The sequence below is a fragment of the Salinivibrio siamensis genome (genome assembly GCF_001996005.1).
GTDB lineage: Bacteria > Pseudomonadota > Gammaproteobacteria > Enterobacterales > Vibrionaceae > Salinivibrio > Salinivibrio siamensis.
The window spans coordinates 230,686-288,356 of the sequence record NZ_MUFB01000001.1; the positions used below are offsets into that span (position 1 = coordinate 230,686).

A 57,671-nucleotide genomic window follows, 5' to 3' on the forward strand; every position below is an offset into this window, starting at 1 on the left:
CCAAGGTAGCAGACCCAGTGCACTACCGTCGCCTGAGCCAGATACTGCGCCAGATTCAAGACGCTTAAGCGCCTCTTTCACGTAGCCTTGAACGTCTTCTTTCAGTACACGTCCTTTACGGCCAGTGCCTTTGACTTTTGCCAAGTTAACACCGAATTCACGCGCAAGACGACGCACAACAGGTGACGCATGGGCGTACTCTTTGTTTTCGACAAACTCGTCTTTACCGGCATCAGCTTTAGCCGCTGCAGGTGCTTCCGCTTTTGGCGCTGGCGCAGATTTTTCCTCTGCAGCAGGTGCCGCGGCAGGTGCTGCTGGTGCGCTACCGGCGACTTCGAACACCATGATGTGCGAGCCGGTAGACACTTTATCGCCCGCGGCGATTTTGATTTCTTTAACCGTACCCGCAAACGGTGCCGGCACTTCCATCGACGCTTTGTCGCCTTCAACGGTGATCAGAGACTGTTCTTCTTCAACCGTATCACCTACAGCGACCATGATGTCAGTCACTTCAACTTCATCACCGCCAATGTCAGGAACGTTGACATCTTTTGCTTCTGACGCAGCGGCGGCGGCAGGTGCAGCCTGTGCTGGCGCCTCAGCAGGGGCGCTGCTGCCGACTTCAAACATCATGATAAGAGAGCCGGTTGACACTTTGTCACCCGAAGCAATCTTGATCTCTTTGACAGTCCCTGCAAACGGTGCCGGCACTTCCATTGAGGCTTTATCGCCTTCAACGGTGATCAGTGATTGCTCTTCTTCGACGCTATCGCCTACCGCCACCATGATCTCGGTGACTTCGACTTCATCGCCGCCGATATCAGGCACGTGCACTTCTTTGATTTCTGACGCAGCCGCTGGAGCAGCAGGGGCAGCTGGCGCCGCCTCTTGCGCGGGCGCACTTGGCGCGGCGCCTTCTGCTTCAAAGATCATCATCAAAGAGCCGGTGGTCACTTTGTCACCTTCGGCAATTTTAATTTCCTTGACCACACCCGCTTGTGACGCAGGGACTTCCATGGATGCTTTATCACCTTCAACGGTGATTAACGACTGCTCTTCTTCAACCTTGTCACCCACGCTGACAAGGATCTCAGTCACTTCTACTTCATCCGCACCGATGTCAGGTACATTAATCTCGATTGACATTATTTCAGCCTCTTACGCGAACAGCGGGTTTACTTTGTTGGTATCGATGTCGAATTTTTTGATCGCTTCTGCGACCACTTTTTTGTCAACATCGCCACGCTTAGCCAGCTCATTAAGTGCCGCCACAACCACATAGCCTGCGTTCACTTCGAAGTGACGACGGAGGTTTTCGCGGCTGTCAGAACGACCAAAGCCGTCAGTGCCCAGTACTTTGTAGGATTCAGCTGGGATAAACGCACGAACTTGGTCAGCGTAGTTTTTCATGTAGTCAGTCGCAGCAATCGCAGGCTCAGATCCCATGACAGTTTGAATGTAAGGAACTTGTGCCTCTGCATCTGGGTTCAACATGTTGAAGCGATCTGCATCTTGTCCGTCACGTGCAAGCTCGTTGAACGAGGTCACGCTGTAAACGTCAGACGCCACACCGAACTCATCGCTAAGCAGTTTCGCCGCTTTACGCACTTCCGTCATGATGGTGCCAGAGCCCATTAGCTGGACTTTCGCTTTGTCGCCCGTGTAGGTTTCTAGCTTGTAGATACCTTTACGGATACCTTCTTCCGCGCCCTCAGGCATGGCTGGCTGATGATAGTTTTCGTTCATCAGCGTCAGGTAGTAGTAGATGTTTTCTTGGTCAGGGCCGTACATGCGACGGATACCGTCTTGCATGATCACCGCCACTTCGTACGCGAAGGTTGGGTCGTAAGAAACACAGTTAGGTACCGTGCTTGCCAGGATATGGCTGTGACCGTCTTCGTGCTGTAGACCTTCACCGTTAAGCGTTGTACGACCGGCAGTCGCACCCAATAGGAAACCACGTGCTTGTTGGTCACCCGCCATCCACGCCATGTCGCCAACACGTTGGAAGCCGAACATGGAGTAGTAGATGTAGAATGGGATCATGGGCAGATCATTAGTGCTGTAAGAGGTCGCCGCCGCTACCCACGATGACATCGCGCCTAGCTCGTTGATCCCTTCTTGCAGTACTTGGCCGCCTTGGTCTTCTTTGTAGTAAGAAACCACACCGCGGTCTTCTGGAGTGTAAGTCTGACCGTGTGGGTTGTAGATACCTACTTGACGGAACAAGCCTTCCATACCGAATGTACGCGCTTCGTCGGCAATGATAGGCACAATGTTCTTGCCAATGCTCTTGTCTTTCAGCAAGACATTCAAAGAACGTACAAAGGCCATGGTGGTGGAGATATCACGTTTCTGTTCAGACAGTAACGCCGAGAAATCGTCCAGTTTTGGCAATGTCAGTTCTTGCGTAAATTTCGGCAGACGCTGTGGAGTATAACCGTGAAGTGCCTTACGACGTGCGTGGAGGTATTCGTACTCGGCAGAGCCTTCTTCCAACTTCAGGTACTTCAGGTTTTGTACATCGTCGTCAGACAACAAGTCTTGTAGGCCAAGACGATCACGCATCGCGTGAACATGGGTCATGTCCATTTTCTTGACTTGGTGCGCGATGTTTTTCCCTTCAGCCGCTTCACCCATGCCATAACCTTTTACGGTTTTCGCCAAGATCACGGTTGGACGGTCATTGCACTCTTGTGCTGCTTTGAAGGCAGCAAACAATTTAGATGGCTCGTGGCCACCACGCTTAAGCGCAAAGATCTCTTCGTCAGTCATGTCTGCAACCAGGGCTGCCGTTTCTGGGTACTTGCCGAAGAAGTGTTCGCGTACGTAAGCGCCATCTTTCGATTTGAACGTCTGGTAATCACCGTCGATGGTTTCATTCATCAACTGCAGTAATTTACCTGAGGTGTCTTTGGCCAGCAGTTTGTCCCAGCCAGAGCCCCAAACCACTTTGATCACGTTCCAGCCGGCGCCTTTAAAGAGGCCTTCCAGCTCTTGAACGATTTTACCGTTACCCATCACAGGGCCATCAAGGCGCTGCAGGTTACAGTTAATCAAGAAGCAGAGGTTATCCAGTTTTTCACGCGCCGCAAATGACAGCGCACCGCGTGATTCTGGCTCATCCATCTCACCGTCACCGAGGAACGCATAAACACGCTGCTCAGAGGTGTCTTTCAGGCCACGACCGTTGAGGTATTTGAGGAAACGCGCTTGATAGATAGACGCAATGGGACCCAGACCCATAGACACGGTTGGGAACTGCCAGAACTCAGGCATCAGTTTAGGGTGCGGATATGAAGACACCCCTTTGCCATCGACTTCCTGACGGAAGTTGTCGAGCTGCTCTTCGCTCAAGCGGCCTTCAACAAACGCACGCGCATAGATACCTGGAGAAATATGACCTTGATAGTACACCAGGTCGCCACCGTCTTTCTCGTTAGGCGCACGGAAGAAGTGGTTAAAGCAGGTTTCATAAAATGCCGCCGAAGACTGGAATGATGCCATGTGGCCACCCAGCTCTAAATCTTTCTTGGACGCACGCAACACGATCATGATTGCGTTCCAACGAATGATAGAACGGATACGGCGTTCCAGATTCACATCACCTGGGTAAGCAGGTTCTTGATCAGCAGGAATGGTATTTACATAGTTGGTGGTCACGCCCGTTGGCATGTCAACACCGTCTAAACGTGCTTGCCCTAATACTTGCTCCAGAAGGAACTGGGCACGTTCTACACCTTCTTCACGAACGACTGACTCAAGAGCTTGCAACCACTCTTGTGTTTCAAGTGCGTCCACGTCATGTTTCATGACTTCAGACATGGCGATCTATCCTTTCGTTGATTGACTCGTACAAAACAAACGTTGTCGCAGCTGCAGTGCCCTTCGCGTTTTTATCGGTGCGAATAAGGCTACTCCAACTCGTCCTTGCGTTGTTGAATTCGACGTAGAGACCGTTCGCGACGGCTTTCTTCTCGACCAAGATCCAACAGAGTTTCCTCAATGTAAGCCAAGTGTGCATGCGACGCTTGTCGGGCTTTTTCTGGCTCGCCAGCGGTAATCGCATCCACTATCTCAGCTCGGTGTCGGCTGACGTTTTCCACCGTCTCTTGACGGCGATAAAGTAGCTCAAAATTTTGCAAAATATTCTGTTCCAGTAACGGCGCGAGACTGCGCATGATGTGAAGTAACACCACATTATGCGCCGCTTCCGTTACGGCAACGAGATACTGCATCACAGCCGATGCTTCTGCCTCTAAGTCCCCATTTTGCTGCGCTTGGCGAATGGCGTCATGACAGTCTTCAATGCGAGAGAAATCCTCTTCTGTGCCGCGTAGTGCGGCAAAATAAGAAGAAATCCCCTCTAAAGCATGCCGTGACTCCAATAAGTCAAGCTGGGTTTCTGGATGGTCCGCCAATAACTCTAGCAGTGGCTCAGAGAAGCGTTGCCAAAGACGTTCACTGACAAAGGTGCCGCCACCTTGCTTGCGCGTCAGTAGCTTTTTGACTTCAAGCCGTTGAATCGCTTCGCGCACTGACGGGCGAGACACATCAAATTGCGTCGCTAACTCTCGTTCAGGCGGTAACTTCTGGCCTGGAGACAAGGTCCCTTCCAGAATTAAGCCTTCGAGCTCTTTTTCAATTACATCTGAGAGTTTAGGTTGACGAATTCGCTGATATGCCATTGTATTTATTGACCATCCGCACCCTAAGCTTGGCGCTTAATTGCAGAAACTGACTGATTGTAAATTGGTAAGACCAATTACTTTATTGATCCCTAAAGTTACCAGACAGCGGGTATTCTGTCCACCTGAACTTTGATTGACATCATGGAAACCTGTGTATTTTTAGCCTGACAGCCACGAATACTCCGCCCTTCAAAATTGGTCAGACCATTTAGATCAATCAACGCAATAGGCATTTAAATCAGCGCGTGTAACTTTTTCCAGTCAAACGCCGCGCCAGGATCCGTTTTTCGTCCTGGGGCAATATGTTGGTGTCCTGTGATTCGATCACGGGTAATGGCTGGGTAGTACTGCATCAGCGTCTGCGTGATCGCCGCTAACGATTGGTACTGCTGATCGGTGTATGGATGTGTGTCTGTGCCCTCTAGCTCAATACCGATAGAAAAATCGTTACATTGCTGCCGACCGTCAAAACACGAAGCGCCAGCATGCCATGCACGCGCACTGAATGGTACAAACTGGATCACACTTCCATCTCGTCGGATCAGTAGGTGGGCAGAGACGCGAAGCGATGCGATCTCGGCAAAGTAAGGGTGTTCAGCCGGATCGAGGTGCCCCTGAAAAAACTGCTCAATATACGGACCGTCAAACTGACCGGGCGGCAGGCTGATATTGTGGATCACCAGCAAGGAGATATCGTTACTATCCGGGCGTTGGTTATGATGAGGAGACAGGCAAGCGCGCGCGCCTACCAACCAATGATTGTCAATCTGTGAAAAAGACATACCCGATCCGCTTGAGAAAAATCGCTACTTTATCTGGTCAGTCGGTAGATTGGAATACAAGCAACAACGCGCTGTCGGATGGGTTTTGGCGTAATACATGGCGGCATCGGCTTGATTCATCATCTGCTGTAGCTCGAGTCCATCCGTTGGGAAGCAACTCACGCCGATACTAATGGCCAAAGACAATGAGGTCTCGGCAACCTGTATTGGCGCGTGCATTTCGTCTTGGATACGTGTGATCACTTCATTCAACGCCGATTTGTCCGCTAACAAATCCAGCCAGACAATGAACTCATCACCGCCCAAGCGGCCAACCAAATCAGAGCGGCGCACGGATTGTTTCAAGCGCTGACTGACCACCTTGAGAAGCTCATCTCCCACACCATGTCCATAGGTGTCGTTCACTTGCTTAAAGTTATTCAAATCAATAAATAGTAAGGCAGCGTTCGTTTGGGCGCGATTGGCGCGCATTAACGCCACTTCAACATGCGATTCAAACGCACGCCGATTGAATAAGCCCGTCAACTCGTCGTGTTCGGCAAGGAATTTAAGTTGGTGTTGCTGTTCGCGAAGCTGTTGGGTTTGGCGTGCGACTTCTTCGCTCAACTGTTTTTTGTCCACCATGGTATGGCTCAGCGCACGCTTCATCTCATTGACATGATCAGCCAACTCAGTCAGCTCATCTTTGTCAGTCAAGGTTAATTCAGTGGTTAAGTCACCTTGCTTTATTTGTGTAATCGTCGAATGCAATGCTTTTAGGCGGTGTGTTAACCGTCGCCGCAAGCTGGTCACAAACATGGTCACCAACAAGGCTAACACCACCAGTACGCCACCATGTACGACTAGCAGGGTTTTCTGTTGCTGCCCCGACTGGTGCATGACTTGCTGACGCACCGAAAAAGCGGTTTCACTCATCGCCTGCAGTAACACATTAAAACGTGAAAACAGCATCAAACGCCTGTCATCCACAGAGGGATCATCATCTAATTGCTCGGCGGTAATGCCCAATAAGCGATCAATGCTGTTTGCCGCGAGTCGGATCGACTGCGCGGACTGCGGCGGTAACGCCTCTTCATCACTGCTTAACTGCGCCCGCAATGCGTTGGTTGACTGATGGACATCTTGACGTGTTTGCGTGCTGGGGTATTGGCGATATAACCATAGACGGCCTCGCAGACTATCAATCTGCGAATGCACCGCCACGATGCTGTCTAACCGTGCTTGGATTTGATTTTGCTTATAAAAAAGCTCCACCGTAATTAACAGCGTAACGAAGGTGAGCGCCGTACAAGCATACACAACGATACTGAGCTGCTGACCAATCCTCATTCTAATAAACTCACTTTTTGCGTGGCCTCAACCAAGGGGCCTGGGTTGAGTATGTGGCGGAATGACGGCGTGTTCCCTTCAACTAAACCCGCCTCTTGCGCCCATCGCGCTTGGTTTTTTAACCGCAGTAACAATGAATCATTCAATGAAAGGCGGAATAAGTAATCTTGCCATAGCCAGCTGAGTTTATCGTCTGACATGTCAAGATACGCGGAGACCTGTGCCTTAGCCCGCTCTGGGTGCTGATGAATAAAGCTCACCGCATCGTCTAAGGCACTGACAACCCGTTGCATGTCCTGGTGTTGCTTATTGACGAGCAAGCGATCACTGACTAACAGAAAAGAGAGGCTGTGCAAGCCTTTACTGTCAAGCGACTGTACCGGCTGGTTAGACTGCTTGAGTAGCTGATAGCCATAGGGCTCCCATATGGCTATCGCATCCACTTTCTCGTCGAGGAGCGCGTTGGGCAGTGCTTCGAGGGGATAATCAACTTTTTCCACCTGATCTCTAGGAATGTCGTGCAATTGCAGCAAGGAATCAAAGAAATATTCACTGGCACTCGACGCAACAATGCCAACGCGTGCCTTGTCGAGCGCGTCCACCAGCGAGCCACTAATCTCACGGCGAATAGACCAGAGTTTTACGTCGTTATCTGACTCGACAAAGCTGGTTAGCACATTAAAGTCATCACGCTCAAAACTGTTAAACATCACCACCGTCTCTGAGGTAGTGGCTAAGTCCACCTCCCCTGACATCAAGGATTGAAAGCTTTTTACGCCCCCATGAACCGGCTTTAGCGTCATGTCGATGCCCTGCTTTTTAAACAAACCTTGCTCCTTAGCCACAATAATCGGTGCCGATAAGGGGGTAAGCGAGACGGCGATGGCCAGTGAAGATAATGGCTCGGACACCGGAGGTCTGAGTTGCTGCCAAGCACGAAACCCAATGAACGCGATCGCTATCATGGCCACCAGCGCTAACCCTCGCTTCATGGCATCACCTCTTTGACTGTTCCTGCCTAAAGTGTAGACAAGTTAAAAGACAGAATATGATTAAAAAGATAGACGAATACGGGGAAACGAGAGAGAAAAGCTGCATTTCGTTATCACCAGCGTTATCATTCGACCACTTTTTGATGACCGCGGTAAGCCATGATGACATCGACCCCTTTTCATGCTGTCCATGACAGCGAGCGCCGCCTGGCCTATCTCACCTCTCACCTCAGCGTCGACGTGACCCGCGCGGTGACCGACGCACTGCGAGAAGATCTGGGTGGCGAGATCGACGCCAGTAAAGACATAACCGCCAGCCTCATTCCGGCAGACTCAGTATCCACAGCCACATTGATCACCCGAGAAGATGGCGTTTTCTGTGGCCGTGCCTTTGCGGATGAAGTGTTTCATCAGCTCGGTGGCGAAGTAACCTTGACGTGGCATGTCGAGGACGGCGACGCCATCACCGCCAACCAATCGCTTTGTACCTTACAGGGACCCTCGCGTGTCTTGTTGACCGGTGAACGCAATGCGATGAACTTTATTCAAACCCTCTCTGGGTGTGCGAGTAAGGTGGCAACCTATGTGGCAGCGCTCAACGGCACCCACACCAAATTGCTCGACACGCGTAAGACCATTCCGGGACTGCGCAGTGCCCTCAAATACGCTGTTGCCTGCGGTGGTGGCCATAACCATCGTATTGGTGTGTTTGATGCTTATTTGATCAAAGAGAATCATATTCTCGCCTGTGGCGGGATAGAGAACGCCGTCAAAGCGGCGCGCCGACTTAATCCTGATAAACCGGTAGAAGTAGAAACCGAAACCCTGGATGAGCTGCAACAAGCGATTAACGCAGGCGCCGATATTGTSATGYTGGATAACTTTAGTGTGCCGATGATGCGTGAAGCGGTGGCGTTAAACCAAAATCGCGTTGCGCTGGAAGTCTCGGGCAATGTCACCCTAGAGACGTTGGCAACATACGCCGCCACCGGGGTGGATTATATTTCTGTCGGCGCACTTACCAAGCACGTGACCGCACTCGATTTGTCGATGCGCTTTCAGTGACCACTGACTCACCTTAGTAATGAGGCCGCTCGGATTGAGCGGCCTTTTTTATACCCAGTTTATGACAAAAAATTTGTTGTCAGTCGAATACTACAGTAGAAAAAAACACCATTACATCCGGCTTTTACCCTTCACTCTCAAACTCATATTTGCCCTCTTTTTTGCGTCACACACGAGCGTAAAGTGCTGGCACTGATTGTTGCCCACTCACTTTGCGGCAGACCATGATTGAGAGGAGATAAATAGGATGCAAAAGCAACAAGGGTTTAGCTTGATTGAGTTACTGATCGTCGTCGGCATTATCGCAGCCCTGTCTGCCATCGCCGTTCCCGCTTATGTTAATAAACAAAAAATTGCTGAATTTAATTCAGGGTTAGCATCAGGCCGTGCTCTTCTTACACGGTTAGATCTTTATTTGGATGAAAATAGTGGCTCGACAGCGAGTAAATTTGGAGAAAAATTAGGTGACGCTACGAATCTCGGAGAACTGGCAACAGTCACCGTCTCAGGGGCTGGTAATGACGAAAATGCCACACCGGCTAAGCTTGAAGTCACGTTTGGTGACAAGAGCTCGATTAGCGAAACAGTAATTATTTTTGAGAAAAACGACTTTGCTTGGGTATGTAAATACACAACGAAAGAAACTTTCGAAGATGGTGATATTAAAGGATGTAAAAAAGCATAAGCAGCCAATGATCCCAACCGCTCCGTTGTATCAATCTGGTTTGTTGACTGATGCCCAACGCGATGTGCTGGGCATTGGCGACAATGCGTCGCTCAGTCTCGCGCATTTACTCAATGCAGGCGTTGACCCCACCGCGCTCGCCCACACCCTCGCGAGTCAGCATCACCTTCCGTTCGTGGAGAGCCATCAGTACCCGTTTAAAGACACCTGTTATGCCCTAGATAGGCGCGATTTGATTCAGCGTCATCAAGTGTTGCCGCTTGCCCAGCAAGGCCAAGAGCTACTGCTCGGCGTCAGTGACCCAGATAACACAGAGGCGGTCGCCGACTTTCGCTTTTCTACTGGGCTCAACGTTCGTTTGGTGGTGCTCAGTCAGCCGGATTTGGATGCCGCTCTGCGTCACTTGTACGGCGCAGATATCGATGGCACCGGCGATGGCATGACTATCAGCGATCAGGACTTAGCGACCCTGACCGTCACCGATAGCCCACAAGAGGACAGCGCCGAGCTACAAAGCGATCAGGCACCGATCAGCCGGTATATTCAACAAATCTTGGTGGATGCGGTGCGTAAAAACGCCTCCGACGTGCACTTTGAGCCCTTTGAGCAGCACTACCAAATTCGCTTTCGCCAAGACGGTTTATTACACACCTATGCTCACCCTCCAGCGGGGGTCTCGCGGCGGCTGTCGACCCGACTCAAAATCTTAGCCCAACTTAATATTGCCGAACGGCGTTTGCCACAGGACGGGCGCATTAAGCTAACCCTCACTGCCGATCACACCGTCGATATGCGCGTATCCACCTTACCGACCGTTTGGGGAGAGAAGGTGGTGGTGCGCTTGTTAAATAATGGCCAGCAGCAACTGACGCTGCATGATTTAGGCTTAACCGAGTGGCAACGCCAGCACTATCAAGAGGCACTGGATAGACCGCAAGGGATGATTTTGTTTACCGGCCCAACCGGAAGCGGCAAAACCGTCTCTTTGTATAGCGGGCTAAGGTATCTCAATCAGCCCGAGCGTAATATTGCCACCGTCGAAGATCCGGTTGAGATCCAGCTAGAAGGCGTCAACCAAGTCAACGTCAACCCGACCATTGGTTTAGACTTTGCCACCGCACTCCGTGCCTTTTTACGCCAAGATCCCGATGTGGTGATGGTGGGGGAAATTCGCGATCTCGACACCGCTGAAATCGGGATCAAGGCCGCGCAAACCGGTCATCTGGTGTTATCAACCCTGCATACCAATTCAGCGGCCGAGAGCATCACCCGTTTAGCCCATATGGGCATTGCGTCCTACAATCTTGCTAGCTCTCTGAGCTTGGTAGTGGCCCAGCGTTTAGTACGCCGTTTATGCCCTATTTGCAAACAACCGCATCCGTCTGGTGACCCTCGCCTTCAGTACTTGGCTAACCTCTATCCGTCTCTAACCCCAAGTACTCTGTACCAAGCTAACCCCCACGGCTGTTATCAGTGCTATCAGGGCTATCAAGGCCGCACAGGGGTATACGAGGTGCTTCCCGTGACCGAAGCCATTGCTGGCGCCATTTACCGCAATGCCAGTGCCATTGAACTGACCCAACTGGCTACCGAAGAAGGCATGTGGCGGTTGGCCGACTCTGGCGTTGCCAAACTCAACCAAGGGAGCACCAGTATTCAAGAACTTACCCGCGTTATTCAACTTGCCTAAGGAGTCGTCATGGCCAAACCCACCCTGTTCCTCTTTCATTGGCGCCAAGCCGCCGCAAGTGGTGAAAAACAAGGGCAAGTGTTCGCCTATACCGAGCGAGATGCACGCCAAGAGCTGGCCAACCAATCTATCGTCCCCAGCCGCCTTATTCGCCGCCGACTATCGAGCTTTCAGCAGCGTCGTCATAAAGCCAAAGCAGCAGATATCACCCAATTTTCCCGCGATCTCACCACCTTGCTTGAGTCTGGCATCCCTATCGTGCAAGCCCTCAACCTCATCGCGCTCAATCAGGTCAAAGCCGAAATGCGCTTGCTGGTGCGTCATATCCGCCAGCAACTGGAGGCGGGTACCAATTTGAGTGATGCGTTGGCGCACGCAAGTCCCTTGTTTGATCGCTTTTATTGCGATCTGGTCGCAACGGGCGAGCAAACCGGGCAACTGCCGGAGATCTTTGCTCGCCTGACTCTATACCGTGAAAAGCAGGCGTTGCTTCGCAGTAAAGTGATTAAAGCCATGATCTATCCCACCATCGTGATCAGCGTGGCATTAGGCGTCAGTGCCTACCTGCTGGTATTCGTGATCCCGAAGTTTAAACATATTTTTGACTCCTTCGGGGCAGAACTGCCTTGGCTCACCCAACAAGTGCTCGCCTTGTCTGATATCGTCAGTCAGCACGCCTTAACCATGACTGTTGTCGTAGCGGGCCTTGCCGCTGCGCATCAATTACTGCAGCGTAAAAACGCGACCTACCGATATCACTATGACCGCTGGCTGCTCAAATTCCCCGTCATTGGTGAAGTGATTGGCAAAGCCTGCATTGCCAAATTTTCTCGCACCTTAGCCACCACCTTTAGTGCCGGTATTCCGTTACTCTCTGGCTTGCAAGCCGCGACGAAATCCATGACCAACGCTTATTATGTTCACGCGCTTAACGGCGTGTATCAGCACACGGCCACTGGTATTCCGCTTTACCAAGCCTTGCGCGACAGTAATAGCTTCCCTGTGATGGTGACGCAAATGGTGATGATTGGCGAAGAGTCGGGATCGCTCGATGATATGCTCAATCGCATCGCACAAATCTATGGAGCCGAGGTCGACAACACCGTGGACAATCTCGGCAAAATCATCGAGCCCCTGTTAATTTTAGTGCTAGGGCTATTAATTGGCGGCTTAGTGGTGGCCATGTATCTACCCATTTTTAATCTGATGTCTGTTCTTGGCTAGCCAAGATAGAGTCTCTCGCGACAAGGCGCTATGATGCGCACAAGGTTCATGCCCAGAAGGTACCATGTTGATATTCTCATCACCGTTATTCATTTTTTTTGCTGGCTTATTTGGTCTGATTGTCGGTAGCTTTTTAAATGTGGTCATCGCGCGCGTGCCAATCATGATGGCGCGGCGTTGGCGGCAAGAATGCTTGGCCACGTTTCCCGATGCTAATATTGACGCCCCTAGCGCGCAGCGCTTTGATTTGTGTCTTCCCGCCTCACACTGCCCAGATTGTCAGCAGCCGATTGCGTGGTACGATAATATTCCTTTGCTCAGTTGGCTGATGTTAAAAGGCCGCTGCCGTCAGTGTGGCACGATGATTAGTCCGCGCTACCCACTGGTCGAGGTCACCAGTGCTATTGTCTGTGTGTTACCGGCATGGCTTATTTCCTCACCGGCGTGGGCCGTCGCGGTGATGGCGGCCAGCCTCACTTTGCTGGCGCTGACCCTCATTGATTGGGAAACCCTGTTGCTGCCCGATCAGCTTACCCTGCCACTCCTTTGGGCTGGGATCGCTCTCGCACTCTTGGGGATCAGCCCTGTCTCACTCACAGACAGTGTCATCGGCGCCATGACAGGCTACCTCAGCCTATGGAGCCTCTTTTGGGCATTCAAGCTCACCACTGGCAAAGAAGGCATGGGCTATGGTGATTTTAAACTGTTTGCTGCACTGGGCGCTTGGGTCGGTTGGCAAGCCTTACCGCTACTGATTTTACTCGCCTCACTGAGTGGCGCCATCGTCGGGGCACTATTACTGCGCCAACAACAAAAAAGTCTGCAACACGCGTTTGCCTTTGGCCCCTTTATTGCTGTCGCAGGCTGGCTAAGTCTGCTTTGGGGCGATAGCCTGTTACACTGGTACCTTTCACAAATTCTAGGAGTGCGCTAATGGCCGTTGTGGTCGGGTTAACCGGAGGGATTGGCAGTGGTAAAAGCACGGTTGCCAACCGTTTTGCCGCCAAGGGCATTGATATTATTGATGCCGATGTGATCGCCCGTGAGGTGGTTGCTCCCGGTAGTGATGGTCTGGCCGCGATTGTCGCGCGTTTTGGCACGCCGGCATTAACCCCAGATGGCAGCCTAGATCGTGCCTGGCTTCGTGAGCGAGTGTTTAGTCATCCAGACGACAAGCAATGGCTCGATAACCTGCTTCATCCCATGATCCGCCAACGCATGATCCAAGCCTGTGCGCAGGCCAGTTCAGCGTATTGTTTGCTTGTGGTGCCCTTGTTAGTAGAGAATAACCTGACGTCATTGGCGCAACGGGTGTTGGTCGTCGATGTTGACGAGCAAACACAAATCGCGCGCACGCTCGCGCGTGATCACGTGAGCGAACAACAAGTTCACGCGATTTTGGCCGCACAAGCCAGTCGCTCACAACGCCTCGCCGTCGCCGATGATGTGATCGATAATACGCAAACCGAAGCGGAACTTGATCGGCAAGTTGATGCCTTACATCACACGTATTTAACCTTGGCAACCCAGGCAAACGTCGACCCATAGTCGGACAGGACAGCTAAACGCTTATGACCAGCCTCACTTTGTATGAACACCCACTCAATGAACAGGTGCGAATTTACTTGCGCCTGGAGTACCTGCTCTCTCAACTGGACGAAGTGAGCGGGCTTTCTGCGCCCTGCCACCATATTCAATTTTTCCGCAGCCTGTTTGACCTACAGGAGATTTTAGAGCAGGTGCAAGTGAAAGCGGATCTCGCCAAGGATTTGGACAAACTCAAGAAAAAACTCAAAGCCTGGGCTGACGTCCCCCAGGTCGATCAGACACAGCTCAACCAGCTACTCGATCAACTCGCCGCACACCAACGCGCGGTATTGCAAGCCAAACGCTTCGGCCAAGCGTTAAAAGAAGATCGCTTTTTAACCAGCATCAAGCAGCGCTTTTCGATTCCAGGGGGGAGCTGTAGCTTTGATCTCCCCAATTTCCATTACTGGCTCCATCAACCGCTTGCCGCACGGCAAAGTGCGATTCAGGCCTGGATGGAAACCCTGGCACCATTACGCCACGCTTTGGCGTTCTGGCTGCAGCTCACGCGTGAAAGCGCACACGGGGGAACCGCCAACGTCCAACAAGGCTTTTACCAGCAAGAGGCGGATGGAGCCTGCTTAATTCGGCTTAAGATATCCCCTGATCTCGGGGTTTACCCGTTAGTGTCTGGGCACAAAAACCGCTTCGCGATCCGCTTTATGCCATTTGACGACGATCACGAGGTCGCCGACAATATGTCTGTTCATATCAGTGTTTGTTAAGGAGATCCACGTGAGTGATGCCCCTACCGTTGTCAAATGCCCAACATGCCAACAGCCTGTGGTTTGGGGAGAGGTCAGCCCACATCGTCCATTTTGCAGTAAACGCTGTCAGTTGATTGATTTGGGAGAATGGGCCAGTGAAGAAAAAGCCATCCCCGGGGCCCCTGACCTTTCTGATGATGATCTCTGGTCAGAAGGGCAGCACGATTAAACGCTCTGCCCCTATTCACTTTTCTACAACGCCTCTCTCGCGCTCAGAACCGAGCGCGAATTTTTTCTAATACCGCATCGTTGGCCTCGGGAAACGGATAGTTATCCAATTCGGCAATCGGTGCCCAAATACCCTCTTGCCCCTCACAGCCTTGGGGCTCACCCTCAAAGTCACAGACCAAGAAAAAATCCAAACTTAATGCTTTGTCGGGAAAGTCAAAGTCCAACGATATAAAGGGGCTGACCGCTTTTGCAGTAATCCCGACTTCTTCGTTTAATTCACGCAGCAGTGCCCGTTGCGGGGTTTCACTCCCCTCAATTTTTCCGCCAGGAAATTCCCACTTTCCCCCTTGATGCGCGTGAGCATGGCGGCGAGTGATAAAGACTTTATCTTGTGTCGGATTAACAATAATGCCAGCGGCAATACTTATCCGTTTCATGGTCTCTCCTGATAATAAAAAAAGGCCGATAAACGGCCTTTTTGATAATGCATGGTCAGGGCTTAGATTCTACCGTGACATTGCTTAAATTTCTTCCCTGATCCACAAGGACAAGGCTCATTACGACCAACTTTACGTCCATCACGCACCACGGTTTCGTTGCCGTTGCCACTCTGTTCGGCGCTGTCGCTATCATCAAACTGGTTATCAGCTTGCGCATGGTTAACTTGCTGCTTTTGCGCGGCCTGCTCTGCGCGCGCTTTGCGCTCGGCTTCCATACGCTCAACGTCATCCGGCTGCTGAACACGCACTCGGCTAAGCGTTGTCACCACATCGGTTTTCAGCGCTTCTAGCATGCCCTCAAACAGCTCAAACGATTCGCGCTTGTACTCTTGTTTCGGGTTCTTCTGCGCATAGCCACGTAAGTGAATACCTTGACGGAGGTGATCCATCGCCGCGAGGTGCTCTTTCCAAAGCGTATCCAAGGTTTGCAGCATCACTGCTTTTTCAAAGTTACGCAGGGTTTCTGCCCCTACCGCCTCTTCTTTGCCTTTATAAACCTCGATCAAGGCCGTCAGAATGCGCTCGCGCAACAACTCTTCATACAGCTTGTCGTCTTCATCTAGCCATTGCTGAATCGGCAATTCGAGATCAAAATCCGCTTTAAGGCGCTTTTCAAGGCCAGCAATATCCCACATTTCTTCTAGCGATTGTGGCGGAATGTACTGGTTCACAATGTTATTAACCACATCCTCGCGGTTGTGCTCGATCATTTCGCTGATATCTTCTGACACCAGTAACGCGTCACGCAGCTCGTACACCACTTTGCGCTGATCGTTGGCGACATCATCAAATTCGAGCAGTTGCTTACGGATGTCAAAGTTACGCCCTTCTACTTTTCGTTGTGCGTTTTCAATGGCTTTATTGACCCATGGGTGCTCAATGGCTTCGCCTTCGGCCATCCCTAATCGTTTCATCATGTTAGAGACTTTTTCTGAGGCGAAGATCCGCATCAAAGAATCTTCCATCGACAAATAGAAACGGGTTGAGCCTGGGTCACCTTGACGACCAGCACGACCACGCAGCTGGTTATCGATACGACGAGATTCATGACGCTCAGTACCAATGATATGCAGGCCACCCGCTTCAACGACCTGGTCATGAAGCTGCTGCCATTTTTCTTTCGCCGCTTCTACTTGCGCATCGGTCGGGTTTTCAACATCACCCAGCACTTGTTTCCAGCTACCACCCAACACGATATCGGTACCACGACCGGCCATGTTAGTGGCGATCGTTACCGTGCCTGGGTAACCGGCTTGCTCAACAATATCGGCTTCATGGGCGTGGAATTTGGCGTTGAGCACTTGGTGCTTGATGCCATCTTTTTTCAAGGCATTCGATAACAATTCAGATTTTTCAATCGATACCGTTCCGACCAATACCGGTTGACCGGCTTTGGCACGTGTTTTGATGTCTTCCGCAATAGCGGCAAACTTTTCTTTTTCGGTCATGTAGACCTGATCGGCGTGATCTTTACGCACCATTGGGCGGTTAGTCGGGATAACCACGGTGTCTAGGCCATAGATAGACTGGAATTCAAACGCCTCGGTGTCCGCGGTCCCTGTCATGCCTGAGAGTTTGTCATACAAACGGAAGAAGTTTTGGAAGGTGATCGAGGCCAGCGTTTGGTTCTCGTTTTGAATTTTCACCCCTTCTTTGGCTTCCACCGCCTGGTGTAAGCCTTCTGACCAACGACGTCCCGGCATGGTACGTCCAGTGTGCTCATCCACGATGATGACTTCATCGTCTTTAACGATGTAATCAACGTCGCGCTCAAACAAGACGTGCGCGCGTAATGCGGCATTAATATGATGAATCAGGCTGATATTTGCCGGTGAGTACAGCGTATCGCCGTCTTCCATCAAGCCGTTTTTCTTGAGCAAGTCTTCGACAAACTCTTGACCATTTTCGGTCATGTACACTTGCTTGGCTTTTTCATCGACCGTGAAGTGGCCATCACCTTGATAGTCTTCGGTATCTTCTTGCTCTTGCTGTTTCAGGCTTGGGATCAAGGCATTGATACGCTGATACATTTCCGAGCTGTCTTCTGCTGGCCCAGAAATAATCAGAGGCGTACGCGCCTCATCAATGAGGATCGAGTCAACCTCATCGACAATCGAGAAATAGCGATCGCGTTGCACACGGTCTTCTGCTCGAAACGCCATGTTGTCACGCAAATAGTCAAAGCCGAACTCGTTATTGGTACCGTAAAGTACATCACACGTATAAGCGGCTTTTTTCGCCTCCGGCGGCATGTTGGGGACATTGACGCCCACCGTCATTCCTAAAAACTCAAACAACGGACGGTTGGTTTCGGCATCACGTTCCGCCAAATAATCATTCACCGTCACAATGTGAACCGCTTTTCCGGTCAGGGCGTTCAAATAAGAAGGTAGCGTCGCGGTCAGGGTTTTACCTTCACCGGTGCGCATTTCCGCAATCTGACCATTGTGGAGTACGATACCGCCGACCATTTGCACGTCAAAGTGGCGCAGGCCAAATACACGCTTAGAGGCTTCTCGTACAGTGGCAAAGGCTTCAGGAAGGAGGTCATCAAGCTCGGCACCTTGATCAAGGCGCTCGCGGAATTCAACGGTTTTCGCTTTCAGCGCATCATCATTCAATGCTTCAAATTGGGGTTCGAGTTTGTTGATTTCATCAACAACTTTTCTCAGCCGACGCAAGGTGCGGTCATTACGGCTTCCGATAACTTTAGTCAGGACTTTCGATAACATGGCGTTGCCGGTACTCTTTTTAATGGTTTTCCCACATGGGCGGCCGCTACACTGCCTCTATGCTGGCGTGTTTCAGTTCAAACGCGGGTTGGCTTAAGCTCATCGATTCAACACAAGATGCCAAAACGCATCTACCTTAAGTGGAGCCAAATCGGACAGAATTCAAGGGCGATGACGCCACTTCACAACGATTTCCACGTGACTGAATGTAAATGTGGTAGATGGCACGGAAAAAATACGCCGCCATCGCCTTACCCATGCGACACTTACCTGTGAATGGTTTTTTCACTCTACGGTGATCACCTCAGGACATACCGATATATCAACCCGGTAGGCTACATGCCGAGGTGGAGCATGTATGATAAGGTAAATTACTTTCACATCCTATGACAAATCCAACACTCAAGGGATCAATTAGCGAAAATTAGACGCTGTGCGCCCGTTCAGGCGCCGAATTGATGACAAAAAAGGCAGTTATTGCGCGATGAGAGACCACCGTCCCCGCTCTACCCTCCATCTGTTGGAGAGCGACCCCAATAATATTGCTCAGCGAGCGGTTGAGCTCGCCAAGCTAAACAAGCTGATCTTAGCCTTGTTACCCGGTGAGACATCAAAAGCTTGCCGCGTCGCCAATTATCGTGATGGCGTATTGGTGGTAGAAGCCGGTAGCGCCGCCTGGGCGATGCGACTGAACTACGAACGACAGCATTTATTGTCGGTATTACGTCAAAAAGGGCTGGCAAGCCTAACAACCATTGAAGTGAAAATTAACCCGGCACTCGCCGCCGCCGATCGAGAAGACAAAGAAACCGCGCCGTCCCGCCACCTTAGTCAAGCCTCGGGTGAGTTACTGCGTGCACTAGGTGACAATGCCTCTCCCAAACTAAAAGCACGGTTCGAGGCGTTGGCCAAACTCGCCGAGGATCAAAAAAAGCCAGAGTGAGCTCTGGCTTTTTATCTATCAATCTCTGGGTATTAGCGGTTTATTCCGCCTCAGTATGGTGCATTGCGCTTTTACCGTGCAACCGCCTACCGCATCAGACAGGGCTTAGGCCAAGACCATCCCCGGCTCAGCAAATGCGACCGGTGAGGTGTCGGTTTCTTCAAACGTGACCCACTCCCAAGCTTCTTGATCGGCCAAGACCGCGCGCAACAGTTTGTTGTTCAGTGCATGGCCCGATTTGTACGCGCGCATCTCACCGAGGATACTGTGGCCACACATGTAAAGGTCACCGATAGCGTCCAACACCTTATGCTTGACTAGTTCGTTGTCAAAGCGCAAGCCTTCTTCATTCAAGATACGATAATCGTCCAGCACGATGGCACAGTCAAAGCTGCCGCCCAGACACAAATTTTGTGACTGCAGGTACTCGATGTCACGCATAAAACCGAAGGTACGAGCCCGGCTCAAGTCTTTAATAAAAGACTGGCTTGAAAAGTCTAATACCAGGTTTTGTTGCTCAGATTCAATCGCGGGGTGGTCGAATTCGATAGCAAAATCAAGACGGAAGCCGTTATACGGCAGCAACTCCGCCCATTTGTCATCGTCTTCAATGCGAACAGGCTTTTTAATGCGAATGAACCGTTTTGGCGCGTTTTGGACGTCGATACCCGCAGACTGCAGCAAAAAGATGAACGGGCTTGAACTGCCATCCATAATTGGAATTTCTGGCGCGTCCACTTCGATAATAATGTTATCGATCCCCATGCCTGCAATCGCTGCACTGAGATGCTCAACGGTTGAGATGCGAACACCCGCGTCATTGACTAAGGCGGTGCACAACATGGTGTCGCGCACATCCTCAGGGTTAGCCGGAAAATCGACCGGTGGCTCCATGTCTGTGCGACGGTAAATCACACCGGTATTGGCAGGAGCCGGACGCAGAGTAAGCGTAACCTTACGCCCAGAGTGGAGACCCACACCAGTCGTTTGGACCATACTTTTCAATGTTCGCTGTCTAATCATCGGCTTATCTCAACTTTTTCTCAAAAAAGTGTGCTCTGCGTCACTCATTACCCTGTCACCTTAGACAAGGGGAGCGTGATGGTAGCACATCACTGGCTACAAACCAAGCAATTGCGATTAGTCAGCTTGTTTACGCAAAAACGCAGGAATATCGAGATAATCATGCTCGGTCTGCGATTTTGGTGCTGCATTCGAAGACGATGCAGCAGGCTGCTCTTTCGCCGCAGGGTTTGCACTTGCCGCCTGAGGTTTCTCTTGCAAAGGCTGTGCCTTTTTCGGCTCTGCCTGTGCTTGCCCAGACTGTGAGTTGGTCACCAAGGTGATATCTGGCTTACGCTCATTACCAATTCCGGTGGCCACGACAGTCACACGCAGCTCGTCGCTCATCTCTGGGTCCATCGATGTCCCAATCACCACAGTCGCATTGTCTGATGCAAACGCTTTGACGGTGTTACCCACGGTCTCAAATTCATCAAGACGCATATCAAAGCCCGCGGTAATATTCACCAGCACACCGCGCGCACCGGCTAAATCGATGTCCTCAAGAAGCGGGCTAGAAATGGCCATTTCTGCTGCCTCTTCCGCGCGATCTTCGCCGGTTGCCACGCCGCTGCCCATCATCGCGTGTCCCATCTCTGACATCACAGTGCGGACATCCGCAAAGTCGACGTTGATGTGACCTGGGCGCGTGATTAACTCGGCGATCCCTTGCACGGCGTTGCGTAGCACGTCGTTTGCTTTGGCAAAGGCATCGAGTAATGTAATCCCGCGACCTAGCACTTTAAGCAGTTTTTCGTTCGGGATCGTAATCAGCGAGTCAACATGTTTTGACAGCTCTTCGATACCTTGCTCTGCAAAAGCGAGTCGCTTTTTACCCTCAAAGCTGAATGGTTTAGTGACCACAGCAACGGTCAGGATTCCCATTTCTTTCGCGATTTCCGCAATAATGGGGGCTCCGCCGGTTCCTGTACCACCGCCCATTCCGGCTGCGATAAATACCATATCGGCACCTTCGAGCTCAGCTTTAATCGCATCGCGATCTTCAAGGGCAGAATCTCGACCTACTTGTGGGTTAGCCCCCGCACCTAGGCCTTTAGTGATATCACCACCAATTTGAATGACCGTGCCTACGCTGCTTTTACGTAGTGCTTGGGCATCCGTGTTAATGCTAATAAAGTCAACCCCTTCGATTGACTCACGCACCATATGCTCAACGGCGTTACCACCGCCACCGCCAATGCCGACGACCTTAATCACCGCATCGTCAGACATTTCCATCATCGGTTCAAACATGAGTTCTCTCCGTCCTTCCTGTTCGCATCAGGGTTAAAATTCTTTCTTAAACCAGCTACTCAGCTTGTTTATCCAGCTAGCCACAGCCCGCTTTTGTTCTGGTTCACTCGTTTCTGTCAGCAAGCTTTCTTTGCCGTAGTGTAAAAGCCCAACCGCGGTTGCATAACAAGGCGCTTGCACATAGTCGGTCAATCCGGTGACATTCACAGGTTGCCCCACTCTTACTTGGTTTTGGAATACGCGTTCTGCACATTCCACCAAGCCATGCATTTGTGATGCGCCCCCAGTGAGCACAATTCCCGCTGCCATTTGATGTTTAACACCATCGCTACGCAGCTTTTCTTGGATAGCGACCAGCTTTTGGTTCACCAGACCCAAAAGCTCTGAGCAACGCGGCTCAATCACCTCTGACAAGGTTTGTCGCTGCAATGTCCTTGATGGGCGTCCTCCCACACTTGGGACATTCACTTTGGCATCCTTGTTCACCAACTCACTCAATGCACAGCCATATTTCACTTTAATGTCTTCTGCATCGGCCAGTGGTGTGCCAAAGGCATAGGCAATATCACTGGTAATCACATTGCCCGCATAGGGGATCACTTCGGCATGGCGGAGGGCACCTCCTGTCCACACGGCAAGATCCATGGTGCCGCCGCCGATATCGACGACACAGACACCTAGCTCTCGCTCATCCGGTGTGATCACGGCATGACTTGCTGAAAGCCCGGAGAAAATCAGTTGATCAACGCTAAGACCACAACGTTCGACTGCTTTCTCAATATTTTTTGCGGTGTCATTGTGACATGTGATGAGGTGCACACTCGCTTCCATCCTCACCCCGGATAACCCGAGCGGATTTTTGATCCCTTCTTGATAATCAATTTTGTATTCTTGTGGGATCACATGCAGCACGCGCTGCTCATCACTGATTTTGACCGACTTCGCGGTATGAATCACATTGTCTATGTCGTCTTGGGTAACATCTTCATCCGATATTGTCCCCATCCCTCTCTCAGTTTGGCAGTGAATATGCTTCCCTGACAAAGAAAGATAGACAGAGCTGATTTGGCAATCTGCCATCATCTCGGCTTCATTCACCGCACGCTGAACAGATTTAACCACAGACTCTAAGTCGTTAACGCCACCTTTATCCATGCCGCGAGAGGGACTACTTCCCACACCCAGCACGTTGATCGTGCCATCTGGCAGCACTTCACTGACCAGGGTAGACACTTTGGACGTCCCTATATCGAGCCCAACTATCAGTGACTTGTCTGTCGTTTTATTCATTCAACCATCTCTTAATTTTGGCGATTCGCGTCGTCTGCCTCTGTTTTCCAGCCTACCGCAGCCCCGGTGTCATAACGTAAATCGACATACGCAATGGCTTTGTCTTGTGCCTTTATCCGCGGATATAAACGAACCAATCGCGCTAGCCTTTCTTGTCGCGCCTTTCGCCCTAACTCAATCCGTACGCCATCTCGTGTCACGATACGCCATGAGCGCCGTTTATTGAGTGATAACGCCTGAATCGATAAGCCAATTCGCTGTAATTTACGTTCGAGCTCTCGACTCGTATGCAATACTTCTTCCGACGTGCCGGTATTGCCGTGTAGCGACACCAGCTTTTTATCGGCGACATCTTGCGGGGCGCCATTGAATACCGTCCCGTCTGGCGTCAGCAACTTTTGCCCATTCCAAATCGCGCTCGCCCGGTATTCAGTAATATGTACCTTTAAGGTGTCGGGCCACTGCTTTCTTACCGCAACCTGTTTCACCCATGGGAGCGCCTCAATGTTCGCTTGGATGCGATTTACATCCTGCAGCATAAAGCTTTTTAGCTCGCCGCCTGACAACACCGCTTGGCGAACTTGATCAACACTGACATGTGTTTGGTCACCTTCCATCACCAGTTGTGACAAGGGGAGCTGCTGCTCATCACTCATCCAATCAATCACACGGACGATCCCTAGCAACATCAGGGTGATCACCCCAACCAGGAACGCGAGTGAGGCGCCTGTTTGCCGATCCAGTTTTATCACTGCTTGTACGCGTGTCAGGGCATTGACCATGCTCATACCTATCTTATCGCCTTGTGTCGATGCGACTTGACACTCACAGCGAAAAAACCGACTGATTATAGCGATCCCGCGTGACGCTCTCCAACCTAGAGATGCACTTTCATCAATAAGCTGGGATCGATTGCGCGTCAATTTCCCACAAAGACGATAAAAACCGATGTTTATTCTCGCAACAACCGATGTTGACCGCTATTTTTATCTCGCCAGCTACTTTTTATTGCGCCATTTTAGCCTTGTCTAGCTGCTTTGCCGCTAAATTTTTTGCTACTTTACCAATATCACCCGCGCCTTGTGTTAAAACCAAGTCATTAGGTTGCAGCACGTTGGCTAACGCCGGGGGTAATGCCTCAGCATTAGGCACAAAAATAGGATCCAGCTTCCCGCGCGCGCGAATGCTACGACACAAGCTTCTACCGTCAGCCCCCGCAATCGGCGTTTCACCCGCTGAGTACACATCCAGCATCAGCAAAACATCCACTTTTTCCAACACATTGGCAAAGTCATCATAAAGATCGCGCGTACGGCTGTAACGGTGTGGCTGAAAAATCATCACTAAACGATGGTCTTGCCAGCCAGCGCGTGCCGCTTTGATGGTCACGTCCACTTCACTGGGGTGATGACCATAATCATCCACCAGCAAGGCGGTGCCATCCTCCACGGCAAACTCACCGAGTTGGTCAAAACGCCGCCCTGTACCCGCAAAATTGGCTAAAGCACGTAAAATAGCCTCATCGTCGACACCATCTTCTGTGGCGACAGCAATCGCCGCTGCCGCGTTGAGCGCATTGTGCTGGCCTGGCGTATTTAAACGAATCGTCAGTGTCTCGCGGTGAGGGCGTGTGATTTTAAACACGCCACACTGCCCATGCTGTTGGTAATCATGTAAACATACATCGGCATCTTGCGAGAACCCGTAAGTGATCACTTGCCGTCCAATCGACGGGATCAGCTCACGAACGACCGGATCATCAATGCACACCACCGCCAATCCGTAAAAAGGCAGATTATGGAGAAAGTCGATAAACGTCTGCTGCAACTTCGCGAAGCTACCACCATAAGTGTCCATGTGGTCCGCTTCTATGTTGGTCACAATGGCGACCATTGGCTGCAAGTGTAAAAAGGAAGCATCACTTTCATCTGCTTCGGCAATCAAATAGCGACTGCTACCTAACCGCGCATTGGTGCCTGCACTTTTTACCAACCCTCCATTGACGAAAGTGGGATCTAACCCTGCCTCAGAGAAAATTTGTGTGACCATCGCGGTGGTGGTGGTTTTGCCGTGTGTACCGGCAACGGCAATGCCGTGCCGGTAGCGCATTAACTCGGCAAGCATTTCCGCCCGACGCACCACAGGAATACGCGCCGCCTTTGCCGCTTCCACCTCTGGGTTATCCGGCTTGATGGCCGTCGATACCACCACGACACTGGCTTGTTCAATATGGCTGGCTTGATGACCGATAAAAATCTGCGCCCCCATGGATGCCAATCGCTCTGTGACGATATTCTGTGCAAGATCCGAGCCGGTTATTTGGTAACCTTCATTAATCAGCACTTCAGCAATACCACACATGCCTGCACCGCCGATCCCCACAAAGTGGATCCGCTTAACCCGGCGCATTTCCGGGATCATGGTGCGAATTTTTTCCAGCTGCTGATTATCCAATTTACCCATTCTCTGTTCTCTATTTGTTGGCGTGCGTGACGATGACGTCCGCGACACGGGCATCTGCATCAATAATGGCCGCCTCTCGCGCTGCCGTCGCCATCGCTAACAAGCGCGGACGGTCAAGCTGATTGATTGTCTCAGCCAATGTGCTTGCTGTCAGTGATGGCTGTTCAATCATTAAAGCCGCACCGCGGGCGACTAAATAATCACCGTTAAGTGCTTGTTGCCTATCGGCATGCATAAAGGGGACGAAAATCGCCCCAACGCCAGCCGCCGCCAGCTCAGAAACCGTCAATGCCCCGCTGCGGCAAATCACTACATCGGCCCACGCATAGGCCTCGGCAACATCGTCAATAAATTCGCTGACAACCACATCGCTAACACCGGTTTGCTGATAAGCATCCCGTGTCAGGTCGGCGTTATGCTTGCCTGCTTGGTGGCGAACCGTCACCGCTTGCTCGGTGAGCGCGACCGCCTCGGGGACCGTTTGGTTAAGAATACGCGCCCCTTGGCTGCCTCCCATCACCAAAATCCGCAACGGCCCTGCTCGTTCATGCAAACGGTGTTCAGGCGCCGGAATATCACACACATCTCGGCGCACCGGATTACCCACCACTGTCTTGCCATCGAATGCGCCAGGAAACGCTTGTAACACCTGTTTGGCGACCTTCGCCAACCAGCGGTTGGTTAACCCCGCGACCGCATTTTGTTCATGTAAGATAACGGGCACACCGCTTAACCACGCCGCAATGCCACCTGGACCACTCACATAACCGCCCATGCCTAACACAGCATCCGGTTTAACCCGTTTAATGACTTGTCGCGCTTGCCAAATCGCACTGACAATCATCCAAGGGGCTCGTAGCTTGCGCATCAGCCCTGAACCAATCAAGCCTTTAACGCGAATAAATGCGATCTCGATGCCATATTTAGGCACCAAATCGGCCTCCATGCGATCCGCAGTGCCCAACCAACAAACGTCCCAGCCTTGTTTCTCTAAATACTTGGCGACGGCGAGCCCCGGAAAAACATGCCCACCGGTGCCACCTGCCATCACTAATAATCGTTTTTTACGCATTGTTAGGGTCTTTATCTTGATAAGGGTTTCTTTGATGTGCTTGCGATGTGGCTAAGCGATATTCATGATCAATGCGCAATAACAGCGCCACGGCCACCGCCATGATCACCAAGCTGGAGCCCCCGTAACTGATCAACGGCAAGGTCAAGCCTTTAGTCGGAAGCATACCAGCAGCAGCCCCCACATTGACCATGGTTTGGAACGCAAACCAGATCCCAATCCCGAAGGCAAGAAAGCCACCAAATAGTTGGTTTTGCTCGAGGCAACGCTTACCAATAAACAAGGCTTTAAACACCAAGTAAAAAATCAAACACAAAATGACGCTGACGCCCACCAAGCCAAGCTCTTCGGCAATCACCGCAAACACGAAATCAGTATGGGCTTCTGGCAGATATTCCAGTTTTTGGATGGAGTTACCGAGCCCTTGTCCAAACCAATCTCCGCGACCAAATGCCATCAAAGACTGGGTTAGCTGATAACCACTGCCAAACGGGTCTTGCCATGGGTCTAAAAAGGCAGTGACACGGCGCACTCGGTAAGGCTCAGCGACAATCAAGCCGCCTACCAAGGTCAACCCGGTGATCAGCAGCGCAATAAACTGCCACAGCTTGGCCCCTGCAATAAACAACATGCCCACAGTGGTGACAAACATCACCACCACCGAGCCTAAATCAGGTTGTGCCAACAGCAAGCTCGCAAACAGCAACAAGACAGCCAACGGTTTGGCAAAGCCGCGGAAATGCTCACGCACCTCACCATGACGACGCACCAGATAACCGGCTAAAAAGACAAACAAAGATAACTTGGCGATCTCCGCAGGCTGAATATTGATCCCAGCCACAGAGATCCAGCGCGCGGCACCATTGACAGACCGACCCACAGCAAGCACCGCCAGTAACAATAGCGACGAGAGCAATAACATGTAGCCGCTATAGCGCTGCCACCAATGCACGGGAATGTACATCACTACCACTGCGGCGACGATGGCGACGGTCAGATAAAAAGCATGACGCTTGGCAAACAAAAAAGGCGCATCCGCCAGCCTAAGCCCCACAGGCAAAGACGCCGACGTCACCATGACTAACCCGATGACCATCAACAGCAACGACGTCCACACTAACTGGCGGTCGTATAACACGCCAGGAGACGGTGTCCGAAGCCACTGCCAGCAGTATTGAGGAAGTCTGCGCACGGTCATATCTGCCTCGCAATCATCGATTCTACGCCCGCGATAAAAGCGTCACCACGGGCAGCAAAATTAGCAAATTGATCCAGACTCGAGCAGGCGGGCGATAACAACACCATATCACCGGCTGTCACTTGATTAGCAGCGGCCGTCATCGCTTGTTGCAGAGTATCGACACAGTGCGCCTGCTTATCGAGCTGTGCTAACTGGGCTTTATCCTTGCCAAAGCAATAAAGCGATACCGAGAGTTTCGCCAACGCCGGTTGTAAAGCGCGAAAGTCGGCGCCTTTACCATCGCCACCCACCAAAAGGTGTAACCGCCCGTCGAGATCCAAACCATCAAGCGCCGCCAGGGTACTGGCCACATTGGTGGCTTTTGAATCATTGACCCATAGCACGCCCTGATGCTCGGCGACTTTTTGACAACGGTGCGGGAGGCCAGCGTACGTACTGAGTGCTGCTTTTTGCCCTTGCTGACTAATGCCGACACTGTCAGCCAGCGCCATGGCCGCCAGCCCATTCGCCACGTTATGACGGCCCACCAGTCCCAGTGAAGAGACGGGAAGCAGTGGCTGGCCGTGTGCCGCTAACCAAGCTTCACCTTGGTGGCTGATAAGGCAATAATCGCCTTGGTGGAAACCAAACAGACGCATGGAGGAGGCGCTGTTCGTTTGCAGCGCATGGCGCGTTTGCAGATCATCGTGCGTTTGCGGATCATCGGCATTGGCAATCAGGGTAGTCGCATGGGTGAAAATACGGCACTTGGCGGCACGATAATCGGCCAAGCTGTCGTATCTATCCATGTGATCTTCTGAGAAATTCAAAAAGGCCGCGCCATCTAAAACCAGCGACTCGGTGGTTTCGAGTTGAAAGCTCGACAACTCCAATACATACAGCTCGTGACCGCGGTCGAGCAAGTCTAACGCCGCCACACCAATATTGCCGCCGACGCCAACATTCATACCTGCGGCTCGAGCCATTTCGCCCACTAGTGCCGTAACAGTACTTTTGCCGTTGGAGCCGGTGATCGCCACCACGGGCTGGTCGCAATACCAAGCAAACAACTCAATATCCCCCACAACAGGGGTGCCCGCTGCATGGACTGGCAGCAAGGCGGGTGTGCGCAGCGATATTCCAGGGTTAGTGACCACCAAGTCGGCGTCCGCTAACCACGTGGGTTGCCAGCTGCCTGTGTGCAACTCGACGTTATCCGGCAGTTGGTCTTGCCCCGGAGGCTGCGTGCGAGAGTCCATCACGCGAATGCATGCCTTGGGATGATGGCGGGCAATAAAGCGCACCACTGACAATCCGGTCACGCCCAAGCCCATCACCACGATATGATGAAATTCGGTTAGTGAACGCTGGCTCGCGGCTGGCATGATTAGCGTACCTTAAGTGTGGCCAGTGCAATGAGCACTAGCATCAACGAAATGATCCAAAAGCGCACGATTACCCGCGGCTCCGGCCAGCCTTTTAGCTCATAGTGATGATGAATCGGTGCCATACGGAAAATACGTTGGCCGCGCAATTTATAGGAGCCAACCTGCAAGATCACCGACACCGTCTCCATCACGAACACCCCGCCCATGATGATCAGCAACAGCTCTTGACGCACCAGTACCGCAATCGTGCCTAGCGCACCGCCTAATGCCAGCGAGCCCACATCCCCCATAAACACTTGAGCTGGGTAAGTGTTGAACCACAAAAAGCCAAGGCCAGCCCCAACAATCGCGGCGCAAACAACCACCAGCTCACTGCTGTATTGGATATACGGAATATGCAGGTAGCTGGCAAAGTTCACATTTCCTGTCGCCCAAGCAATAAAGGCAAACCCACCGGCGACCATCACGGTGGGCAAAATCGCTAACCCATCGAGACCATCCGTCAGGTTGACCGCATTGCTGGTCCCCACAATCACAAAGTAGGTAAAGACCACATAGAACAAGCCAAGTTGCGGCATCACATCTTTGAAAAACGGTACCACCAACTGAGTGGCTGCGGTGTCCTTGCCGTGCGCATAGAGGGCAAACGCCACCCCTAACGCAATGGCGGATTGCCAGAAATACTTCCAGCGCGCAACCAGCCCATCCGTATTCTTGCGTACCACTTTGCGGTAATCATCAACAAATCCCACCGCGCCATAGCCAAGCAGGACCACCATCACCGCCCATACATATGGGTTGGCCAAGTCCGCCCACAAAAAGACCGTCAGACTGATGGCCGCGACGATCAGTACCCCGCCCATGGTCGGTGTACCGCGCTTGCTAAAATGAGATTCAGGGCCTTCTTCACGGACCACTTGGCCAATTTGCATCGATTGTAGGCGTTTAATCAAACGCGGCCCGGCCCATAGCGAGAACAATAGTGCGGTTAATGCACTCACAATCGCTCGGAACGTCAGGTATTCAAACAACCGCATCGAGGGTAAAAGGTTTTGTAGCGCTTCCGCTAACCATAAAAGCATTAGCAAGCCTCCTTGATGGCGGCAACAACGGCTTCCATCGCCATCCCGCGAGCGCCTTTAATAAGAATGGTGTTAGGTGTCTGTGTATTTATCATGGCTACGACATGCGCAATGAGCGCCTCTTTACTATCAAAATGGTTACCGCCACAGCATTCGCTGATCACACGGCTATCGTTTCCAGTCGTGAAAACTTGGTGTAACTGCGCTTGCGCGGCATGCTCTCCCACTTCACGATGCATTTGTTCACTGTATTGCCCAAGCTCAGCCATATCGCCCACAATGAGCCACTTTTCGCCTGGGTAGCTGGCCAGCACATCAATCGCGGATTTCATTGCCGGCACACTGGCGTTGTAGGTGTCATCAATCAACCTCAAGCCTGGTCGAGGCTCAGTGACCTGAGTGCGTCCCGCAGCATTTTCCATCGCCGCTAAGCCACTCACCACATCGTCCAACGCCACGCCTGGTAATTGCATGGCCGCACAGCCTGCCATCAGCGCATTGGTAATATTGTGCAATCCGGGCAGAGGCAAGGTCACGGTTCTTTGTATCTGGCCGTCACTCAAGGTCATGTGATAACAGCCCGAATCAGTGAGCGTGCTATCTAGCAACCTCAGTGGTGCCGCCTCAGTGTCAGTGACGGTGATCACCTGCTTGTCAGCCAAGACCGCTTGCCACTTTTCGCCGCCGTGGCTGTGCTGATTGACCAGAGCAATGCCACCTTCTGGTAAGCCTTGGTAGATCTCTCCTTTGGCAATCGCCACTCCTTCCAATGAGCCAAATCCCTCAAGATGTGCCGCGGCCAAGTTAGTCACCATAGCAATATCGGGTTTAACCAACGCGGTGGTATAAGCGATTTCGCCAATATGATTCGCGCCCAGCTCAATCACCGCATACTGGTGCTCAGGCGTCAGTCGAAACAGGGTCAGTGGCACACCGATATCATTATTGAAATTACCCGCAGTGGCTAACGTGGGTCCTTTTTGCGCGAGGATCGCCGCCAACATCTGCTTCACGGTGGTTTTACCGCAGCTGCCGGTAATGGCAATGGTGGACACCTGACACTGGCTTTTCACCCACGCCCCGAGTTGGCCAAGGGCAATACGCGTGTCCTCCACCAGCAATTGAGGGATCGCCACATCCAGCGGACGATCGACCACTATCGCCGCCGCACCGGCCTCTTTGGCTTGAGCCGCAAAGTCATGGCCATCAAAGCGCTCCCCTTTCAGGGCAACAAACATCGCCCCTTCGCCAAGCTCGCGGGTATCCGTGGTAATGGCATCAACTTGCGGGCTCGCCGGTATCAACTCACGTTGTAAAATCGTCGCGTTCACCGCGTGCGCGAGGGTATCGAGTGAGGTCCGAATCATGATAACTCCTTGAGTTGCGCCGCCACCGTCTCTCGGTCGGAATAGTGCACCTTGCCGTGCGCCAACACTTGATAATCTTCATGGCCCTTGCCTGCGACCAAAACAATGTCCTCGGCTTTCGCTTGGCGAATAACCTGGCTCACCGCGTCGGCGCGATCATGTTTTACCCATGCGCGCTCTGGCGCCTCCATGCCCGCAAGCATGTCTTGAGTAATGGCTTCAGGCGCTTCGCTGCGAGGGTTATCATTGGTTAACACCGTATGATCGGCATGCTGTTCGGCGAGGCGGGCCATTAACGGCCGCTTGCGTGTATCACGGTCTCCGCCACAGCCAAATATGCACCACAGCGCGCCTTTACAATGACGTCGCAACGCAAGCAGCGCTTTCTCCAGCGCATCGGGCGTGTGAGCATAGTCAACCACGACTGTCGGTTTGTCAGCGGCGAGAAAAACCTCCATCCGCCCTGTGACAGCTTGCAGCTGCGGGCTCACGGCCAATAACGGCGCTAACGGATAGCCCAGCCCCAATAAGGTGGCCAAGCTCACCAGCAAATTGCTGACATTAAAATCTCCCACTAATGCCGCTTGGATCTCGCCTTGCCCCCACGATGAGTCGACCTGTACCCGCACACCGTCGCTGGCATAGGCGACCGAGGTTGCGCGCACAAACGGGCCTGTATGTCCATCTAATGAGGAGGTGGTCATGGCGACAGCGATAGCGTCTGGCCATTGCTTGAGCCAAGTGCGACCCACCGTATCATCCGCATTGATGACTTTAAGTGGCGAGCCTAACTCAAACAGTTGCTTTTTCGCCTCGGCGTAGGCGTCGAGGGTGCCGTGATAATCAAGGTGATCATGACTTAAATTTGTAAACACCGCGGCATCAAAGGCAAGGCTGGCCACGCGCCCTTGCACCAAGCCGTGCGATGACACTTCCATCGCCACATGCCGGGCACCTTGCTCAACGAAATCGGCTAATTGGGCTTGAATGCTAATCGCGTCCCCAGTGGTGTTGTCAGCGGCTTTAAGCGCGCCAATAAAGCCGTTCCCCGTGGTGCCCATCACGGCTGTGCGTTGATCTAAAGCGTCTAGCCATTGGGCAATCAGTTGCGACACCGTGGTTTTGCCGTTGGTTCCGGTGATACCAATCAACCCGAGGTGTTGCTGAGGATCCTGATAAAAGCGCGCCGCCATCGCCGAGAGGGCATGAGGTAACGCGCGCAAGCTGATCACTGGCACCTGATCGCGCCAGGCTATCTGGTCGTTTTCACCTTGTTGCACCACGGCCGCCGCGCCTGCCTCAATCGCTGCTTGAATAAACTGGCGACCGTCAACCTGGTGACCTTGAACCGCCACAAATACATCACCGGCACCGACTTGGCGACTGTCTAATGTCATTTGCTGGACCGAGAGGCTGGGCACATCCGCCAGCCACGGGCTCAGCCATTGGTTTAAATCATTCATTCCGGTTCACTTCACTTGCATATTTTGCCACTTGCAGCCCAGGGCCTGTGCCCTTGTCCGGCGCAATGTTTAAGATCTGGAGCGCACTTTTCATCACATCCGAAAACACCGGCGCCGCCACTTGGCCACCGTAATACTTGTCACCTTGTGGCTCGTTGATCACCACCACCATCGCTAGCCTTGGGTTGCTGATCGGCGCAAGGCCCGCGGTATAGCCGATATACTCATCGCCATAACCGCCCGCTACCGCCACTTTGGCCGTACCGGTTTTCGCCCCGACTCGGTAACCGTCCACCGCAGCACGGCGCGCACTTCCGCCCTCTTGCGTCACGCCTTCTAACATTTGCAGCACTTTATAAACGTTCTCACGCGACGCAACCTGCTTGCCTTCGGTCACCCCTTCACGCTTTAAAATACTCAGCGGTCGATTGATACCCAAGGCGCCGAGGGTAGCGTAAGCGCGTGCAAGCTGCGTCGGGGTCACCGACAGGCCATAACCAAAGGCCAAGGTGGCTCGTTCAAAATCGGACCAACGACGGCGAGAAGGAAAATGGCCCACCGACTCACCCACAAGCTCGACACCGGTACTGGCTCCCAAGCCAAAGCTGCCGTACTCGCCCAACAGGGTCTCCACTGGCATCGCTAAGGACAGCTTACTCACACCAATGTTGCTCGACTTTTTGAGGATCCGCGCGAGATTGGCTTTACCCACTTTGGACACATCCCGCACGCGGCTTCCGCCGATTTGCATGATGCCATTGCCGGTATCAATTACGGTGTCCATATCCGCGACACCGTTTTCCAACGCGGTAAGCACCACAAAGGGCTTCATGGTTGATCCAGGCTCAAACACATCGGTGATCGCGCGGTTGCGCATATTAAAACTTTTCAGCGAGCTGCGATTATTAGGGTTATAAGAGGGGGCGTTAACCATCGCCATCACTTCGCCGGTTTTCACATCCACCATCACCAACGAGCCAGACGTGGCGCGATAGTCGGCCACCGCTTGCTTAATCGCCCGGTAGGCGATGGCTTGCAAACGCTGGTCGATACTAAGCGTGAGTGATTGGCCTTCTTTTTTGTCTTCAGTGGCAATATGTTCAACCACACGACCAAACCTGTCTTTACGCACGGTACGTTTGCCATGCTCACCGGCCAACCAGTCGTCAAACCGGCGTTCAATGCCTTCCAGGCCATGGCCGTCAATCCCCGTCATTCCCACTAAGTGGGCACTCACCTCCGCACTAGGATAAAAACGGCGAGACTCGGCTTTCAGTCCCACGCCGGGCAAGTCGAGCTTGTTTACATACGAGGCCATTGCTGGACGCACTTGACGCTGTAAATAAATAAAACGCCGTTTGCGGTTCGCTTGAATCTTGTCAATCAACGCCTGGCGGTCTAGACCCAGCACGTCGGCCAACGCATACCAGCGCTCAACGTTGTTCAGTCCTTGGTGTTTAAACACAGTCACCGGATCGGCCCACACCGCTTGCACGGGAACACTGACCGCCAACGGCTCACCTTGTCGGTCTTCAATCATCCCACGCGCGGAATGCACCTGCTCCACGCGCACTGAGCGTAAATCCCCTTCATGACGCAGCCTGTCTGGCTCAATCACTTGGATATACGCCGCACGCGCCACCAACGCCACTAAGGCAAACGCAATAAACACGCAAATAAGGCCAAAGCGCCACTGGATGAGCACAGGTGGCGCTTTTGGCGTACGGCGATTGGCTGGCTTACTAGAACGTTTTTTCACCGGCTATTACTCAAAGACCGTTTTACGATCACTTCGTTATCACTGGTTGGTCGAATCATGCCAAAATCCTCACGCGCGACCGACTCAACATGGCTGTGCTCAGACAACGCATTTTCTTCCAGCAACTGATTTCGCCACTCCACTTCAAGCGTTTCGCGCTGCTCAAGCAGTGCATCTTGTTTGGCAATCAAACTGCGCGTCGATTGCGTCATTGACACCACAGCGATCGCTGATATCAGCACCGCGACCAACAAACCCAACGGCAACTTACCGATGGCCAGCACGTCCTGACGAATTTGTTTGGCGAGGCTGGGGCGCGGCTCCATGATTTACCCTAATTTCTCCGCCACGCGTAACACCGAGCTACGCGCACGCGCATTGTGTTCCACCTCTTTCGCAGAGGGCTTAACCGCCTTACCAATCGGTTTCATCGCGGCTGAGCCCATCTCGGCAATTTGTGCTTCGGTTAAAGGCACCCCTTTAGGCACGTCTGGGCCTTTGCTTTGTTTGCGAATAAAGCGCTTCACCATCCGATCTTCTAACGAGTGAAAGCTGATCACAGACAAACGGCCACCGGGGGCGAGGCTTGCCAACGCGCCTTGCAGCGCGTGCTCAATCTCATCGAGCTCGCTGTTGATATAAATGCGGATCGCTTGGAAACTGCGCGTTGCCGGGTGTTTTTTCTTTTCTCGAAACGGCACCGCATTATCAATCAACTTGGCCAGTTGGTTGGTAGTAGACAGCGCCGGCGCCTCCTCGTCCTCGCGATGGCGGACAATCGCATTAGCAATCCGGCGAGCAAAACGCTCTTCGCCAAACACTTTTAACACCCAAGCAATGTCATCTGGGCTGGCAGTTTCTAACCACTGCGCCGCTGACTGACCAGAACTCGGATCCATGCGCATATCCAAAGGGCCGTCATGCATAAAGCTGAATCCGCGGCTAGGATCATCCAACTGCGGAGACGACACGCCAAGATCGAGCAAGATCCCATCGACTTTTTCACTCAAGCCACGTTCACTCAAGTAAGTTTCAATGTCAGAAAACGGCCCATGGATAATATGAAAGCGGGGATCGTCGATGGTGTTGGCTTCTTCAATCGCACGAGGGTCGCGATCAATGGCGTATAAGCGCCCGTTCTCACCCAGTTGAGACAAAATATGACGGGAGTGACCGCCGCGACCAAAGGTACCATCGACATAAATGCCGTCTGGCTTTATCGCAAGGCCGTCTACCGATTCGTTCAATAGGACGGAAACATGGGTATATTGTTCTGACATAAGTTCACTTCATTATTTACAGAGAGAGGTCTGCTAACCGCTCACTGATCATCGGGGTTGATTCCGCCTGTGTGTCCATATCCTGGCGAATTTGTGCCTGCCATGTTTGCTCATCCCAAATCTCAAACTTGTTGAGTTGGCCCACCAGCATCGCTTTGCCCTCAAGCCCCGCATATTGACGCAACGCCGCAGACAGCAAGAGTCGCCCTTGGCTATCCATCTCACAATCAAACGCATGACCGAGTAGCAACCGCTGTAAACGCCGTTCTGCTGGCTGAAAGCTCGATAGCTGTGCAAGCTTATCTTCTATCACTTCCCACTCAGGCACAGGATACAAGGCCAAACAAGGGAGCTGATGATCGATCGTGCACACAAACTGGCCGTCACAATGGTTAATTAAGCCATCGCGATAGCGAGTGGGTAGGGCGAGTCGCCCTTTCTTGTCGACCGATATGGCACTGACGCCGCGTAGCATGGCGCTATTTTCCCTTTTTCACCAAGATTATCCACTTTACACCACATTTTCCCACCCAGAAGTGTACGTAGCAGGTAAAAAGAAAGTCAAGCAAGCCATGACAGTGACAAAGATCACACTTAGGAAGATTAAACAAGATATTTCAGCGGGTTAATCCTTGAGTTAGCCAATCTGCTACATGAGGTTATAACCAAATCGTCTGACTCAAACGCTGAAAAAGAGAGGGCGAGCCCAAAAGGCTCGCCCGATAATGAGGTGAGTTGGCCTGTAAGCCGGGTTCTGTACCGTAAAAACGGCGGTAACCATTCGTCTAGGCCTGCAATTGCTCACAGGCTCCAGCAACCTACCCGTCCCCAAACGCGGGCCGCGCCAATAGGGACCTATTTGGTCTTGCTCCGGGTGGAGTTTACCGTGCCACGAACTGTTGCCAGTCGCGCGGTGCGCTCTTACCGCACCCTTTCACCCTTACCTGTGCTCCGAAAAGCCATCGGCGGTCTACTCTCTGCTGCACTGGTCGTAGGCTCACGCCTCCCAGGCGTTACCTGGCACCCTGCCCTGCGGAGCCCGGACTTTCCTCCCCTTCATCAGTCTCCCGTGGGACATCAATAAAGCAGCGGTTACCCGGCCAACTCGAGCGGGGGAGTATATAGAAGAATACCCACGCAAGCCAGGGTAAATCACGCTCAGCTACAAATTCTCTAGGCCCCATTTGTAGAGTGCGTTCTTTTTAACCGAATACAATTCCGCCACCAATGCCGCTGCTTTTTTGAGTGGTAACTCAGCTGCTAACAAACTCAGCGCGTGACAGGCAGCTGACGGCAAGGCGTTTTTATCGGCGCGGTGGCCCGCGACCAGTAACACCATTTCACCGCGAAGCCGATTGGCATCTTCGTTTAACCACTCAATCAGTTCGCCCAATGGCGCCCCATGAATGGTCTCAAAGGTTTTGGTCAACTCACGCGCCAATACCACGCGGCGCGCCTCACCCAGCACTTCACGCATATCCGCCAAACTATCGCGAATCCGGTGCGGCGATTCATAGAAAATCAAGGTGCGAGGATCATCGGCCAACGCGCGGAACGTATCTTGACGTGCTTTTGTTTTCGGGGGCAGGAACCCTTCAAAACTAAAGCGGTCTGAAGGCAAACCAGAGGCACTTAATGCGGTGACCACCGCGCAAGCGCCAGGTAAAGGCACCACTCTCACGCCAGCTTCACGGCACTGCGTGACAAGGTGGTAGCCTGGGTCGCTAATCAGTGGTGTCCCCGCGTCCGAGACTAGTGCGACCGACTGACCTTGTTGTAAACGCGCTAATAACGCTGCCGCTTTTTGCTGTTCATTATGCTCATGTAAGGCAAACGTTTTGGCATTAATAGAAAAATGCGAAAGCAATCGTGCAGTATGCCGTGTATCTTCGGCGGCAACCAGATCCACGCTGGCTAATACATCGAGAGCACGCTGGGTAATATCCGCCAAGTTGCCTATCGGTGTCGGCACAATGTACAGCGTGGGGTGAGCATGGTCGGATAGATTTGCATCAGTCATTTGTTTAACAACCCTTCGGCGATTAAGATAGGGGCAACGTTGTCACGGTTGAAACATGTTCATGGTTAAACTTACCCAGAAGCGTCAAAGTGTAACACGACTTATCACCCCTGTAGCCCTAGCGTTAGCGCTGGCTGCATGTAGTGCGCCGTCCACCACGCCAACCGCGCGTGATGTCATCAGTCAGCCAGCAACAGAGAACTCGACATTTTACCTGTTGCAAGCGGAAACCAGCCAAGGCGAGAAGCAAAACGACTGGTATCTACTGGCGATCAAAGCGCTGATTAACGAGCAGCAGTTTAACCAAGCGGACGTGCTATTGCAGCGCTTGTCAGAACGCCAACTCAATACCGAGCAGCGTATTGAGTGGACACTGGCTCGGGCGCGCTTTTACGCACAAACCGGCCAACTTGCCGACGCCAATCAGGTGCTGGCGCTTTCACCTGACTGGCAACTTAACGACAGTCAGTATGTCCGCTTTTACCAGCAAAAGGCCAAGATTGCCCGCCAGCAAGATCAGGCGCTCGACGCGGTAAAAAACCAGTACCAATTAGCGAATTATGCCAACGCCGATGACGCGCAGCAGGCATGGAATACCTTGTGGCAAGATTTACAGCTACTGAGTCAAAGTGAAATCAAACAGTTGCAAAGCAGCGACGATGACATCCTCGCCGGCTGGGTTGATTTACTTGATATCGCTCGCCGTTACACCGGCGATGTGGCTGAGATGCAAAACCAACTGGATGCGTATTTAGCGTCGCATCCTGCGCATCCAGCAAACCAATATCTCCCTGATAACTTGGCCGATATCCAAGCATTGACTATCACCCAACCAACACGTGTTGGTGTGATGCTGCCATTGACCGACAAATTCTCTGAGCAAGGGGATGCGATTCGCGATGGTTTTGTCGAAGCCATGCTAGATGCTGATAGCGAGCAACGCCCTGAAGTCCGTTTTTACGACACCAACGCCCTAGACGTTAACACGCTCACCCAACGCATTACCCATGACGGCGTTGATTTTGTGGTTGGGCCGCTGCAAAAACATAAAGTCGCCGCCGTCAGCAACGCCATTGCTGGGCAAGTGCCTTTGTTAGCACTGAATGAACCCACGGATGACAACTATCAGCAAGGGGTATGCTATTTTACCTTGTCGCCCGAACAAGAGGCGGCGCAAGCGGCTGATCGCTTGTACCAGCAAGGGTATCAATTCCCACTGGTGCTCTATCCTGACTCTGCCTTTGGTCAGCGGATGCGTGATGCTTTCTCCGCGCGCTGGCAATCATTGACGGATACAGACGTAGAGCGCGCACCGCTGGGTGATCGTGATAAGATGCAAGCACGCATCCGTGATATTTTCGGCTTAGACGCGAGCCAGCGCCGAATCGCCCAAATGAAACAGCTCACCGACTTGCCTTTGCAATCGCAAGCGCGCAGTCGGCGTGACATTGATGCGGTTTATATGGTCGCCGGCGCCGCTGAGCTCACCTTGCTCAAGCCATTTATCGAAGTCGCTATCAACCCAGATGTCCAGCCACCCAAGCTGTACGCGAGCTCGCGCAGCAACAACCGTGCAGACGGCATGGGACAACTAGCCGAACTGCAAGGCATAGAGTTTAGTGATATTCCGCTGCTTATTAGCCCGCAAAGCGCAGCGTACCAGCGTTACCAACAGCGCCACCCATCGCCGAGCAATAACACCACACGTTTACACGCGCTTGGGATGGACGCATACGGCCTACTAAAAGGGTTGCCACAGATGCAGGCACAGCCCGGTTATCAGTTTAGCGGCCAGACCGGTCAGCTCTCACTCGCTGAGCACTGTGTTATTCATCGACAACTAGACTGGGCGCGCTTTGGTAAAACAGACATTGAGCCGGTTAACCACCAAACGAGACAGGACGGGCAGTGACAGGTTCGCCGACTAGGGCAACAGGGCAGGCTTACGAAGCACAAGCTTGTCAATACCTCGCTCGTCATGGGCTCCGTGTTTTAGATAAAAACGCGCACAGTCGCCGCGGGGAAATCGATCTGGTGATGCAAGACGGTACCTGCTTGGTGTTTGTTGAGGTTCGTTTTCGCCGCGGACGTGGTTTTGGTGGCGCAGCGGCCAGTATTACCGCTGCTAAGCAAAAGCGTTTAATTCTCGCGGCAGAGCGCTGGATGCAGTGCCACGGGGTGAAAAGTACACAAACAGAATTTCGCTTTGACGCCGTCACCTTTGATGGCAGTGTTGAGGCGGTTAACTGGATTAAAAACATTGTTCAAGGGTAAGTCATGCTAGAGAGCATCAAAGAGAGCTTTACCGAAAGTATTCAAACCCAGATTGCTGCTGCCGAAGCGATCCCTGAGTATCTGTCACAATCGGCACAGGTGATGGTACAGAGCCTGCTTAACGGCAACAAAATTCTTTGCTGTGGCAATGGCGGATCCGCGGCCAACGCGCAACATTTTGCCTCTTGCCTGCTTAATCGCTTTGAAACCGAGCGTCCGAGTTTGCCAGCGTTAGCACTGACCACAGACACCACCACCTTAACGGCGGTGGCCAACGATTACAGTCATGATGAAGTGTTTTCTAAGCAAGTTCGTGCGTTGGGACAAGCTGGCGATATCTTGCTGGCGATTTCCACCAGTGGTAACAGTAAAGACATCATCAAAGCCATGGAAGCGGCCGTTACCCGTGATATGACGATTATTGCAATGACCGGCAAAGACGGGGGAGAGATGGCCGGTTTGCTCGGACAGCGCGATGTAGAAATCCGTATCCCATCACAACGCACGGCACGGATCCAGGAAGGGCACTTACTCACTGTGCATTGCTTGTGCGATCTTATCGATCAGGTGCTCTTCCCCTCTCACGGAGAATAAATCATGCGCCTGATAGTCACCTTGATGTTTGCGCTTGCCTTGCAAGCGTGTTCCACCGTGTATTCTTCCGATCCACGCACCACTGGCGAGGAGTGGCAGGACACGCAAATTGGCCTAAACACCGCTGGGATTGTCAACAAGCCACCGTTTAGGAACAAAATTCGAGCAAAAGCGGCCGCTTTTCAAGGGCAAGCGCTGTTGGTGGGGCAAAGCACCGATCCGGCACTTACCGAGCAACTGGTTGAGCGCATTCGCGCGTTAGATAATGTCGACGTGGTCTATAACGAAGTGCGCGACGCACCGATGATTGGCCTTGCCGATATCAGCACCGATGGCTGGCTCACAACCCGCGTCAAAGCAGCATTCGTGGCTGATGATCAGTTGCGTTCGGTCAACATCAAGGTGATCACTGAAGCCAGAGAAGTGTTTTTAATGGGGGCAGTGACCCAAGCGCAAGCGGACAAAGCGGTGGACATCGCCCGCAATGTGCGTGGCGTTGAGCGCGTGATCAAAGCTTTCCAATATGTGGGTGACGACAACTCGCCATAAGGCGCGCCTCACACTCACGATAAACGATCTATCTATCAGCCGGCCTCTTGTTGCCGGCTTTTTTACGCCGGGACGTTTTCTACTGCTGCGTCACTCGCACTCCCCCACTCGTTATCTTGTTTGTCGTCAACCGCGTTGCTTTCTCTTTACTCTTTTCTTTCTTTTTTATCTTCAAGAAAAAACATCAGCGCTACATCTCTTCCCTAATCACATACAAAACAGTTACAAACACTAATGATAATGGTTGTTATTAGAATTTTTGATAGTGAATCCTATTTGCGCCTGATATAGTCCCGTCACAAACAAATGAGAACTATTTGCATAGGAGTATGACATGCATTTACGTTTAAACCCGCTTACCCTTGCGCTCATCACGGCAGGCACGCTAAGCCTCCCCACACACGCCCAAGACGCACAGCCCGTGGAAACGGTGACGGTCACCGCCGATAGCCTACAGGGCAAGATGGCGGTCAGTGCTGAAGAGCTAGAAGCCCGTCAGGCACAAGATCTGGAAGACATGTTTCGCGACAACGCCAGCATCAACGTCGGTGGTGGTGTAGGTGCCGGACAGAAGGTCTATTTGAGGGGTGTTGAAGACACTAACCTCAACATCACCGTCGATGGTGCCGCACAAGGGGGTTACTTATTCCACCACCAAGGACGTTTAAGTATTGAGCCCGAGCTTCTCAAACGAGTCGGGGTCGAGTCAGGTCCAGCGAGTGCCGACAGTGGCCCCGGCGCGCTGGGCGGCAGTGTACGTTTTGAAACCAAAGACGCACAAGATATGCTGCGCGCCGGCCAAACTATCGGTGCCCGACTTTCAGGTGGTCTTGAAAGTGCAGCCAATGCCACCTCTGGCAGCTCTGCCGTCTATGGTCGCTTGGGAGAGTCGCTCGGTATTCTTGCCTACATGAAAGGCCGTAATAGTGATGACTATCGCCACGGCGGCGGCGATCTGCAGCCGGCAACGGCGAGCCAACAACGTAGCTACCTAGTTAAGTTATCACTGTTAAATCACGGCGATCACGATGTCCGTGTCAGTGCCGAGCGTCGTACCGATCAGGGCGATTACTTTGTCCGTGCTCATATGCCCTACTTCAGCCGCCAGTCTCGCAGCTATCAAGAGACCGAGCGCGAAACCCTCTCTTTTCAACATCGCTGGGCACCGGATTCTGACTGGATTGAATTGACCACCAAGTTGTATCAAAACACCTTAGATCTGGATCGGATTGAAAGCGAAACCTTTAGCCGGGCCCGTCAAATCGGCGGCGATATTCGTAACCAAATGCGCTTTGATACCGGCGCGGTACAACATGCGCTCACCGCGGGTATCGATATGTTCGAGCAAAAAACCGAAAACCTCGATTACGATGAAGCCAGCGGCGCTAATAACCAAGATAAAGCGCGCAATATCGGCCTGTTTTTACAAGATAGAATGACAGTCGGCGATCTTGGCATTGCATGGGGCGCACGCTTTGATGACTACCACACCGATTATGGCCAAGCGGGCGAAGTCGATGGCAGTGAGGTTTCACCTAACGTGCAACTGAGCTATCAAGCGACGGACAACCTACGCCTCCATGCTGGCTACGGTGAAGCCGTGCGCGGTGCCAAAACGCGGGAAGTGTTGCTGATTGGCGGTGCCGTTGAAGTAGATAAAGATTTACAGCCCGAGCACGCTAAACAAGCTGAAATCGGTGTTGAGTGGCAAGGCTATGGCATGTTGACCAAGCAAGACACCCTGAATCTGGCGGTCACCGGCTTTAATACCCGCATAGAAAACTTCCAGGCGTATGATCGCGGCAGCGACCCGCACTACCTTTACAACCTCGAGGATGAGGTCACGAGCCAAGGTATCGAGGCGCGCGTGGGTTGGGCGCTCAATCAGTTCGATACGCAGCTTAGCTATAGCCATGTCAACATGGAAGATGAAAACGGCGATCCTCTAGGCGACGAAATGGCAGTCGGCGCATCAGTCGGTAATACTTGGGTGTGGGATACGCAATATCAATTGGTCGATACGGATGTCAGCTTAGGTTATACCCTGACAGGCGTTGAGCGCTTAACTGATGTGCAAGACGGCGATCACGAGAAGCCTGGCTATGTAGTACATGACGTGCGCGCGCAGTGGCAACCGGCGGCCTACCAAGGGCTCACGGTTTCATTGGCGGTCAACAACCTGCTCGACAAGGAATACAGCGAGCACAGCTCGTTCACCTTAAGCAGTGGCAGTAGCATGCCTGAGCCAGGACGAGACCTACGTTTAGGCATGAGCTACAGCTTCTAAGCATTGACTCTCCTATCCGTGATACACAAAGGGCCGACAGCATGTCGGCCCTTTTTAGATCCTTTTCGATGGCTCACTGCCAAGCGACAATTTGCACCTGACCAGTTACAGTTTACGCCGGAGCAGCAGTAAGGTGATCACTAAGAAAATCACACTTGGGGTAATGGCACCAATCGCTGGCGGTAATTTGTATACCAAGCTCATTGGCCCAAAGACCTCATTGGCAATATAAAAGCCAAAGCCAAAGATCACCCCAGAGAGCACACGTGCCCCCATGGTAACGCTCCGCAGTGGGCCAAACACAAAGCTGAGCGCCAGCAACATCATGACCGCAATCGACAAGGGTTGGACGGCTTTTCGCCATAAGGCGAGCTCATAGCGCGAGGCATCTTGCTGAGAAGCTCGTAAGTAAGTCACATAACTGTACAAGCCTGATAAGGATAACTCCTCGGGTTTTACCGTCACGACCGCCAGTTTGTCTGGCGTGAGAGTCGTTTTCCACACCAGTTGATCTTGCTGCACGTTAGAAATCGCTTCGCGCTTTTGCATCCGAGTAATGGTGACGTCTTTGAGCATCCAGCTATCTTGGTTGAGATAATCGGCACTTTCAGCAAACACCACATTGGTCATGTTTTGCTGATCGTCAAACTTCCAGATGCTCACACCCGTGAGATTATCTTGCTCATCGGCACGAGCGATATAAATAAAGTCATTGCCGTCTTTCGCCCATACGCCGCGCCGTACCGACATCACATTGCCGCCTGATTTAGCGATGGCACGTAACTCACGCGCGGCTTTTTGCGCATCGGGCGCGCCCCATTGGCCCAGCACCATCACGATTAGCATCAAGGGAATCGCCGTTTTGAGCACCGACATGCCAATCTGCAGTTTAGAGATCCCCGCTGCCTGCATCACCACCAGCTCGGAGCTGGATGCCAGCATCCCCAAGCCAATCAAGGCGCCCAGCAATACGGCCATCGGGAAGAACATTTCAATATCACGCGGCATGCTCAATGCCACGTATAAAATCGCCTTGCCCATGGTGTAAGTACCATCTCCCACCGAGCGCAGCTGCTCAACAAATTTAATGATGGCTGATAATCCCACCAGTGTCGCCAAGCACAAGGAGGAGGTGCCAATCAGGGTGCGACCAATATACCAATCAAGAATGCGAAACATCAGGCAGATCCTTTTACGCTAGCTTTGAGTTTTCGCACCGGTAGCGAGTCCCAACCGGCAAGCACGACGGCCAATAACAAGGCGGCGACATTAACACTCCAAAGCCCAATTTGTGCCGGGAGATCGCCGTCTTCGACCGCTGATTTAGCCGCACTGATCGACAAAAAGTACGCCAAGTAAATCAAAATAGCGGGGAAGAGCTTGGCAAATCGTCCCTGACGCGGATTCACCGCCGACAATGGCACCACAATCATGGTCATCAATGGAATACACAGTACCAAGGAAATACGCCACTGTAGCTCAGCGCGTGCTTTCAAGCTCGACTCACCAAACAGCTGCAAGGTAGGCACCGCGTCCCAATCGCGGCTTTTCTCGCGCACCTCGCGTTGACCAATTAAGACCTGATAGTTCTCGTAGGTGGTCACGCCATAGTTAAGCTGGGTCGGCAGCCCCTCAGTACGGGTGCCATCGACCAAGTCCAGTACTTGGCGGCCATCGTCGAGCTCAGAAACATAGCCTTTATCCGCCACCACCACGTTGGGCAACAAGGAGTCACGCGGCACGGGCTGGGCAACAAATACCTGATTCAGGGTTTGGCCATCATCTTCAATATTATCAACAAAAATCACCGCCTCGCCCGAGGGGGCGCTTTGAAACTGTCCTTGCACCAGCAACTCAAGCCCTGATTTAGCTTCCAGCTGCTCCATGACTTCTAACTCTTGGTTATTGGCCCACGGTGTTAGCCAGAGTGCGTTAAAAGCGGCCACCGAGCCGGTAATGATGGCCAAGTAAAGCGCCGCGCGGATCAGAAACTCATTGCCGATCCCGGTGGCATTCATCACGGTGATCTCACTCTCAGCATACAGACGACCAAAAGTGATCAAGATCCCGATATACAAACTAAGCGGCAACATCAACATTGCCATGGACGGCATGTACAAACCCACTAAGGTAATAATTTGATCACTGGGGATCGATCCTTCTGTGGCATTGGCCAGCACACGGATGAACTTTTGGCTGAAAAAGACCAGAAATAACACAAATAAGACTGCAACTTGCGTCTTAACCGTCTCCCGGATCAAATATCGAACAATTATCAAAGCGAAGGCACCTATGGAAAACTTGTTTTTTTACTCGAATAACTATAGTTTCTGGTTTAATTAGTTGTTTTCTAATCTTTCGGCCATTTGTTGACCGCCGGCTAATCCGGGCGCATCTAGAGCGTTCAACAACATAGAGGCGGCATTATCCAACATTTGGTCTCAATTGTCTTTAGGATCTAGGAGTACAAATGGAGTTCAGTGTAAAGAGCGGTAGCCCCGAAAAGCAACGCAGTGCCTGTATTGTCGTCGGTGTGTTTGAGCCTCGCCGCCTCTCCCCAGTGGCCGAGCAGCTTGATAAAATCAGCGACGGCTACATCAGTGCCCTGCTGCGCCGCGGTGATCTGGAAGGTAAACCCGGCCAGGTGCTCCTGCTGCACCATGTCCCGAATGTCCTATCAGAGCGCGTATTGTTGGTCGGCTGCGGCAAAGAGCGTGAGCTCGGTGAACGTCAGTATAAAGAAATCATCAAGAAAACCATCAGCACCCTCAATGAAACCGGTTCAATGGAAGCGGTCTGCTTCTTAACCGAGCTGCATGTTAAAGGCCGTGACACTTATTGGAAGGTGCGCCAAGCGGTTGAAAGCACCAGAGACAGCCTGTACACCTTTAACCAATTCAAAAGCGTTAAGCCAGAAATTCGCCGCCCACTGCGCAAAATGGTGTTCAATGTGCCAACGCGTCGTGAGCTGAACCTGGGTGAGCGCGCCATCGCGCACGGTTTGGCGGTTGCCTCTGGTGTTAACGCCTGTAAAGACTTGGGTAACATGCCACCAAACGTGGCCAACCCGGCATACCTTGCCTCGCAAGCGCGTCGCCTTGCCGACGACTATGAAACGGTCACAACCCGTATCATCGGCGAGCAAGAAATGGAAAAACTGGGCATGCATTCGTACTTGGCGGTTGGCCGAGGCTCAAAAAATGAGTCGATGATGTCGATCATGGAGTACAAAAATAACCCTGACCCAGACGCCAAACCGATTGTATTGGTGGGTAAAGGCCTAACCTTTGACTCGGGCGGCATTTCTATCAAGCCTGGCGCCAACATGGACGAAATGAAGTACGACATGGGTGGCGCTGCCTCCGTGTTTGGGGTAATGCGCGCGCTGGCCGAGCTCAACCTACCGATTAACGTTGTTGGGGTGCTGGCAGGCTGCGAAAACATGCCAGACGGCCAAGCCTATCGTCCGGGTGATATTCTTACCACCATGTCAGGCCAGACAGTAGAAGTGCTCAACACCGACGCCGAAGGCCGCTTGGTACTGTGTGACGCCCTCACCTATGTCGAGCGTTATGAGCCAGAGTGTGTGATCGATGTGGCGACCTTAACGGGCGCGTGCATCATGGCCTTGAGCCACCACATCAGCGCCTTGATTGCCAACCAAAACCCATTGGCGCACGATATTATTAACGCCTCAGAGCAAGCCGGTGACCGAGCGTGGCGTCTGCCAATGACTGACGAGTTCCAAGAGCAGCTCGACAGCCCGTTTGCCGATATGGCCAATATTGGCGGTAAAGGTGGCGGCACCATCACCGCCGGGTGCTTCTTGTCACGCTTTGCCAAGAAATACAACTGGGCGCACCTGGATATCGCGGGTACCGCATGGAAAAGCGGCGGTAAAGAAAAAGGCTCAACCGGCCGCCCCGTGCCATTGTTGGTGCAATTCCTACTTAACCGCTCTGGCCTAGAAGTGGAAGAGTAACGAACACAAGGAGGCCAACCGGCCTCCTTTTTTTGTTCACGCTTTATTCAATACTGGTGTCAGTGCGCACAATCGGCTATGTTGTTGGGCTCGCGCTACCCGGACACCCTGCTTTTGGGACGGAGGCCGTTTCTCATATTTAGGAGCGTATATGCCCACCGCCACCTTTTATTTGCTATCGCCGACTGATTCAGCCGACGATACCGAACGCCCGGGGCTAACACCCGAACAGCAAGCGCGTGAAAGCAAAGACAGTGACACGCAACAACGTGACACACAAATCATAGTAGCAACCGCTATCGAATTGGCTTTTTACTACTATCAACAAGGGCAACGCATTTACCTGGCCGCGCACGACCAAGCCCAAGCGCATCAACTCGATGATCTACTGTGGCAACGTGACCCGGATGTATTTTTGCCCCATAACTTGGTCGGTGAAGGGCCGCGAGGCGGCGCACCGGTGGAAATAGGCTGGCCAGGCGTACGTCATACGGGTCATCGCAGCGTGCTTATCAATTTGGCGACAGAGCCATCAAATTTTGCGCCTTCGTTTGCACAAGTGGTAGACTTCGTCCCTTGCGATGAGACGCTCAAACAGCACGCGCGTCACCGATATAAAGCATACCGACTGGCAGGCCTGCAACTTCATACCCTGGCCATCGACCAATCGCCCAAACCTTGACGATCTTTCAAGAGCGCTATGGAAAAGACATATAATCCACAATCAATCGAAAAAGCGCTGTATCAGCGCTGGGAAGAGGCGGGCTATTTCCGACCTCATGGTGATACCAGCAAAGATGCATTCAGCATCATGATCCCGCCTCCAAACGTGACCGGTAGCCTGCATATGGGCCACGCGTTCCAGGATACCATTATGGATACCCTGACCCGTGCCGCACGGATGAAGGGCAAAAATACCCTATGGCAAGTGGGAACGGACCACGCCGGTATCGCGACGCAGATGGTCGTGGAGCGCAAGATCGCCGCCGAAGAAGGCAAAACCAAACACGATTACGGTCGTGAGGCCTTTGTTGACAAAATTTGGCAATGGAAAGGCGAATCTGGTGGCACCATTACCCAACAATTGCGCCGCTTAGGGGCCTCTGTCGACTGGGATCGCGAACGCTTCACCATGGATGAAGGCTTTTCCAATGCCGTCAAAGAAGTGTTTGTTCGCCTGCACCAAGAAGACTTGATTTACCGCGGTAAACGCCTGGTGAACTGGGATCCTAAGCTGCACACGGCCATTTCTGACTTAGAAGTGGAAAACAAAGACAAGAAAGGCCACATGTGGCATTTCCGTTATCCACTTGCTGATGGCGCCCAAACCGCCGAAGGCAAAGACTACATCGTGGTGGCCACCACTCGCCCAGAAACCATGCTGGGCGATACCGGTGTTGCGGTCAACCCAGAAGACCCGCGCTATAAAGACCTGATTGGCAAGCACGTATTGCTGCCTGTGGTCAATCGTCGCATCCCAATTGTGGGCGATGAGCACGCCGACATGGAAAAAGGCACCGGCTGTGTGAAAATCACCCCTGCGCACGACTTTAACGACTACGAAGTCGGCCAGCGCCACCAGCTACCGATGATCAACATCCTGACCTTGAACGCCGACATTCGCGATCAGGCTGAAGTATTTGACCATAAAGGCCAGCCAAGTGATGCGTTCGATAGTGCCCTGCCAGAAAACTACCAAGGCCTGGAGCGTTTTGCCGCACGTAAAGCGATCGTGGCCGAATTTGATGCGCTGGGCTTATTGGATGAAATTAAAGATCACGATCTGACCGTGCCGTATGGCGATCGCGGCGGCGTAGTGATTGAGCCAATGCTGACCGACCAGTGGTATGTGCGCACCGCGCCATTAGCAGAGCCGGCGGTAAAAGCTGTTGAAGACGGCGATATCCAATTTGTGCCTAAGCAGTACGAGAACATGTACTTCGCGTGGATGCGTGATGTGCAAGATTGGTGTATTTCACGTCAGCTTTGGTGGGGTCACCGCATTCCTGCGTGGTACGACGATCAAGGCAATGTCTATGTGGGCCGTGACGAAGACGAAGTGCGTCGCGATAACCAGATTGGCGACGACGTCGCGCTACGCCAAGACGAAGACGTGTTGGATACTTGGTTCTCCTCCGCGCTTTGGACGTTCGGCACCCTAGGCTGGCCAGAAAATACCGATGCACTGAAAACCTTCCACCCCACCGATGTGTTGGTATCAGGCTTTGATATCATTTTCTTCTGGGTGGCGCGCATGATCATGATGACCATGCACTTCATCAAAGATGAAAACGGCAAGCCACAAGTGCCGTTTAAGACCATTTACATGACCGGTCTTATCCGCGATGAAAGTGGCGCCAAGATGTCAAAATCCAAGGGTAACGTACTCGACCCGCTCGATATGATTGACGGCATCAGTGTTGATGACTTGGTTGCCAAGCGCACCGGCAACATGATGCAGCCGAAGCTGGCAGAAAAGATTGAAAAGGCGACCCGTAAAACCTTCGAGAATGGCATCGAAGCCCACGGCACCGACGCACTGCGCTTTACCCTCGCGGCATTGGCCTCAACCGGCCGTGACATCAACTGGGATATGAAGCGCCTTGAAGGGTATCGCAACTTCTGTAACAAGCTGTGGAACGCCAGCCGTTACGTGCTGATGAACACCGAAGAGCAAGATTGCGGCATGAGCGGCGGCGAGATGCAATTCTCACTGGCCGATCAGTGGATCGAGTCTCAGTTCCAGCAAGCGGCGAAAGACTTCAATACTCACCTCGACAACTATCGTCTCGATATGGCGGCCGGTGTCTTGTATGAGTTTATCTGGCACCAGTTCTGTGACTGGTACTTAGAGCTCACCAAGCCCGTACTGTGGAAAGGTGACGACGCACAGCAACGTGCGACCCGTTACACCCTGATCACCGTCTTGGAAAAAACCTTGCGTCTAGCGCACCCTGTGATCCCTTACATCACGGAAGCGATTTGGCAGAGCGTCAAACCACTGGTTGACGGTGTCGACGGCGACACCATTATGAACCAGCCGTTGCCGCAATTTGATGCCAGCCGTGTTAACGCGCAAGCCTCAGAAGACATTGAGTGGGTGAAGCAGTTTATTGTCAGCATCCGTAACCTGCGCGCAGAATACGACATTGCGCCAAGCCAGCCGCTTGAAGTGATGCTAAAAGCCGCGGATAGCCGTGATGCTGAGCGTGCCACCCGCAACCGCACCACCTTGAATGCCTTGGCAAAACTCGGCAACTTCACCGTGCTTGACGGTAGCGAAACCTTGCCTGCGTGTGCCTCTGCGTTGGTCGGCAGCTCGGAGATCTTGATCCCGATGGCGGGCTTGATTGATAAAGACGCCGAGTTAGCACGTCTGGATAAAGAAATCGCCAGAGTCGAAGGTGAAATCAAGCGTGTTGAAGGCAAGCTGGGCAACGAAAGTTTCGTCGCCAAAGCACCTGAAGCCGTGGTGGCGAAAGAGCGTGAAAAGCTCGACGGCTACCGTGAGAGCCTCACCAAGCTTGGCGAGCAAAAAGCGACGATCGCCGCGCTATAATCCTCGGCTCACTCAGCCTATCAAGCCACACCGCTCGGTGTGGCTTTTTTTATATCCCACCTCAGCGCAACCTTGGCTTGGTCAGCTTTTAAACGCTTGTTATCCCTAGCACTGATCGCCGTTGATAGCTCTGCTCTATGTAAAAGATAGTGAGAACCGTTTTTATTTATCGACAAAGACACGACATACTGTCAGTGTTGATTAAACGCGTGTTGCCAATAAGGAGCTACACCATGAAGAAGACACTCAGTTTTGCGGCTATCCACTTTTCTATCGCCTTTACCGTGGCCTATGTGCTAACCGGCGATATCATCATTGGCAGCCTGATTGCGATGACCGAGCCCACCGTCAATACTGGCGCGTTTTATCTTCATGAAAAACTCTGGCAGCTTAGCCGCCAAGCGCGCCCAGCGGTCAAAACGGCCAGCTTTGCGGTGATACACTTTAACGTTGCCTTTTTGGTGGGCTATTTAATCAGTGGCGATTGGCTAGTCGGTGGCGCACTGGCGCTGGTTGAGCCGAGCATCAACACCTTGGCGTACTTCTTCCATGAAAAGGTGTGGCAGCGTCGCCATGCGGTAAAACCGGCACCGCTTCACTTGGGGCATCATCATTAAAAAAACCACCGGCACGCTGAAGGTGCCGATGGTTTTTTATTGTTTACGCTTGCTCACGAGCATTTAACGCGCGTTTTCAATCGCCTCAATCCGCGCTTTCATGCCAGGGTGCGTACTTAACCACTCTAGCTGTTTACCCGTATTATTTGCCTCACCGAGCCGCTCAAACATCACCTTCATCACATTCGCATTCCCATAGATAGCCGTCATATGTTGCTGGGCATACGCATCGGCTTCTCGCTCATCGTCGCGTGAGTAGCCTTGCGTCAGCAAAAACACGCCACCTCCCAATAAGTTGTCAGCTAACCCCGTGCTTTCACCGGTTAGCAAGGCAACGGTGGTCGAGATCAGGGCGGCACGCACCAGGGACTTCAGCGAGTGTTGGTATGCCAAATGCCCCACCTCGTGCAACAAGATGCTATTCAGTTGTGCGGGGGTATCCGCTAACGCGACAAGCGCATCGGTCACAATAATAGTGCCATCAGAGAGTGCTAACGCATTCGCAGTGCCTTCCCACTGCCGAAACTCGAGCCTTGGCTCAACAGGAAGCGTCGGCAACTGCCCGACCAAAGCGTCAAACTGTTGCTGCACCTGCACCTGCGTTGCCTGACTCAACTCAGTCGGCGCTAGCATATGCTCATCCAAGGTCTCCTGAGTTTGCTGACCAATCTGGCGGGAGACCTCATCAGGCACCCAGGGCACCAAGCTACGACTCAGAGCAGGCAAACCATGGCTAAACAGCAGCACCACCAATAACACTACCACCAGCAAGCTTGCCAGAATCGCTAACTTGTGCTGCTCCAACCAATGCAACCACTTTCCGCGCCGCGAAGGTCCAAGCGCAGTGGCCAGAGACTGACTCTCATCAGGGATGAATGTTTGCCCGTCAGGAAAGGTCAGTACCAATGGCAGATTCCCCACCGGTACCGACACATCCATGTCTACAAGTGGCCAAGCATGTTCACCCTGCTCAGTGGTGATATACACATGGCGATCAGCCAGCGTTAGCTCAGCATCGAGCTTTGTCGCACTGTGGGGAGGGTGATAGATGCCTCGCCAACTCATCCAATACCTACACCTAAATCAAAGGCATTAGCCACCTCGTCAGCCACGGCATTGTTATTGGTCACCGCCTCGCCTTCAGCGTGCAGCTGAGACAAATCACCGATAACAAAGGTCACATTGGCAAGATAGGCCGCAGTGCGCACTTTTACCCATGGTGTGGCAATACCAATGGTGACAATCAGCAACGCCAAGTTCGTCATCAGTAAGTACAAAAGCCCCCCCACTGTCATGCGAGACGCCAATTGATAAGCAGGGCTATCGCCGACTTCGACTTGACCAAAGAGATAGTTGCGGATCCTAGTACGAATAAAAGCGTTAATAATGATGACCGTCAGCGCTAAGAATAGGTAGGCCCCGATGATTAGTAACTGGAAGCTGCCGCTGCTTGGCGATGTGAAGGCACTGACATCGGTTCCCATCACAATGGCCACTGCGATCCCAGCCACCGCCGAAAGGCCAAACCAAATAAGGCCGGCTTGCAGATAGGTTTTGGCAAATATTTTCCAGCTTACCTCAGCCTTAAATTTTTGATTTCCATAGGTAGAGTGATTGAGGTAATAACGTGCGACTTGCGAGGCAATCCATGCATAAGACAAAAAGCCAACCACAATGGCAAGTAAAAGGAGTGTGATGCCAAAGCCAAAATGGCCACCAGTCAGTTGCGAGCCGCCAAAGAACGACACCACGCCTATGCTGAGGTAGCACAATACCGGCAGCCCCAAGAAAACCAGGTACGCGGTTGACAGTTTGCCCGTAAAGTCGAACCGAACATTACGGTAGCTGGTCATTCTGGCATCAAAGCGCATATTGTTGCGAATTAACCAGGGCATCAAGGCTACCCCTATCGCTAGCAAAGCCAGTGATGCAATGGGGAAAAGCTGATTAGCAATCACCCAAACCAATACACACACCGCTGCGATAATCCGGCCAATCAAAATTTGTTTAGGTAAGGCGTGATAACCAAAACGATCGCCCGCAATGTCTGTATTACCGTAAAAATATTGATTGGTTCGTACTTTTGCCCATGCCGAGTAAATCCCCAAAGTCACACAAGACAACAATATATTTACAATCCATATGCCGAAGAACTCTTTCCCCTGACCATGAAATTTAACCTGATTTTCCATTCACTTATCTCTTAATCAATAATAAATGCTAATTAACATTACAACGTCCAAAAAACCGGCAGGAATTATGGCACAAGCTTGAGTGTTTTGGTTAAAAAAATAGACAGAAATACAACCAATATCCCGCAACGGGGGGAGAACAAGAGAGCACTGAAAAAATAACACAAGGCAATCTTAAGAATGAGGCGGAATAATAAAAGACGACCATAAACGCATCTTGCTGCGGCGGCACTCAGTTGTGAAAAGCCATCTGGTGAGGTAATTTATTGATACATATATAATTCGGAGTGTATTCATGGCCCAGGATAGGCCCCAAGACTTACACGAGCCAAGCTCACACGCACCTTTAACCGTGCGTTTAATGACACCAAACGATAACCCTGCGATTGCCGATGTGATTCGTCGCGTCTCTGCCGAGCATGGTCTCAGTGCCGATGCCGGGTTTAGCGTCGCTGATCCCACCCTTGACTGCCTTAGCGAGCAATATACGCACCCGCAAGCGGCCTATTGGGTGATTGAAGCCGATGGGGAGATCCTCGGCGGTGGCGGTATTGCCCCTTTGCCTGGACACGATAGCGTGTGCGAGCTACAAAAAATGTATTTTTTGCCAGCACTGCGAGGTAAAGGGATGGCGAAACAATTAGCGATTCAGGCGATGGAAACAGCGCGTGCATGGGGCTATCAACGCTGTTATCTCGAGACCACCGCCAACCTCACCGCCGCCATTGCCTTGTATCAATCACTCGGCTTTACCCCGTGTGCGCGCATGGGCAACACCGGTCACGATAGCTGTGAAGTCACCATGATAAAGACGCTCTAACCCCACTAGGCACAAAAAAAGCCACGTTAACGTGGCTTTAATCAGTATGTTTTATTCGGCGATCGCGCGTTACTCGCTCTCGGGAGCGTCGTCTTCATCCGATTCGAAGTAAGTGCCCCAGCCGTCGTAATCAATGTTGTGCTTATCCGCTAACGCCACCAACTTTTCAACTTGCTCATCAATGCGCTCAGCATTCAAGGCCGTTTCCATCACTGCATCAAAGCAAACAATAGTGCCGCCCTCTTCCAGCTCAAGCTCTTCAGCCTCGGCCACTTCAAAGCCCATTTTAAAGGCTTCTACCGCCGCATCTTCCAGCGCTTCAAAGGTATCGGCACACAGGTGGTGCTCAATGGTATACAGCGCATCAGGATCACTGCCATCGGCGAGAAGCTCCTCGATGATCATCCGCGTTTCTTGGTGTTGTTGTTCGATAAGTTCAGCCTGTGACATAGACGCGACTCCAGAAAATGAATACGGGCGCAATATGGCACGGTTTAGCAAAAAATGCCACGTTCCATCATAGTGTCACTGATGAGAAAACCGCCAAGTTAATGAAATTTCTGTGACCTTGCTAGTCCGGCGAGATTGTTAGTGATTTGTAACATTGACCTCCCCCGAGAAGGTTGTCATTATTCGAGCATCCAAGGAGGAGATGAGACACGCCCACCCTGTGCAAACGGCCTGCATTCCCACCTAACCGGTGAGTACACCTCCCGTGTGTGCAAAGCGCTGTTTGTCTCATTACCTGGCCCGTATTAAGGAAAAAGAGGACCTACCATGAGTGAGTTTTACGTTGGATCCGAAGTTGGGCAACTGAAGCGTGTGCTGCTTCACCGCCCTGAACGAGCGTTGAACCACCTGACGCCATCTAACTGCCATGAACTGCTGTTTGATGATGTATTGGCCGTTGAGCGCGCAGGCGAAGAGCATGATATGTTCGCCCGCACACTGACCGACCAAGGCGTACACGTTTACCTACTTCACGATTTACTGGTCGAAACCCTCGCGGTGCCAGAAGCCAAGCAATGGCTGCTCGACACCCAACTCAATCAATATCGTCTCGGTTATCAGTTCGCCAGTGATGTACGCGCTTATATGGCGGACATTGACCACAACACCCTCGCTGACATTCTACTTGGCGGTTTAAGCTATATCGACTTGCCCGTGCAATCATCCTCGATGATGCAGGCCATGCATGATAAGACCGACTTTGTAATTGAGCCGCTGCCTAACCACCTATTTACCCGCGACACCTCGTGCTGGGTGTATGGCGGCGTATCACTCAACCCCATGGCCAAATCGGCGCGCCAACGTGAAACCAACCACCTACGTGCCATTTACCGCTGGCACCCTGAATTTGCCGATAGCCCGTTTATTAATTACCTCGGCGATGAAGTACGTGACTACGACAACGCCATGATTGAAGGCGGCGATGTGCTGGTTATTGGCCGCGGCGCGGTATTAATTGGCATGTCCGAGCGCACCACCCCACAAGGGGTTGAGCAGCTGGCACGCAGCCTGCTGTTTAGTGGCCAAGCCAAAGAAGTGATTGCCGTGCAACTGCCGAAAAACCGCTCGTGCATGCACCTAGATACGGTGATGACCCACATGGACGTGCATACCTTCTCGGTTTACCCCACTGTGATGCGCCCCGACTTGCCATGCTGGCGCCTAACCCGCAAAGGCGAAGATAGCCTTAACGTGGAAGCGCAGTCTTGCTACCTCACCGCGATTGAAAAAGCGCTCGACGTTGGCCCGCTGAACATCATTACCACCGGCGGTGACAGCTATGCTGCCGAGCGCGAACAATGGAACGATGCCAACAACGTGCTCACGGTCAAACCTGGGGTGGTGATTGGTTATGAAGGCAACACCTACACCAACGAGAAATACGACAAAGCCGGAATCAAGGTGCTCTCGATCCCGGGTGACCAACTAGGTCGTGGCCGCGGTGGCGCGCGCTGTATGAGCTGCCCACTCGAACGCGACGGCATTTAACCTCACGCCTTTTCGCTTTAACGCCCGGCCACTTGGCCGGGCGTTTTTTTGCTACTCGCACACTTTGGTACCAAAAGTGACTAATTTCATGCCGCAGTTGCGCCTTTTTTATGAACTCGGCTCACATCACATTATTTTCTAAATAGCATTATTTCTCATTTACGTCGCATGATGGCCTTAGTCAGCATCCGCTGGCGTCAGTTGGAAACACAACAAAAAGGAAACGCGATGAAGAAAAATACGCTCATTGCCCTATTATTGGCTGGCATCACCCAAGCTTTGACTCCCGCTTTTGCGGCCAATGCCGATAATTCAGTGGTTGATATAAAACGCGACACCGCCAAACAACTGAGTCAAGATTATGCGCTATTAGCGCCTGTGCTCCACCGTAGCATTAATGCCTATGGCCTGAATGCGTCGCTACAAAGTCTCACCCAAACGCGTGCACATCAGCTTAATGATCAACTGCGCGCGGCCGACCGCGCCTTGCGAGAGGCACAAGGGGTCGAAGAGGTCGCCGAACAGTTGCTTGAAGTGCGTCTGGCAGACCCCAGCATGCTCGCACGCTGGCAAGCTGGCCAAGCGCCACTGTTTGCCTTTGAGCCAGCAGGCGATGATAAAACCTGGACCCAGATTGAAGCCTACGACACCAACGGCAAGGTACACTGGCTAGACGTTCATCAGTTGCCTGACCGTCCTATTTTGGTAGTGGATGCCAATGGTGAAGCCTCACTTAAAGCTGGCCTAGAAGTGATGCGCCGCACCCTGGCCGAGCAAGCCCCAGCGTCCCGCATGCGTCGTCACGCGCCAATGATGGCACAAGGACCAGCCGAGCCCATTGACACCACAGTGCTCAAATCAATCCGCCTTGAAGACGACCAAGAGCCTTGGATCTCCGGCGCGGCCGAGATATACGCGATTGTCACCGGCGTGAATCCTAGCCGTGACGAACCAACGCTCG

At 52.3% G+C, this 57,671-nt stretch carries 50 protein-coding genes and 1 other RNA gene (2 of these 51 only partly in view); 21 read left to right on the top strand and 30 right to left on the bottom strand.

From position 1 onward, the window contains the following. From aceF to BZG73_RS01090, 6 genes are all read right to left on the bottom strand, one after another. Positions 1–1,146: the 5' portion of a pyruvate dehydrogenase complex dihydrolipoyllysine-residue acetyltransferase gene (gene aceF / locus BZG73_RS01065; protein WP_077667354.1), read on the bottom strand. Its footprint begins 726 nt before the window's first position; 1,146 of the gene's 1,872 nt are visible here — the first part of the coding sequence; it begins with the start codon at positions 1,144–1,146; the stop codon falls past the left edge of the window. Between the two features lie 12 nt (positions 1,147–1,158). Then, positions 1,159–3,825, bottom strand: a complete 2,667-nt coding sequence (aceE, locus tag BZG73_RS01070) for a pyruvate dehydrogenase (acetyl-transferring), homodimeric type (RefSeq protein ID WP_077667355.1) — start codon at positions 3,823–3,825, stop codon at positions 1,159–1,161. 89 nt (positions 3,826–3,914) lie between these two features. Further along, the gene (pdhR, locus tag BZG73_RS01075) at positions 3,915–4,688 is read right to left on the bottom strand and encodes a pyruvate dehydrogenase complex transcriptional repressor PdhR (protein ID WP_046073985.1); all 774 of its coding nucleotides are present in this window, start codon (positions 4,686–4,688) and stop codon (positions 3,915–3,917) included. A gap of 236 nt (positions 4,689–4,924) precedes the next feature. Beyond that, positions 4,925–5,473 carry a 1,6-anhydro-N-acetylmuramyl-L-alanine amidase AmpD gene (gene ampD, locus BZG73_RS01080; RefSeq protein WP_046073984.1) on the bottom strand — a complete coding sequence of 183 codons (549 nt, stop codon included), beginning with the start codon at positions 5,471–5,473 and terminating at the stop codon, positions 4,925–4,927. A gap of 24 nt (positions 5,474–5,497) precedes the next feature. Next, on the bottom strand, positions 5,498–6,802 hold the full coding sequence (locus BZG73_RS01085) for a diguanylate cyclase domain-containing protein (protein WP_077606093.1): 1,305 nt from the start codon (positions 6,800–6,802) through the stop codon (positions 5,498–5,500). Continuing rightward, entirely contained in the window at positions 6,799–7,794 is a 996-nt protein-coding gene (locus BZG73_RS01090) for an ABC transporter substrate-binding protein (protein WP_077667356.1), read from the bottom strand. Before BZG73_RS01090 ends, BZG73_RS01085 begins: the two co-directional genes overlap by 4 nt. 159 nt (positions 7,795–7,953) lie before the next feature. On the opposite strand from BZG73_RS01090, the gene nadC reads away from it, so the two are divergent. From nadC to yacG, 8 genes are all read left to right on the top strand, one after another. Next, the gene (nadC, locus tag BZG73_RS01095; protein WP_101494446.1) at positions 7,954–8,859 is read left to right on the top strand and encodes a carboxylating nicotinate-nucleotide diphosphorylase; all 906 of its coding nucleotides are present in this window, start codon (positions 7,954–7,956) and stop codon (positions 8,857–8,859) included. Between the two features lie 247 nt (positions 8,860–9,106). After that, positions 9,107–9,544, top strand: coding sequence for a pilin (locus BZG73_RS16235; protein ID WP_077667357.1), 438 nt, complete (start codon positions 9,107–9,109; stop codon positions 9,542–9,544). Continuing rightward, complete coding sequence (gene pilB, locus BZG73_RS01105; RefSeq protein WP_407690276.1) at positions 9,513–11,234, top strand: type IV-A pilus assembly ATPase PilB; 1,722 nt, start codon at positions 9,513–9,515, stop codon at positions 11,232–11,234. Before BZG73_RS16235 ends, pilB begins: the two co-directional genes overlap by 32 nt. Before the next feature lie 9 nt (positions 11,235–11,243). Then, the gene (locus BZG73_RS01110) at positions 11,244–12,458 is read left to right on the top strand and encodes a type II secretion system F family protein (protein WP_077667358.1); all 1,215 of its coding nucleotides are present in this window, start codon (positions 11,244–11,246) and stop codon (positions 12,456–12,458) included. Between the two features lie 64 nt (positions 12,459–12,522). Then, positions 12,523–13,392: a prepilin peptidase gene (locus tag BZG73_RS01115; RefSeq protein WP_077667359.1), complete on the top strand. Its 870-nt coding sequence runs from the start codon at positions 12,523–12,525 to the stop codon at positions 13,390–13,392. Next, positions 13,392–14,006: a dephospho-CoA kinase gene (gene coaE / locus BZG73_RS01120; RefSeq protein ID WP_077606087.1), complete on the top strand. Its 615-nt coding sequence runs from the start codon at positions 13,392–13,394 to the stop codon at positions 14,004–14,006. Before BZG73_RS01115 ends, coaE begins: the two co-directional genes overlap by 1 nt. Before the next feature lie 23 nt (positions 14,007–14,029). After that, positions 14,030–14,770 (top strand): cell division protein ZapD, encoded by a 741-nt coding sequence (gene zapD, locus BZG73_RS01125; RefSeq protein ID WP_077667360.1) that lies wholly within the window; start codon positions 14,030–14,032, stop codon positions 14,768–14,770. 10 nt (positions 14,771–14,780) lie between these two features. Then, positions 14,781–14,981: a DNA gyrase inhibitor YacG gene (gene yacG / locus BZG73_RS01130; RefSeq protein WP_046073977.1), complete on the top strand. Its 201-nt coding sequence runs from the start codon at positions 14,781–14,783 to the stop codon at positions 14,979–14,981. A 43-nt stretch (positions 14,982–15,024) separates the two neighbouring features. Here the strand turns inward: yacG and mutT are convergent, their stop codons facing one another. Together mutT and secA are read right to left on the bottom strand one after the other, a co-directional pair. Then, positions 15,025–15,420, bottom strand: coding sequence for an 8-oxo-dGTP diphosphatase MutT (gene mutT, locus BZG73_RS01135; RefSeq protein WP_046073976.1), 396 nt, complete (start codon positions 15,418–15,420; stop codon positions 15,025–15,027). Positions 15,421–15,482: 62 nt separating this feature from the next. Next, a complete protein-coding gene (secA, locus tag BZG73_RS01140; protein WP_077667361.1) occupies positions 15,483–18,215 on the bottom strand; it encodes a preprotein translocase subunit SecA in 2,733 nt (910 codons plus the stop codon). Between the two features lie 484 nt (positions 18,216–18,699). Here secA and BZG73_RS01145 point away from each other — a divergent pair, with 484 nt between their 5' ends. Continuing rightward, positions 18,700–19,158 (top strand): DUF721 domain-containing protein, encoded by a 459-nt coding sequence (locus BZG73_RS01145; RefSeq protein WP_046073974.1) that lies wholly within the window; start codon positions 18,700–18,702, stop codon positions 19,156–19,158. A gap of 105 nt (positions 19,159–19,263) precedes the next feature. On the opposite strand, the gene lpxC is transcribed toward BZG73_RS01145, so the two are convergent. The 17 genes from lpxC to rsmI form a co-directional block, all read right to left on the bottom strand. Beyond that, the gene (gene lpxC, locus BZG73_RS01150) at positions 19,264–20,181 is read right to left on the bottom strand and encodes a UDP-3-O-acyl-N-acetylglucosamine deacetylase (RefSeq protein ID WP_046073973.1); all 918 of its coding nucleotides are present in this window, start codon (positions 20,179–20,181) and stop codon (positions 19,264–19,266) included. A gap of 117 nt (positions 20,182–20,298) precedes the next feature. Continuing rightward, positions 20,299–21,474 (bottom strand): cell division protein FtsZ, encoded by a 1,176-nt coding sequence (gene ftsZ, locus BZG73_RS01155; RefSeq protein WP_046073972.1) that lies wholly within the window; start codon positions 21,472–21,474, stop codon positions 20,299–20,301. A 33-nt stretch (positions 21,475–21,507) separates the two neighbouring features. Next, positions 21,508–22,764 carry a cell division protein FtsA gene (ftsA, locus tag BZG73_RS01160; RefSeq protein WP_046073971.1) on the bottom strand — a complete coding sequence of 419 codons (1,257 nt, stop codon included), beginning with the start codon at positions 22,762–22,764 and terminating at the stop codon, positions 21,508–21,510. Positions 22,765–22,775: 11 nt separating this feature from the next. Then, entirely contained in the window at positions 22,776–23,552 is a 777-nt protein-coding gene (locus BZG73_RS01165) for a cell division protein FtsQ/DivIB (protein ID WP_077638557.1), read from the bottom strand. A 217-nt stretch (positions 23,553–23,769) separates the two neighbouring features. After that, on the bottom strand, positions 23,770–25,227 hold the full coding sequence (gene murC, locus BZG73_RS01170) for a UDP-N-acetylmuramate--L-alanine ligase (protein ID WP_077667362.1): 1,458 nt from the start codon (positions 25,225–25,227) through the stop codon (positions 23,770–23,772). A 10-nt stretch (positions 25,228–25,237) separates the two neighbouring features. Next, positions 25,238–26,299: an undecaprenyldiphospho-muramoylpentapeptide beta-N-acetylglucosaminyltransferase gene (gene murG, locus BZG73_RS01175; RefSeq protein ID WP_046073968.1), complete on the bottom strand. Its 1,062-nt coding sequence runs from the start codon at positions 26,297–26,299 to the stop codon at positions 25,238–25,240. Continuing rightward, positions 26,292–27,497, bottom strand: coding sequence for a cell division protein FtsW (gene ftsW, locus BZG73_RS01180; RefSeq protein ID WP_046073967.1), 1,206 nt, complete (start codon positions 27,495–27,497; stop codon positions 26,292–26,294). The genes murG and ftsW overlap by 8 nt, the downstream gene beginning before the upstream one ends. Further along, complete coding sequence (murD, locus tag BZG73_RS01185) at positions 27,494–28,864, bottom strand: UDP-N-acetylmuramoyl-L-alanine--D-glutamate ligase (protein ID WP_077667363.1); 1,371 nt, start codon at positions 28,862–28,864, stop codon at positions 27,494–27,496. The genes ftsW and murD overlap by 4 nt, the downstream gene beginning before the upstream one ends. A 2-nt stretch (positions 28,865–28,866) precedes the next feature. Continuing rightward, entirely contained in the window at positions 28,867–29,949 is a 1,083-nt protein-coding gene (gene mraY / locus BZG73_RS01190) for a phospho-N-acetylmuramoyl-pentapeptide-transferase (RefSeq protein ID WP_046073965.1), read from the bottom strand. Continuing rightward, the gene (locus tag BZG73_RS01195; protein WP_077606078.1) at positions 29,949–31,316 is read right to left on the bottom strand and encodes a UDP-N-acetylmuramoyl-tripeptide--D-alanyl-D-alanine ligase; all 1,368 of its coding nucleotides are present in this window, start codon (positions 31,314–31,316) and stop codon (positions 29,949–29,951) included. Before BZG73_RS01195 ends, mraY begins: the two co-directional genes overlap by 1 nt. After that, entirely contained in the window at positions 31,313–32,779 is a 1,467-nt protein-coding gene (gene murE / locus BZG73_RS01200) for a UDP-N-acetylmuramoyl-L-alanyl-D-glutamate--2,6-diaminopimelate ligase (protein WP_077638560.1), read from the bottom strand. The genes BZG73_RS01195 and murE overlap by 4 nt, the downstream gene beginning before the upstream one ends. Further along, positions 32,772–34,538 carry a penicillin-binding transpeptidase domain-containing protein gene (locus BZG73_RS01205; RefSeq protein WP_077638561.1) on the bottom strand — a complete coding sequence of 589 codons (1,767 nt, stop codon included), beginning with the start codon at positions 34,536–34,538 and terminating at the stop codon, positions 32,772–32,774. Before BZG73_RS01205 ends, murE begins: the two co-directional genes overlap by 8 nt. Further along, positions 34,535–34,864: a cell division protein FtsL gene (gene ftsL / locus BZG73_RS01210; protein ID WP_046073961.1), complete on the bottom strand. Its 330-nt coding sequence runs from the start codon at positions 34,862–34,864 to the stop codon at positions 34,535–34,537. Before ftsL ends, BZG73_RS01205 begins: the two co-directional genes overlap by 4 nt. 3 nt (positions 34,865–34,867) lie before the next feature. Next, positions 34,868–35,818, bottom strand: a complete 951-nt coding sequence (gene rsmH / locus BZG73_RS01215) for a 16S rRNA (cytosine(1402)-N(4))-methyltransferase RsmH (protein WP_077667364.1) — start codon at positions 35,816–35,818, stop codon at positions 34,868–34,870. Between the two features lie 16 nt (positions 35,819–35,834). Further along, positions 35,835–36,293 (bottom strand): division/cell wall cluster transcriptional repressor MraZ, encoded by a 459-nt coding sequence (mraZ, locus tag BZG73_RS01220; RefSeq protein WP_046073959.1) that lies wholly within the window; start codon positions 36,291–36,293, stop codon positions 35,835–35,837. A gap of 252 nt (positions 36,294–36,545) precedes the next feature. Then, an RNA gene (rnpB, locus tag BZG73_RS01225) (RNase P RNA component class A) lies at positions 36,546–36,926 on the bottom strand. 54 nt (positions 36,927–36,980) lie between these two features. Further along, on the bottom strand, positions 36,981–37,838 hold the full coding sequence (gene rsmI / locus BZG73_RS01230; RefSeq protein WP_046073958.1) for a 16S rRNA (cytidine(1402)-2'-O)-methyltransferase: 858 nt from the start codon (positions 37,836–37,838) through the stop codon (positions 36,981–36,983). A gap of 61 nt (positions 37,839–37,899) precedes the next feature. Here rsmI and BZG73_RS01235 point away from each other — a divergent pair, with 61 nt between their 5' ends. The 5 genes from BZG73_RS01235 to BZG73_RS01255 all read left to right on the top strand — a co-directional run bounded on the left by BZG73_RS01235 (position 37,900) and on the right by BZG73_RS01255 (position 43,542). Next, positions 37,900–39,750, top strand: a complete 1,851-nt coding sequence (locus BZG73_RS01235; protein ID WP_235605999.1) for a penicillin-binding protein activator — start codon at positions 37,900–37,902, stop codon at positions 39,748–39,750. Further along, positions 39,747–40,112, top strand: coding sequence for a YraN family protein (locus tag BZG73_RS01240; protein WP_046073956.1), 366 nt, complete (start codon positions 39,747–39,749; stop codon positions 40,110–40,112). The genes BZG73_RS01235 and BZG73_RS01240 overlap by 4 nt, the downstream gene beginning before the upstream one ends. A gap of 3 nt (positions 40,113–40,115) precedes the next feature. Continuing rightward, the gene (locus BZG73_RS01245) at positions 40,116–40,706 is read left to right on the top strand and encodes a phosphoheptose isomerase (protein ID WP_046073955.1); all 591 of its coding nucleotides are present in this window, start codon (positions 40,116–40,118) and stop codon (positions 40,704–40,706) included. A 3-nt stretch (positions 40,707–40,709) separates the two neighbouring features. After that, positions 40,710–41,255: a BON domain-containing protein gene (locus BZG73_RS01250; RefSeq protein WP_046073954.1), complete on the top strand. Its 546-nt coding sequence runs from the start codon at positions 40,710–40,712 to the stop codon at positions 41,253–41,255. 334 nt (positions 41,256–41,589) lie between these two features. Beyond that, on the top strand, positions 41,590–43,542 hold the full coding sequence (locus tag BZG73_RS01255) for a TonB-dependent receptor domain-containing protein (RefSeq protein WP_077638563.1): 1,953 nt from the start codon (positions 41,590–41,592) through the stop codon (positions 43,540–43,542). Between the two features lie 105 nt (positions 43,543–43,647). Here the strand turns inward: BZG73_RS01255 and lptG are convergent, their stop codons facing one another. Together lptG and lptF are read right to left on the bottom strand one after the other, a co-directional pair. Beyond that, complete coding sequence (gene lptG, locus BZG73_RS01260) at positions 43,648–44,721, bottom strand: LPS export ABC transporter permease LptG (RefSeq protein WP_046073953.1); 1,074 nt, start codon at positions 44,719–44,721, stop codon at positions 43,648–43,650. After that, the gene (gene lptF / locus BZG73_RS01265) at positions 44,721–45,821 is read right to left on the bottom strand and encodes an LPS export ABC transporter permease LptF (protein WP_046073952.1); all 1,101 of its coding nucleotides are present in this window, start codon (positions 45,819–45,821) and stop codon (positions 44,721–44,723) included. Before lptF ends, lptG begins: the two co-directional genes overlap by 1 nt. A 191-nt stretch (positions 45,822–46,012) precedes the next feature. Here lptF and pepA point away from each other — a divergent pair, with 191 nt between their 5' ends. From pepA to BZG73_RS01285, 4 genes are all read left to right on the top strand, one after another. Beyond that, positions 46,013–47,524 carry a leucyl aminopeptidase gene (gene pepA / locus BZG73_RS01270; RefSeq protein WP_077606071.1) on the top strand — a complete coding sequence of 504 codons (1,512 nt, stop codon included), beginning with the start codon at positions 46,013–46,015 and terminating at the stop codon, positions 47,522–47,524. 151 nt (positions 47,525–47,675) lie between these two features. After that, positions 47,676–48,206: a DNA polymerase III subunit chi gene (locus BZG73_RS01275; protein ID WP_077606070.1), complete on the top strand. Its 531-nt coding sequence runs from the start codon at positions 47,676–47,678 to the stop codon at positions 48,204–48,206. A gap of 18 nt (positions 48,207–48,224) precedes the next feature. Further along, on the top strand, positions 48,225–51,083 hold the full coding sequence (locus BZG73_RS01280; protein ID WP_077606069.1) for a valine--tRNA ligase: 2,859 nt from the start codon (positions 48,225–48,227) through the stop codon (positions 51,081–51,083). Between the two features lie 233 nt (positions 51,084–51,316). Next, complete coding sequence (locus tag BZG73_RS01285) at positions 51,317–51,700, top strand: DUF2061 domain-containing protein (RefSeq protein ID WP_077606068.1); 384 nt, start codon at positions 51,317–51,319, stop codon at positions 51,698–51,700. A gap of 63 nt (positions 51,701–51,763) precedes the next feature. Here the strand turns inward: BZG73_RS01285 and BZG73_RS01290 are convergent, their stop codons facing one another. Together BZG73_RS01290 and BZG73_RS01295 are read right to left on the bottom strand one after the other, a co-directional pair. Next, on the bottom strand, positions 51,764–52,765 hold the full coding sequence (locus BZG73_RS01290) for a M48 family metallopeptidase (RefSeq protein ID WP_077667366.1): 1,002 nt from the start codon (positions 52,763–52,765) through the stop codon (positions 51,764–51,766). Further along, the gene (locus BZG73_RS01295) at positions 52,762–53,892 is read right to left on the bottom strand and encodes a YjgN family protein (RefSeq protein WP_077667367.1); all 1,131 of its coding nucleotides are present in this window, start codon (positions 53,890–53,892) and stop codon (positions 52,762–52,764) included. The genes BZG73_RS01290 and BZG73_RS01295 overlap by 4 nt, the downstream gene beginning before the upstream one ends. Positions 53,893–54,187: 295 nt before the next feature. On the opposite strand from BZG73_RS01295, the gene BZG73_RS01300 reads away from it, so the two are divergent. Further along, positions 54,188–54,712 carry a GNAT family N-acetyltransferase gene (locus BZG73_RS01300; protein WP_077667368.1) on the top strand — a complete coding sequence of 175 codons (525 nt, stop codon included), beginning with the start codon at positions 54,188–54,190 and terminating at the stop codon, positions 54,710–54,712. 69 nt (positions 54,713–54,781) lie between these two features. Here the strand turns inward: BZG73_RS01300 and rraB are convergent, their stop codons facing one another. Next, positions 54,782–55,162 (bottom strand): ribonuclease E inhibitor RraB, encoded by a 381-nt coding sequence (gene rraB / locus BZG73_RS01305; protein WP_077578682.1) that lies wholly within the window; start codon positions 55,160–55,162, stop codon positions 54,782–54,784. 327 nt (positions 55,163–55,489) lie between these two features. On the opposite strand from rraB, the gene arcA reads away from it, so the two are divergent. Together arcA and BZG73_RS01315 are read left to right on the top strand one after the other, a co-directional pair. Next, positions 55,490–56,710 (top strand): arginine deiminase, encoded by a 1,221-nt coding sequence (arcA, locus tag BZG73_RS01310; protein WP_077667369.1) that lies wholly within the window; start codon positions 55,490–55,492, stop codon positions 56,708–56,710. A gap of 228 nt (positions 56,711–56,938) precedes the next feature. Further along, positions 56,939–57,671, top strand: partial view of a DUF3103 family protein gene (locus BZG73_RS01315; RefSeq protein ID WP_077667370.1) — the 5' portion only. The gene runs 398 nt beyond the window's last position; the window shows 733 of its 1,131 coding nt (coding positions 1–733); it begins with the start codon at positions 56,939–56,941; its stop codon lies off the right edge, out of view.

Coding starts and splice junctions, on each gene's coding strand:
- aceE (WP_077667355.1), bottom strand. CDS start 3,825: ATGTCTGAAGTCATGAAACATGACGTGGACGCACTTGAAACACAAGAG.
- pdhR (WP_046073985.1), bottom strand. CDS start 4,688: ATGGCATATCAGCGAATTCGTCAACCTAAACTCTCAGATGTAATTGAA.
- ampD (WP_046073984.1), bottom strand. CDS start 5,473: ATGTCTTTTTCACAGATTGACAATCATTGGTTGGTAGGCGCGCGCGCT.
- BZG73_RS01085 (WP_077606093.1), bottom strand. CDS start 6,802: ATGAGGATTGGTCAGCAGCTCAGTATCGTTGTGTATGCTTGTACGGCG.
- BZG73_RS01090 (WP_077667356.1), bottom strand. CDS start 7,794: ATGAAGCGAGGGTTAGCGCTGGTGGCCATGATAGCGATCGCGTTCATT.
- BZG73_RS16235 (WP_077667357.1), top strand. CDS start 9,107: ATGCAAAAGCAACAAGGGTTTAGCTTGATTGAGTTACTGATCGTCGTC.
- pilB (WP_407690276.1), top strand. CDS start 9,513: ATGGTGATATTAAAGGATGTAAAAAAGCATAAGCAGCCAATGATCCCA.
- BZG73_RS01110 (WP_077667358.1), top strand. CDS start 11,244: ATGGCCAAACCCACCCTGTTCCTCTTTCATTGGCGCCAAGCCGCCGCA.
- BZG73_RS01115 (WP_077667359.1), top strand. CDS start 12,523: ATGTTGATATTCTCATCACCGTTATTCATTTTTTTTGCTGGCTTATTT.
- coaE (WP_077606087.1), top strand. CDS start 13,392: ATGGCCGTTGTGGTCGGGTTAACCGGAGGGATTGGCAGTGGTAAAAGC.
- zapD (WP_077667360.1), top strand. CDS start 14,030: ATGACCAGCCTCACTTTGTATGAACACCCACTCAATGAACAGGTGCGA.
- mutT (WP_046073976.1), bottom strand. CDS start 15,420: ATGAAACGGATAAGTATTGCCGCTGGCATTATTGTTAATCCGACACAA.
- secA (WP_077667361.1), bottom strand. CDS start 18,215: ATGTTATCGAAAGTCCTGACTAAAGTTATCGGAAGCCGTAATGACCGC.
- BZG73_RS01145 (WP_046073974.1), top strand. CDS start 18,700: ATGAGAGACCACCGTCCCCGCTCTACCCTCCATCTGTTGGAGAGCGAC.
- lpxC (WP_046073973.1), bottom strand. CDS start 20,181: ATGATTAGACAGCGAACATTGAAAAGTATGGTCCAAACGACTGGTGTG.
- ftsZ (WP_046073972.1), bottom strand. CDS start 21,474: ATGTTTGAACCGATGATGGAAATGTCTGACGATGCGGTGATTAAGGTC.
- ftsA (WP_046073971.1), bottom strand. CDS start 22,764: ATGAATAAAACGACAGACAAGTCACTGATAGTTGGGCTCGATATAGGG.
- BZG73_RS01165 (WP_077638557.1), bottom strand. CDS start 23,552: ATGAGCATGGTCAATGCCCTGACACGCGTACAAGCAGTGATAAAACTG.
- murC (WP_077667362.1), bottom strand. CDS start 25,227: ATGGGTAAATTGGATAATCAGCAGCTGGAAAAAATTCGCACCATGATC.
- murG (WP_046073968.1), bottom strand. CDS start 26,299: ATGCGTAAAAAACGATTATTAGTGATGGCAGGTGGCACCGGTGGGCAT.
- ftsW (WP_046073967.1), bottom strand. CDS start 27,497: ATGACCGTGCGCAGACTTCCTCAATACTGCTGGCAGTGGCTTCGGACA.
- murD (WP_077667363.1), bottom strand. CDS start 28,864: ATGCCAGCCGCGAGCCAGCGTTCACTAACCGAATTTCATCATATCGTG.
- mraY (WP_046073965.1), bottom strand. CDS start 29,949: ATGCTTTTATGGTTAGCGGAAGCGCTACAAAACCTTTTACCCTCGATG.
- BZG73_RS01195 (WP_077606078.1), bottom strand. CDS start 31,316: ATGATTCGGACCTCACTCGATACCCTCGCGCACGCGGTGAACGCGACG.
- murE (WP_077638560.1), bottom strand. CDS start 32,779: ATGAATGATTTAAACCAATGGCTGAGCCCGTGGCTGGCGGATGTGCCC.
- ftsL (WP_046073961.1), bottom strand. CDS start 34,864: ATGGAGCCGCGCCCCAGCCTCGCCAAACAAATTCGTCAGGACGTGCTG.
- rsmH (WP_077667364.1), bottom strand. CDS start 35,818: ATGTCAGAACAATATACCCATGTTTCCGTCCTATTGAACGAATCGGTA.
- mraZ (WP_046073959.1), bottom strand. CDS start 36,293: ATGCTACGCGGCGTCAGTGCCATATCGGTCGACAAGAAAGGGCGACTC.
- rsmI (WP_046073958.1), bottom strand. CDS start 37,838: ATGACTGATGCAAATCTATCCGACCATGCTCACCCCACGCTGTACATT.
- BZG73_RS01235 (WP_235605999.1), top strand. CDS start 37,900: ATGGTTAAACTTACCCAGAAGCGTCAAAGTGTAACACGACTTATCACC.
- BZG73_RS01245 (WP_046073955.1), top strand. CDS start 40,116: ATGCTAGAGAGCATCAAAGAGAGCTTTACCGAAAGTATTCAAACCCAG.
- BZG73_RS01250 (WP_046073954.1), top strand. CDS start 40,710: ATGCGCCTGATAGTCACCTTGATGTTTGCGCTTGCCTTGCAAGCGTGT.
- BZG73_RS01255 (WP_077638563.1), top strand. CDS start 41,590: ATGCATTTACGTTTAAACCCGCTTACCCTTGCGCTCATCACGGCAGGC.
- lptG (WP_046073953.1), bottom strand. CDS start 44,721: ATGTTTCGCATTCTTGATTGGTATATTGGTCGCACCCTGATTGGCACC.
- pepA (WP_077606071.1), top strand. CDS start 46,013: ATGGAGTTCAGTGTAAAGAGCGGTAGCCCCGAAAAGCAACGCAGTGCC.
- BZG73_RS01275 (WP_077606070.1), top strand. CDS start 47,676: ATGCCCACCGCCACCTTTTATTTGCTATCGCCGACTGATTCAGCCGAC.
- BZG73_RS01280 (WP_077606069.1), top strand. CDS start 48,225: ATGGAAAAGACATATAATCCACAATCAATCGAAAAAGCGCTGTATCAG.
- BZG73_RS01285 (WP_077606068.1), top strand. CDS start 51,317: ATGAAGAAGACACTCAGTTTTGCGGCTATCCACTTTTCTATCGCCTTT.
- BZG73_RS01290 (WP_077667366.1), bottom strand. CDS start 52,765: ATGAGTTGGCGAGGCATCTATCACCCTCCCCACAGTGCGACAAAGCTC.
- BZG73_RS01295 (WP_077667367.1), bottom strand. CDS start 53,892: ATGGAAAATCAGGTTAAATTTCATGGTCAGGGGAAAGAGTTCTTCGGC.
- BZG73_RS01300 (WP_077667368.1), top strand. CDS start 54,188: ATGGCCCAGGATAGGCCCCAAGACTTACACGAGCCAAGCTCACACGCA.
- rraB (WP_077578682.1), bottom strand. CDS start 55,162: ATGTCACAGGCTGAACTTATCGAACAACAACACCAAGAAACGCGGATG.
- arcA (WP_077667369.1), top strand. CDS start 55,490: ATGAGTGAGTTTTACGTTGGATCCGAAGTTGGGCAACTGAAGCGTGTG.